Here is a 57,671-nt window from a genome sequence, read left to right as displayed (position 1 = left end):
CGCACCCGATTTCATCCGCGTTTCGCCACTGGCAGATGCGGCGGGCTGGGTTGATGTCGATCAATCCACTTTGCGCCACAAGACCTATGATAATATCTGGTCCTTGGGCGATGTGATGAACGCACCCAACGCCAAAACGATGGCAGCGGCACGTATTCAAGCCCCTGTTGTGGTCGAAAATATGGTGGCTGACATGGCGGGGAGATCTCCGGTGGCGCAATATAACGGCTACGGGTCCTGCCCGCTGACGGTCGAGCGCGGCAAGATCGTTCTGGCCGAGTTCGGCTATGGCGGGAAACTGTTGCCCAGCTTCCCCAAAGCGATCATTGACGGCACAAAGCCATCCCGTGCGGCATGGTTCCTGAAAGAAAAACTGCTGCCGCCGATCTATTGGAAAGGCATGCTCAAGGGTCGCGAATGGATGGCCAAGCCTGAAAAAGTGACCGTGAAATAGACAACAACGACCCCCGTACCATCCGATGCGGGGGCACCCGAACCGCCAGAGAAGACCATGAAAACCGATATGACGCGCTACCTGCCCATACTGACTTGGGGCCGGACGTATAACCGCACTGCCCTGTCCAACGATCTTGTTGCCGCGTTGATCGTGACAATCATGCTGATCCCGCAATCGCTGGCTTATGCGTTGCTTGCGGGGCTGCCGGCCGAGGCCGGCCTTTATGCGTCGATCGTGCCGATCATGCTTTATGCGGTCTTTGGCACCAGCCGCGCGCTGGCGGTCGGACCTGTGGCCGTTGTTTCCCTGATGACGGCTGCTGCACTTAGCAATATCGTTGAACAAGGCACGATGGGCTACGCTGTTGCCGCCTTGTCGCTTGCCGCGCTTTCGGGCGCGATCCTTTTAGCGATGGGGCTGTTCCGCCTCGGTTTCATCGCGAATTTCCTGTCCCACCCGGTGATTGCGGGCTTTATCACCGCATCAGGCATCATCATCGCGGCAAGCCAGCTCAAGCACATTCTCGGGATCAGTGCGGAAGGCCATAACCTTCTGGAACTGGTCGTCTCGCTGACAGAACATCTGGGCGAGACCAACTTGATCACGGCGATCATCGGCATCCTTGCCACAGGCTTCCTGTTCTGGGTGCGCAAGGGTCTGAAACCTTTGCTCAAGCGGTTTGGCCTGTCAGACAGTCTGACCAGTGTCTTTGTCAAAACCGGCCCCGTGTTTGTTGTTGTCGCGACGACGGCAGCGGTCTGGGGCCTTGGGCTGGCGGACAGAGGTGTCAGCATCGTAGGTGAGGTTCCGCAAAGCCTGCCACCCCTGACGCTGCCGTCTTTCTCGCCGGACCTGTTGTGGCAGCTTCTGCTGCCGGCCTTCCTGATCTCGATCATCGGCTTTGTGGAATCGATTTCCGTCGCACAAACCCTTGCCGCCAAGAAACGCCAGCGTATTGATCCCGATCAGGAATTGATCGGTCTTGGTGCGGCCAATATCGGTGCCTCACTGACAGGTGGTTTTCCCGTCACAGGCGGATTTTCACGCTCTGTCGTGAACTTTGATGCGGGTGCCGAAACCCCCGCTGCCGGTGCCTTTACCGCAATCGGTCTGGCCATTGCCGCGCTTGCCCTTACGCCATTGATCTATTTTCTGCCCAAGGCAACCTTGGCTGCCACAATCATTGTGGCCGTGCTCAGTCTGGTGGATTTCTCGATCCTCAAACGTAGCTGGAACTACTCAAAGGCCGATTTTGCCGCGGTTCTGGCAACAATCCTGCTCACCCTCACGCTGGGTGTCGAGGCAGGTGTCTCCGCCGGCGTCGGGCTGTCGATCCTGCTGCATCTTTATAAGTCGTCGAAGCCGCATATCGCGGAGGTCGGTCAGGTGCCCGGCACCGAGCACTTCCGCAATATCCTGCGCCATGACGTGATCACCGACCCGTCCATCGTCACCCTGCGTGTGGATGAAAGCCTCTATTTTGCCAACGCCCGCTACCTTGAAGACAAAATCCAGAGCCGCGTCGCGAAAGACAAAGATATCCGTCATGTGATCCTGCAATGTGCAGCAATCAACGAGATTGATCTCAGCGCGCTTGAATCGCTTGAAGCTATCAATGAAAGGCTGAAAGAGATGGATGTGAAGCTGCATCTGTCCGAGGTCAAAGGCCCCGTGATGGACCGCTTGAAGCGGGAACATTTCCTGTCGGAAATGACCGGTCAGGTGTTCCTGTCCCAGTTTGAAGCCACCAAGGCCCTGCGTCCGGCATTGGCCACCTGATCAACCTGATCCATCCGGCACGGACCGCGCGGCTGGTCAAACCCGTTGCTTGACGCGCGTACCTGTGCAAATCAGACAAAGGTGTTTGACGCATAACCGTCAAGCTAGGCGCGTCAGGAACTGAAAGAGCGGCAGTATCATGGGCTTGTTCGAGCGATATCTTTCCATCTGGATCGGGTTGGCGATGGTGGCGGGCATTGCCCTCGGCAGTGTCGCACCCGGCCTCGTCAATCTTGTTGCGGCGGCCGAGTTTGCCAGCGTCAACCTTGTCGTTGCTGTTCTGATCTGGGCGATGGTCTATCCGATGATGGTCGGGGTTGATCCGGCCAGTCTGAAAGATGTGCTCAAGCAGCCCAAAGGCCTTGCTATCACGCTGGTGGTCAACTGGCTGATCAAACCGTTTTCAATGGCGGCCTTGGGTGTACTCTTTTTTGAGGTCGTCTTTGCCGATCTCATCGCACCAGAAGATGCGCAGCAATATCTGGCGGGTCTGATCTTGCTGGGTGCAGCACCCTGCACGGCGATGGTCTTTGTCTGGTCGCAACTGACCAAAGGCGACGAAAGCTATACGCTCTTGCAGGTCTCGGTCAACGATGTGGTGATGGTTTTTGCCTTCGCGCCTATCGTGGCCTTCCTGCTGGGTGTCACGGACATCATCGTGCCGTGGGAAACGCTTGTTTTATCGGTCGTCCTGTTTGTCGCTCTGCCGCTCGCCGCGGGTCTTTACACAAGGGCGCGGCTCGGTTCTGCGGCACGGATCGCGGCGTTTCAGGCACGCGTCAAACCTTGGTCAGTGATCGGATTGATCGTAACCGTTGTGATCCTCTTTGGCCTGCAAGGACAGGTTATTCTTGACCGCCCGCAGGTGATCGCGCTGATCGCGGTGCCGATCCTGCTGCAATCCTATGGCATTTTTGCGCTAGCCTATGCGGCGGCCTTTGCTTTGCGGGTGCCACACCGTATCGCGGCACCCTGCGCCCTGATCGGCACGTCGAACTTTTTCGAACTGGCCGTGGCGGTGGCGATCAGCCTGTTCGGGCTCGACTCGGGGGCGGCCTTGGCCACCGTCGTGGGGGTTCTGGTCGAAGTGCCTGTAATGCTGTCGCTGGTAGCCTTCGCCAACCGGACACGCGGCAGGTTCAGCGACAGATCGGCATAGCGCGGGCGACAACCGGCGGATCTATCATGCGTCCGGGTCGAATTGCTCGATCACATCCACCTGAATGTTGGTTTGCACGGGGCCTGTCCACTGGCTCGTGCGCCAGATGCGGCCCGTCCCGGCATCAAGATAATGGACGTTGTTGAAATTCTCTCCGGACTGCGTCGTGCAGATCTCGACAACTTCCACGACCTGCCGTGTGGCCTCGGCCACCTCGATGGCAAGGCTGCGCCCCACCTGATTGCGGCAGGTCGCTGTGATCTGCGCAAATTCCGTGCCACGCTGCGCGATGTAATAGGTGCGTGTCACCTCGGCAGGCCATGCCCCCGCGCGCGTCTCTCGCACAAGCGGATCATCACTCTGTGTCGTCACCGCCTGCAAGTTGGTGCCTAACCCAAGGGTGGCATAGACCAACCCGCCCTCAAGCGTGATGCCACGGTTATCGTTCGCGTTATAAATGATCCGCCCGTCACGCATCTGGATCGCCACCCCGACCGACCCCAACCCGATTGTCGGACTTAACACCAGCACAGCCGCAAGATCGGCCTCTTCGATGGCGGCGCGATTGACACCTGGCACCCGCATTTCGACCTCGGGGTTGGGGTTCAGGATTGCATCACGCATCTGCCCCAAAGTTCCGATACAGCCCGAAAGCGAAGCAATCAGACCTGCGCAAACAACACCTTTGATCAATTCCAGAACTCCCCAAAGCCGTCTTCGATGCGTCTTTTGTCCGACGCGCGCAGTTCATCATAAAGCAGTCCGGTGCCGGACACGCGCGACCCAAAATCACCCGATTGGCCGCCCACAAACAGATTGGTCGCCCCGACACCGCCCTCAACCGACGTCCAGGACAACGGAATAGAGACCTCGGCGCCGAATTTCAGCGGTGCTGTTTCCTCTTCGCTCCATGTCGTCGATGCGGCGATCCGCCAACCGTTGCGGTAGTTGCGGCCAATGGTCAGGCCTACCGCGAAATCATCCGCCAGATGCTGGCCCGCGTCGAGGATGACGAAATTGCCGTTTGTGCCGACATTGGCATAAATGCTGCCAATCAGCGTCGAGGCATCCGCGTCTTCAAACCCGAACCAGCCTTCATAGGCGCGTTTTTGCACGTAGGTTGCCTCAAGCCCCAAGGCAAAGTTCTGTTCAGGGTCACGCCAGAGCACTTCACCGCTCACACCGCCATAGGCACGTTCAAAAAGCCCTGCAGAAACGCGGCTGTAAAGCTCTGGCGCGATCCGGAAACGGTGCCGGACCGACAGCGATTGCAGATAGACGATATCAGGTGCGTAGGACGTAAAGTCGGACCGCGGCTGTGGTTCGGCGGGCGGGTCTTCCTGCGTCCATTGGTTCAGGAAGCGGTAGCCAACGGATGCCGCCGCAAAGGTTTGCGGTGAAAACGTATAGCGGGCGTTTGCGTTCAGCGTGCCGGTCAGCTCCAGCGTGTCCGAGGTAATAAAATCGGCGCGGAACGATGGCGCAATTCCATAGGTGAGGCGCGGCTCAAAACGATCCGTGATCAGTCCCTCGGGCCGATTGCGCGGGCTTGCCTCAAACGACGTCGCGTCCCACGCCAGTTCTGCGGCATTGGGCGCACCAACCGCACGATCAAGCCCTGCCCGATCCAGCACCACGACATTGCTGTCAAAGGCGCCTGTGTTCTGTGTCACACGGAATGTCGTGATGTTTGCAGGTGCGACTGCCGAAAGGATACGCGCAACCCGGCCGACTGTGCGCGCAAAGACAACATCCTTGTCGGAAGAGGCCGTCACATCAATCGTGTCGCCTTCCATCACAAAGCGGCTGATACGGATATCTTCTTTCTCGGCGCGCTCGCTCAAAAGCGCCAAAACCTGCGCGGCGGTCGGTTGGGGCTGGCTGGCGCGCGCGGGCGTGTTCGGCACGTAAGGGTGCGGACCCCGACCCATGTTTTCCTGCGCCAGTGACTGCGCGGGATTTGCTGCAAACTGCAATCGCAGGCCCGCGTTGCCTTGGTTGTTGACCAAGCCGGTGACGGTCAGCCCATCCAGAACCTCGTAAGACAGGCTGGCGGCGAAGGTCTCATCGGCCTCTGCACCTTTAATGCCACTGTATTCAGCCGCCGCCACAATGCCGGCCACACCCGTATCCCAGACGATATTCGCGAAAGGCGCAGCATCGCCCTCAAACAGGTGATCCGTCCGGATGACCCCGTCATCCGTGCCGCGATCTTCCGGCACAGCCAGCGCGTAACGCCCCCACCCCATGCCGACAGAGGCCGCAAACGCGCCAAAGGTCTTGCTGGCAAGCACATATTCGCCCGACCCGCGATCATCGCTGCCAAAACCCACGATCCCGACCGTCAGACCGGGCGTGTAGGTGCCCTCTTTCAAGAGCCGCACCCCAAAGCTCAGCTCGTTCCCGCTCGAACTGCCTGCATCGTCATCATAGGTCGGAAAACTGATCCCGATCTCCAGCCAATCGCTCGGCTGCAGCCCGAGAGACAACGCGCGGTAATCTTCGCGAAAATCAAAAAGAATAACGAAATCATCGGCAACGCCACTGGGCGCGCGGGGGGTATCAATGGCTTGCGACAGTCCGCCGATGCCTTCTGCCGCAGCGCCTGCGGCAAGCAGGGATGACAAAACCAACGAAAGGGCGATCCCGTGGGGTTTATGGCTCATGTGGTTCTTTCAACCCTTCGGTAACTGATCCGCAACATTCAGGGCAACCTAGCCAAGGACCGAGGGCAATGTCGAGCCATTTGCCCGGATTGCGCGGAGGGCATGAAAAATATTGTCCCGCATTTACGTGAAATTAAGCCAGCCACCGTCATACGCATTCTGGGCAACAACCGCGACTTTGGCACTTTGAAAAGGAGTAGTCCCAGAATGACTGACGACACGGCAAGTTTTGAACTTCCCAAGATCATGAAGGTTGAGGATTGTGAAACATTGCATGGGTTTCTGGCCAGCGCCCAAAGCAAGCACATCGCGTTTGATTGTTCATCCGTGGAAAGACTAAGTGGTTTATCGGTGCAAATGCTGGTGATGGCGGCAAGCGTGTGGCGCAGCCAGTCGCTTGACGTTACGTTCACCGGGCCTTCGGATGGCTTTGTACAAAGTGTCGGCTTACTCGGTCTGAATGATCTTCTTTTGCCACCACAGGTGGCCGCATGACCGCGCATATCCTTGCTATTGACGATTCGCGCACAATCCGTGCGCTGCTGACCGCGACGCTGGAGAAAGCGGGCTTTGCCGTGACCACGGCCGTAGACGGGGTGGACGGGGTTGAAAAATTCCAGAGTGCCAATGCCGATCTGGTGATTACCGATGTGAATATGCCGAACAAGGACGGCTTTGGTGTGATTGAAGATATCCGCCAGGGGGTCGTGAACCGCGCAGTTCCTGTCCTTGTTCTGACAACAGAAAGCGGGGCCGCTCTCAAAGAGCGTGCGCGCAAGGCTGGGGCCACAGGTTGGATTGTAAAACCTTTCGACGATGATGCGCTGGTCTCCGTCATCAAGCGGCTGACAGGGACCTGAACCATGACAGATAGTGCAATTCTTGACGCCTTTTTCGAGGAATGTGAGGACCTTTTGGTCGCTTTGTCGGACGGCCTGGAAGACATGCGCGAGGGCAAGGCGGACAGCGAAACCGTGAATGCCGTGTTCCGCTCCGTCCACTCGATCAAAGGTGCGGCTGGTGCCTTCTCGCTCGAAGATCTGGTGAGCTTTGCACATATATTTGAGACGGTTCTGGATGAGGTGCGCGCTGGCAAGCTGAGCACTGATGATGCGCTCTTGCGGGTGCTGCAACGCGCCGGTGACATCCTTGCCGATCTGGTGGATGCCGCCCGTGACGGGCTTCCGGCCGATGCCGAGCAGGTGGATCCGGTGGTAAAGGAGCTGCAGTCTTTCTTGGGCGAAGACGGTCTGGTCGAAGAGGAATTCGTGTTCGAAGCCCTCACCTTGGGCTTTGATAATACCCCGATCGCGGCGACGTATCAGGTGCAATTCCGGCCCGGTCGCGAATTTTATGCCACGGGCAACGATCCGGCGCTGATGATTGCAGCCTTGCAGGATTTGGGCCGCTGCACGGTACGCATCCTTGGCGGGGATCTGCCACAGGATTTTGCCGATTTCCAATGGGACGAAGGCTATCTGACCTGGCAGATTGATGTGATGGATCAGCAAAGCGACCTGGCCATCAGAGAGGTCTTTCAATTCGTTGACGACCTCTGTGATCTGAATATCGCCGAGCAATTTGATGATGAAACGGACGCCTTGGTGCAAGAAGTGGCCCCTGTGAGCGTCCCCGCGCCCGACGCCGAACAGCCCGCACCGGACCTCACGCAAGTGCCTGTCGCAGCCAGCGCCGATGTCGAGGACTCTCCGGTGAAGGCCAACAAACCTGCCAAGCGCCCGGCAAGCACCCTGCGCGTTGATCCCGAGCGCGTTGACCGGTTGATCAATGCAGTCGGTGAGTTGATTATCAATCAATCCGTGATTTCACAGCGGATCGACGAAGCGGGTCTGCCCAATAGTGCCGAACTGCACGGCGATCTTGACGACTACAAACTTCTGGCCCGCGAAATCCAGGAAGGGGTCATGGCCATCCGAGCCCAGCCTGTCAAACCGCTGTTTCAGCGGATGTTGCGCATCGCACGCGAAGCGGCAGATGCCACCGGCAAAGAGGTCAACCTCGTGACGGAGGGCGATGCAACCGAGGTCGACAAGATTGTCGTCGAGCGGCTGGCAGATCCGCTGACCCACATGATCCGCAATGCGATTGATCACGGTATTGAGAAGCCGCAAGACCGGATCAGTACGGGAAAACCCGCAACCGGAACGCTGCGCCTGACAGCCAGCCAGCGTTCCGGCAGTATCGTGATCGAAATTATTGATGACGGGGCAGGCCTCAACCGCAAGCGCATCAAAGAGATTGCAATTAACAAGGGGCTGATATCCGCGGACATGCAGCTGACCGAGCAGGAGATTGACCACCTTTTGTTTGCGCCTGGGTTTTCCACGGCTGCCGAGGTGACCAATCTATCAGGTCGCGGGGTTGGCATGGATGTGGTCAAGACAGCGATTACAGCCTTGGGCGGCCGTATTGCAATCAGCAGCATCACCGGCCAGGGGACCACATTCTCGATCACCCTACCACTTACACTCGCCGTCATGGACGGGATGATCATCAATGTGGGCGGCCAGACAATGGTGGTGCCAATTTCCAGCATCCTCGAAACCATCCGCCCCACCAAAGCCGATCTTTCGCGGATTGGCCTGCATAGCCAATTGCTCCGCATTCGGGGCGACTACGTTCCGATTATTGATCTGGCAGAACGGCTTGGGGTGCGACCGTCATCAGAGACCATGACTGATCGGGTTCTCTTGCTCATACAGACGGAATCCGTGACGCAATGTGCGCTGGCTGTCGATGATATTTTCGACCAGCGACAGGTTGTCGTGAAGAGCATGCAAGGCAGCTACGGAGAAATCGCTGGCATTTCGGGGGCCACGATCCTGGGCGATGGCAAGATTGCCCTGATTATTGATCCCGACGCAATTGCCGCAGCCCCGACCACTGAACTGAAGTTGCAAATCCAAGCCCAAAGAGAGGTCGCACATGCAGCAACATGAAGATCCCAAAGCCGCGAAACAGATAGAGTTTGTGACATTGGTTGCGGGGGGGCAAAGCTTCTGTATCGAAATCACGCAAATTCGCGAAATCCGGCGTTGGACACCCGTCACCCTGCTGCCGCATTCACCACCCTATGTTCTTGGTGTGATCAATTTGCGTGGTGCCGTCATTCCCATTTTGGACCTTGCCGCCAAGCTAGGCTTTCAGGCAATCGAGCCAACCGAACGCCATGTGATCATCATCATTTCGGTCGAAGAACGCATCGTCGGGCTTCTGGTGGAATCTGTCTCTGAAATCTTGGGGATCAGTTCCGACATGGTGCGCGAAACGCCCCGCACAGAAGAAGATGAATCCACCCGCGCGATCAACGGGATCATACCGACAGGGGACGACATGATCAAAATCCTTAGTCTAGAGGCACTCTTGCCCGCAAAGCTGGCGACGGCCGCATGATGGCGCACCTCCAGTCCTCTCCTGTAGAAACGTCGCATGAGTTCACATTTTCGGATCATGATTTTCAGATGATTTCTGAACTCGCGAACGCGCGCTACGGTCTTTTCTTGCAACCATCCAAGAAGGCGCTTGTTCACTCCCGCCTTGCAAAGCGCTTGCGGGCGCTCAATCTCGCCAGTTTTGAGGACTATTGCAGTCTGCTCAATAAAACAGAGGGCGATGCGGAGCGCCCGCATTTGCTATCGGCACTGACCACGAATGTGACGCATTTTTTCCGCGAGATTCATCACTTTGATTTTGTCAAAGATGTCTTGATGCCGCAGTTGATCGAAAAATTGCAGGCAGGCAATCCTGTGCGGCTTTGGTCTTCGGCCTGTTCAACCGGACAAGAGGCATATTCTCTTGCCGCGACACTTGTTGCCGCCACTTCTAAACTTTCCCAATATGATATCAAAATCCTTGCCACAGATATTGATCCACAGGTGGTGCAGACCGCCAAGCGCGCGGTCTATCCAACCGAGCAGATCGCGACGATCCCCCCCTTTTGGCGCGACCTGTTGACTGGCTCCACGCGACCGCAATCCGGTGAGTTCCGGATTGACCCAAACCTGCAAAGGCTCGTCTCATTTGGCGAACTCAATTTGGTCGCAGACTGGCCGATGAAGGGCAGATTCGACGTCATTTTTTGCCGAAACGCGGCCATATATTTCGATAAAGCCACGCAAGCACGCCTTTGGGGACGTTTCGCAGATGTGATGGTTGAAGGGGGGCATCTTATGATCGGTCACTCCGAGCGACTGAGCGGCCCTGCACAATCAGCATTCAAGAGCGTCGGTATCACAACCTACCAAAAACTGGCAGGGCCGCCCGCCCCTACGGGCACTAAGGACAAAGGAGACAGAAATTGAGCCTGAAAGACTCCTTGCGGGTAATGATCGTTGACGACATGGGCGTCAGCCGCGGCCTTCTGGTACAAGCGATCGAAGAGATGGGTATCTGGAAAAGCCAGGCCGAGAACGACGGGCGCGCAGCCCTTCAAAAACTGATCGCAGATCCAGTGCACTTGGTCCTCTCTGACTACAATATGCCAGGCATGGACGGGCTGCAGCTTTTGCAGGCACTGCGCCAAAACAGATCAACAGCGCGGATCGGATTCATTCTGGTGACAGGCAATCCGACGCCCGATCTTGTTAGCAAGGGTAAAGCGCTTGGCTTGAACAACATCATAAAGAAACCGTTCACCACGGCGACTATGAAGCAATGTATTGAGAGCGTGGTGGGGCGATTATGAGCATCTTACCGCGTGATTGCCGGAATGCTGAGATCCCACTCCGCGAGGTCTTGCAGAGAACGGGGATCGGTCTGACGCAGTTGAGCGAGAAAATCCTTGATCTGGAGCACGCAATCTGGGGAGCGCAAACCGCGCTTGACGCCCCCCTGGAGCACGGCAACGCATTGCAGACACTCGATTTATTGAAACAGGCAACAGATGATCTGGCGGGTCTACTCGACCGATTGGGAAATGCTGTCCCACATTCCCTCGGAGTAAGCGAGATTGATGTGATTGCCCCTATGAAACTCGAGGCGTTGCGCCGGATTGTAAGCTCCAGCTGCAATGTACTGCAAACCTCCGACCAAGGCACGCAACAAGTGGAGGTGGAATTATTCTGATGACTTCGCATTTGCGCCGAACCCGCTCTTTCAAGGACTGTCAGCGTTCGTCTCTTCGCATCCAGTACCAAACGAGACGTTTACACCACCCTGCATCCAGCTATTCACGATGCGCTCAAGGCAACCTGACCTAACCCGTCGAAACGACGACCGATAATCTATTCCGGACCACAAATGAAATTTCTGATTACACATCAATCTCAGCTTTCCCTAGCACGTGTCCGGCGTGCGATAACTGCTGTGCTTCCGCAAGCGCAGCTACTGACGGCCACATCTCTGACCGACGCATATAATTTGTCAGAACACCATGAACCGCACTGCGTCCTGATCTCCGAAACGCTCGCCAACCTTCCTGAATGCGAGCTTCTCTTTTCACTTCTTGGCATCCTCAAACTTACCTGTGTCGTCTTGACTGAAGGAAAAACCGGAGCTGATGTTCATTCCCTTCCCCCCGCGACGCCAAAAGTACCGGAAACGGAACTGGAATTGCACATCGGCCAGATCGTGCAGGCAGCAGGCCGAACCGTTCCCGCAACAAAGCTTGACCCGAAAAGAGAAGGCAGCGTCGCCGACTATGATCCCGACAAGCTTATCCTTATCGGGGCGTCCACCGGCGGGATTGATGCGTTAATCACAATCGCCCAGCATTTTGCAGAGGACTGCCCGCCAGTTCTGATTGTACAGCACACCGGGGGCAGCTTTGCCAGAAGCCTGATCCGTCTGTTGAATGGTGCATGCCGTGCCACGGTAACGCCTGCCGAGGAAGGGGCCGCCGCCAGAACGGGGCATATCTATCTGGCCCCTGATGATCGATACCACCTCACGCTTGCCCAGCGCAGGAGACCGTATATTCATCTACAGTCCAGCGGTTTGATATCCGGGCATCGGCCTTCGATTGACGCGCTATTTATGTCGGCCGTGCCGATGGCCGCGAATGTCACTGCCGCCCTTCTCACAGGGATGGGCAAAGATGGTGCTGCGGGACTGACCGAATTGCGCAGGGCCGGCGCGCAGACGATCGGACAAGACCAGCATACCAGCGTTGTCTACGGGATGCCGCGCGTCGCCATGGAGATGGGTGGCGTGGGTCAGCAACTCCCGCTCGGTGCAATCGGGCCGGCACTGCTGGCGGCATCTACGACAAAGGTGCGCGCATGAATTCCACGCAAAAGCTGATCACGATCATTCAGGGCGATTATGCTGTCTCAAGCGATCCGACTGTTGTGATGTCAACGGTGCTGGGGTCCTGTGTCGCGGTTTGTCTCTATGACGCACGGGCGGGTGTGGGTGGCATGAACCACTTTCTGTTGGCCGGAACGGGTGCTGCGCGCGGGGCTGATCTGCGCTACGGTGTCAATGCGATGGAGCTCTTGATCAATGAAATGCTCCGTGCCGGTGCAGACCGTCATAAGCTTGCAGCGAAACTCTTTGGTGGCGCGCGCATGACGGAGCATTCCCGCGACATCGGTCAATCCAATGCGCGGTTTGCGTCTGATTTCCTGACACAAGAGGGAATCCCCTGCCTGTCCCAGAGCCTTGGCGGTGATCAGGCGCGCCGCGTGCAGTTTACACCGACCACCGGTGCCGCACGCCAGTTGCAAATTGCAGGTGTCACGCCCGAGATCATTCCCGAAAAGCCGGCGGCACCGCCTCCGCCGGACATTACGCTCTTCTAGTCTCAGACAGATTTTTCATCGATCGCCTGAAGGCGCTTGAGCAAGGATGACGTGTCCCAACGCCCCCCACCGAGTTTTTGCACGTCTTTGTAAAACTGGTCGACCAGCGCTGTCACCGGCAGGCTCGCCCCGTTTTCGTCAGCAGCATCAAGGCAGATCCCCAGATCCTTGCGCATCCAATCCACCGCGAACCCGTGATCCCACTTATCGCCCAGCATTGTTTGATAGCGGTTCGACATCTGCCAGCTGCCTGCGGCACCCTGGCTGATGACCTCAACGACGGCTTCACCATCAAGGCCTGCTTTTTGCGCAAAATGAAGCGCCTCGGACAAACCCTGCACCAGCCCTGCAATCGCGATCTGGTTGCACATTTTGGTCATTTGCCCGGCACCGCTATCGCCAATGCGACGGCAGAGCTTGGCATAGGCAGCGATGACGGCCTCAGCGCGGGCATAGCTCTCTTCCGCGCCGCCACACATGACCGAAAGCGCGCCGTTTTCTGCCCCTGCCTGTCCGCCCGATACGGGTGCATCGACAAAGGCGATGCCTTTATCTGCCGCCAGATCATGCAACTCGCGCGTGACAGCGGCAGAAACTGTCGTGTGATCGACAAATATTGATCCTGCCGGCATCGCCGCAAAGGCCCCGTCCTCGCCCAAACATACCGAGCGCAGGTCATCATCGTTGCCCACGCAGGCCATGACCAAAGCGGCCCCTTCTGCTGCCCCGCGCGGCGTTTCAGCCATTGCGCCACCGTGCTGTGCCATCCATTTTTCTGCCTTGGCCGTTGTGCGGTTATATACCGTCACATCGTGACCCGCCGCCTGAAGGTGGCCAGCCATAGGATACCCCATGACCCCAAGGCCCAAAAACGCAAGTTTCGTCATCACAGTTGTCCTTATATTTCGTGTGCTTTGGGCAATACTTAGCCCACCAGCTCCCAAGGTATAGTGTAAGCGTTCAGTGCTTTGCCGATTTCTGCGTCCGACGCATTGCCGGTCTTGACGATATGGGCAACCAAGCCGCGCTTTTTATCTTCGCTGACGTCATGGACCTCCGCACCAACATCTTTCAACGCTGCATTGAAGACGCGGGTGATCGCCAATCTGCGCAGATCCGGCTTAAAGATTTTCCCAACCGCCGTTTTGGGCAACTCATCCAGTATTCCCAGATACTTGGGATGCGCTGCACGTTCATGCACATGTTCCTTGGCATAGGCCATCAGTTCTTCTTCCGTCACCTCTGCCCCATCGACAAGTTCGACATAAACGCAAGGCACTTCACCTGCGTGTTCATCGGGCTGACCAATGGCACCGGCAAAGGCCACGGCCTCATGCCCTGCCAGGGCTTCTTCGATCTCGGCGGGGTCGATGTTGTGACCCCCACGGATGATCAGGTCTTTGGCGCGCCCCGTGATCCACAGATAGCCATCGCTGTCAAACCGTCCCAAATCACCTGTCCGCAGATATTGCTGGTCGGATTTTTCACCGGGATAGAAGAGGTTCTTGTTCTTGTCGGCATCCGTATAGGTCTGGCCGTCAAAGACACCGGGGTTGGAAACGCAGATTTCGCCGATTTCATCCACGTCGCGGATTTCGCCATCGGCGGGATTGACGATTTTGATGTCCGTGTAGGGGAAAGGCAAACCGATGGAGCCGACGCGCTTTTCACCAGCTGGTGGATTGATCGAGACAAGACATGTTGCCTCGGTCAGCCCGTAGCCTTCGCAGATCGTGACACCTGCGGCCTTTTCAAAGCGGCGGTAAAGTTCGAGCGGTAGCGGCGCCGAGCCGCAAAAGGCCAGACGCAGTGTGGAAATATCCGCGTCGACCTTGCGCTGCATCAGTGCGGACATGGCCGTGGGCACGGTGATCATGAAGGTCACTTTGTGCCTTTCGATCAGCTTCCAGAAGTTATCGAACACGCCCTCACCACGATACCCCTGCGGCGTCGGGAATACGATATGTGCCCCCGACCCCAGCGAAGCGCCCAAGGACACGATGGTTGCAAAAACATGGAACAACGGAAGCGGGCAGATTTGTACGTCCTCCTCGGTGAAGAGCAAACGATCCCCGAGCCATGCGTTGTAGATGATACCGGAGTAACGGTGCTGCACGACCTTGGGCATGCCCGTCGTGCCGCCGGTGTGGAAATAGGCGGCGACCCTGTCAACCTTGCTGTCCTCGAAGTTCAGCGTTTTGGGCAGTTTGTTCATCTCGGCGTTGAAATCAAGTACCGTGGCTTTGTGGGCCACCGGGTTCTTGGGCCGGATCAGCGGCACGATCAGACGTTTCAATCCTGTCAGATAACGGTGCAGATCGACTTCCAGCACATGGGTGACATTGGGTGCTAACCGCACGGCCTCGGCGGCCTTTTGCGCAACATCCGTTTTCGGAAAGGCCTTGAGGGTGACAAGCACTTTGGCCTTGGTTTCACGCAGGATGGCCGCGATTTGTTCCGCGTCAAGCAGCGGGTTGATCGGGTTCACGATCCCCGCCACCTGCCCGCCCAGATATGTCAGAACGGTCTCGGTGGCATTGGGCATCAGGTAGGCCACGACATCATCTTCGCCGACACCCAGACTGCGGAACATGTTGGCGGCTTGTGCCGTCTTGTCGCGCAGGGTGTTCCAGTCAAGCGTTTCGCATTTCGCATCGGGGTCAGAGAACAGGCTGAAGGTGACGGCCTTTCTTGAACCATGTTTTGCGGCAGTCCGGTTGAGCAGTTCAAAGGTGGATGTGGCCTTATCGCGGGCCTCCCACGGCTTTTCGTTTTCGATGGCGTCCCGATCAGCGACAGTTGCAAAAGCCATGTCGTCTCCTCCCTGTTTTCTTTTCACGCAGCGCGACGCTGCCTCCCTGAGCAGACAGGGTGGTGAAAAACAAAAACAATCACAAGTCTGACGCTACGAAAAACGCAGCTATTCCGCCGCGACACCTTCTGTGAACTGCAGCCGCGCCAACCGCGCGTAGAGCCCGCCTTGGGCCACAAGCGCATCATGGGTGCCTTGGGCCGCGATTTTGCCGTCTTCCAGAACGATAATACGGTCGGCCTTTTTGACGGTGGCCAGCCTGTGCGCGACAATCAATGTCGTGCGGGTCCGTGCCAGTTCCTCGACCGCGCGCTGCACCGCATATTCGCTTTCGGCGTCCAGCGCGCTCGTGGCCTCATCCAAGAGCAGGATCGGCGCATCGCGCAGAATAGCGCGCGCAATCGCGATCCGCTGCTTCTGCCCACCCGAGAGCATCACACCGCGTTCGCCGACGTAGCTTTCAAAACCGTCAGGCAGGGCTTTGAGAAAATCATATGCGGCGGCAGCTTTTGCGGCCTCTTCGACCTCGGCGTCGGTCGCAGTGGGCCTGCCGAAGCGGATATTTTCGCGCGCCGTATCGGCAAAGATCACAGGATCTTGCGGGACAAGCGCGATGTGCTGGCGGAACTCGGACCGCATCAGATCACGCAGATCCATGCCGTCGATTTTCACTGCCCCCGACTGCGGGTCATAGAACCGCTGCACCATCTGGATGATCGTGCTTTTGCCAGCACCCGACGGACCGACAAGCGCGACGGTCTCACCCGCCTTGATCTCAAGATTGATGCCATCAAGGGCAGAAACCTGCGGTCGCGACGGATAGTGGAACTGCACGTTCTCGAATTGCAGGGTGCCTTTGACGGGCTGGGGCAATGTCTTGGGCTCTGCGGGATCCTGTACTGTATCTTCGGCTGTCAGAAGCTCGACAAGACGTTCCGTAGCACCAGCGGCGCGCTGCAATTCACCCCAAACCTCGGACAAGGCCGCGACAGCGCCGCCGACCATGATGGTGTAGATCATAAACTGCACCAACCCGCCTTCGGTGATTTCGCCGGCGACCACGTCTTGCGAACCCATCTGCAAAAACAGCACGATCGCGGCGAAGACCATGAAGATCACAATGGCCGTCAGCGCCGCACGCGTCATGATCCGGCGGCGGGCGGAACGATAGCTTTGTTCCGTCACTTCGTCGAATTTGGCGCGGCTCAGTTCTTCGTGTGTAAAGGCCTGAACGGTTTGCGCCGACAAGAGCTGTTCGGACGCATCGCCACTGGATTCAGCAATCAGGTCCTGGTTTTCCTTGGACAGGCTGCGCACACGACGCCCCAGAAACAGGATCGGGAACAGGACCACGGGGATCGGCCAAAGGACCATCACGCTCATCTTGACCGAGGTCAGCAGCATCAGGATGACGCCACCGATAAAGATCAGGATGTTGCGCAATGCGATCGAAACCGAGCTGCCGATGACCGAAAGGATCAATGTGGTGTCTGTGGTTATGCGGCTAAGCACCTCACCCGTCATGATTTTTTCGTAAAACGCAGGGCTCATGCTGATCATGCGGTTGAATACGGCCTTGCGAATATCTGCGACAACCCGTTCACCTAGCCGCGTGACTAAGTAATAGCGCAGCGCCGTTCCGAATGAGAGCAGTACAGCGATAATCAGCATTGTCACGAAGTGCTGGCTGATCTCGCCGCTGGCCAGCCCGAAGGTATCAACAACCTGCCCCGCCGCAATTGGCAAGCTCAGCGCGACCATGGCCGTAAACACAAGCGCAAAGCCCGCCGCGATCATGTTGTAGCGGTAGGTTCTCATGAAAGGCCAAAGGGCTTTCAGCGCGCTGACACGTTTGCTGACGGGCCGATCTTCGGCGGTGGATTTTTGGGTCTCAGCCATGCACTGTCCTCAGGTTCTGGGGATGACATAAAACTGAACCGACTGTTTCACAAGGCAACCCTGCGCATCTGCGGTATTTTGGTTATCGGGGAGGGATTGGAGCGGGCGGCGGGAATCGAACCCGCGTCTCTTGCTTGGAAGGCAAGGGTCTTACCATTACACAACGCCCGCGTCACAGTTGGGTTAGGTATTTGACCTTTCAAGCAAGGTCAAGATGCACCAGCAACTATCAAGCTGCCAGATCGCATTAACGACATGAACAAACAAACCGCCTTCTGGCGCTCTTTCTGCGGCACTGCGCGCCAAAGCGGACATAGTGCCGCTTCGGCTAGTCGCGGACCTACTCAGACATCAAAGCCTTGATACCGCCAATGAATGTGGCGTCGTCATGCCGTTTGCGTCTGTCCAGCAAGTCGGTGGCGTCCGGCCCGGCACAGAAACGCAATTGGTCATCGGTTGCATTGGCGGCTTGCCAGATGACATCGGCCACGAGGTCGGGTGAGGAAGGATTTGACGCGAGCTTGCCAAACAGCCGACCCATTGCTTCGGCGGAGGGGGCATAGTCGGTCAGGTCCTCGTCCATGGCGAAATCGAAGGAGCGTCCGCCGAAGTCGGTCTTGATCATGCCTGGCGCGATGATGCGCACGCGGATGCCCAGTGGCTCCAGCTCGTAATGCAGCGCTTCGGACAGGCCTTCGACGGCGAACTTGGTGCCATGATAGAGTGTGCCAAGCGGGAAAGTGATCTGCCCACCGATCGATGAGATGTTGACTATGGTGCCCGAGCGGCGCACGCGCATATGCGGCAGGACCGCCTTGGTCACATCCAGAAGGCCGATCACGTTGGTTTCGAACTGGCGTCGAATCCGGTCGGTCGAAAACGCCTCTAACGGGCCATAGGCGCCATAGCCTGCGTTGTTCAACAAGACGTCGATAGCGCCAAAACGGTTAATGCCTTCACTTACGGCGGCGTTTATCGACGCGGAATTGGTCACGTCGAGACGCGTCACGAGCACATTGTTGAGCTCGGCAAGGTCCGAAACGGCGGGGTCTCGCATGGTGGCGATGACGTTCCAACCCTTGGATTGAAAGCGTTGGGCGGTGGCCTTGCCAATGCCCGAGGACGCGCCGGTGATCAGAATGGTGTTCATGTTGGGTCTCCTTCAGGTGTTCAGGTCAAGCATCTGTGCGATGCCGAAATTTGTCAGGACGTTGCGGGTAACGTCATGGAGCACGTCATTATAGCGCTCGATCTGGGGGCCGACTCCGGTGTGATCGACGACCGTTCGGAACGGCTTTTTGCCGAAGGGTGTGTCCAGCAGGGCCACCACCGCCTCGGCGATCCGTTCGGGGCGCTGATCGGGCGTCGCCTCCAGCATCTGCGCAAGCCCATGCGCCGACATGGCCGGAACGGCGGCGAAGTCGCCATACTCTGTCTCGCGCGCGGGATCGTCGGGCGTGACCATGCCATCGAAGAAAGCCGTGGGCATGGCCCCCGGTTCTATGATGCAGGCTTCGATACCAAAGCCGGACAGCTCCGTCCTGTAGCACTCGACCATCGCCTCTAGCGCCCATTTGGACGCGCAATAAGTGCCGTAGAACGGTGTCGCGATGCGCCCGATCAGGCTGGAGGTATAGAGGACCGTTCCGCGCCCCTGCGCGCGGAAATGTGGCAGGGCGGCGCGCATGACCCGCTGCACGCCGGTAACGTTGACGTCAAAGACCCTGGTCATGTCCTCGGGCGACATCAGTTCCTGGATGCCATAGGACCCGATCCCGGCATTGTTGAACAGTACGTCCAGCCCGCCAAGCGCGCTTATCGCCTCGGCGACGCCCGTGTCGGTGCTGGTGGTGTCGGTTACATCCATTTCGACAACATGTGCGCCCTCTGCCTCCAGCCTGGCGACGGTGCCTGCATTGCGGCCCGTGCGGCTTCGGACGCTGCCCGCCACCTGATGCCCCCGCGCCAAAAGCGCCCTTGCGGTGGGCAGGCCAAAGCCGCCCGCTATTCCGGAGATGAATATCTTTCGCATCAGTCTTGTCCCTATCTGTGTCCCCTTTATAGAATAACGATACTCCGGACCATCGGCGGGTTCTTTCTTGATTGTCCGGAATATTTGCCCAATCCTCCGGATTGAGAAATAATCCTCTACGAAAACACAGTCTGCCATGCTACGAGATCCGTGAAAGGAGAGCCGGATGACAGGATTGCTGGACCGCGCCATGGCGCTGATGGATCACTCCGGGGTGCCTCAAGGCGCGCTGGCCCATACTGACAGCGGAATGCATTTCCTGCGGTTCACGGCGCCGAACCCGCAGCAGGCAACTGTGTATCGCCCGCTTCTTTGTCTCGTCCTGCAAGGTGCCAAGCAGGTCATTGCGGGCGCACACAGCCTGACCGTGGCCGCCGGTCAATCGCTGCTTGTCAGCCATACGCTGCCGGTCGTTTCAAGGATCAGCCACGCTACGCCAGAAACACCCTATGTCGCGCTGGTCTTTCCAATCGACCTCGACCTGCTGCGCGGCTTGGCGGCAACCATGCCACTCGCGCGCGGGACGCGCAGCCACGACCCGTTCTCGATCTCGCTATGCCCGACCGATCCCGCGGTGCAGGGCGCGCTGACCCGCTATCTCGACCAATGCGCCGGCGACGAAACGCGTGCAGTGTTGGCACCGATCACCCGGCAAGAGATCCACGCCCGGCTGCTTCTTGGGGCCCATGCCGACACGCTGCAAAAGCTGCTCTGGCACGAGACCACCGCCAGCCGCATCTTTCAGGCTACGCGTGAAATCCAGTCCGATCTGTCGCGCACGGTGGTTGTCGGAAATCTGGCCGAACAGGTTGGCATGAGCAACTCCGCCTTCTTTGAGCATTTCAAAGCGATAACTGGCACTTCGCCGCTGCAATACCAGAAGGATCTGCGCCTGCTGCACGCCCGTGACGCACTCCGTGCTTCCGATGTTAAAGTTTCGGAGATAGCCTTTCGCGTTGGCTACGAAAGCTCGGCCCAGTTCTCGCGCGAATATGCGAGGAAGTTCGGCCAGTCACCGCGTCAAGACAGGGCCGTGCTGGCTGCGGAGTGATCGTCCGAATGATGCAGACCGGTTAATATGAACCGCCGGGCTCATTGGCCCAATGCTGATGGTCGGACTACCGCTGTTCCAGCCCGGCGAGGCTAGCTCGGCGACAGGCTTATTGCGTGCGCAGTCGCGGGACGTGCCACGTTGCGCGCGATCCATGCCATGACATTGTTGCACGTCGTCAGCCGGTCATCCTCCATCATGGGGGCCATGCCAGCCCAGGCGACGGTCGCCATATCGGCGATGGAATACTCGCCTGCAATGTAGTCGCGGCCTTCCAACTGCTTATCAAGCACGCCGAATAGACGCACGGTCTCGTTCTTGTAACGGGTCTCGCCGTAGGGGACCTTCTCTTTCAGTCCGCGGAAATGGTTGGCCTGACCCATCATCGGGCCAAGGCCGCCCATCTGCCAATGCAGCCACTGCGTCACTTTCCAGCGGTCTTGCGGGGTTTCGCCCCGGAATTTCTCCGACTTTTCGGCCAGATATTGCAGGATTGCCCCGGATTCCATCAGGCTGATCCCGGTTTCATGATCCAAGATCGCAGGTATTTTGCCGTTGGGCGCGATCTTCAGGTACGCGGGGTCGTGCTGCTGCCCAGTCCCGATGTTCACCCAGTTGATCTCATAGTCCAGACCCATTTCCTCAAGTGCGATGGCTACTTTGTAGCCGTTGGGTGTGCCCCAGAGATATGCAGTGATCATTTGGATGTCTCTTTCAGTTTGTAGGTCTGGACTGCTTTGGCCGAGGCAACCAGCGCATCTTTGACCGGAATAAACTTGAACCCGAAGGTATTCTCCGCCTTGGCACCCGAAACGGCGAGGGTACGCCCCACGTTTTCGAGCACGCCTTTCACATCCTTGGAAAACAGCCCCATGATCCGCAGCAGCCAGACAGGAGCCTCCCGTCCGGGCGTCTTTAGGCTTGCGTCCCAGCTTTTCAGCATTTTGCCAAATTCGATGAAGGAATAGGTTCCGCTTGCGGCTGCAAAGCGTTGGCCTTTGGCTGCCTCAAGATCGATCGCTGCGACATGCATCCGCGCCACGTCCCGCACGTCGACGGCAACCATGTCGACAGGCGGGGCCATCGGAACCTTTCCGGTCATCAATTGTTCGACCAGTTCGAGCGATGCGCCGTACCGTGCATCCATCGGTGGGCCGAAGACCGCGCCGGGATTGATCGTGGTCAGCGCGATATCGGGGTTGTCGGCAACGAAATCCCATGCGGCTTTCTCGGCCAGCGTCTTGGAAGCTTCATAGGCGCCGACAGACCGATCTTCGGGGCTTGTCCAGTTGGTCTCGTCCGAAGGCTGCATCTTCGGTTTGTCCGCCTGTTTATAGATTGCGGCACAGGACGACGTCAGAATGACACGGGTGATACCGGCTTCCTTTGCCGCCCGCATCGCGCGGAGCGTACCGTCTACCGCAGGGCGGATCAGGTCTTGCGGGTCTTTCGGCTCGGCCAGCGGAAACGGCGAGGCGGTGTGCATCAAGACATCGCAACCCTGTAAGGCATCCTGCCAGCCTTCGTCCCTCGTCAGGTCGAGCGTTGCAAACTCCAGTGCGGCATCCGGAAAGAGGTCCTGCAATTCTGCCTTGCGTTTGTCAGAGCGGACCGAGGCGCGCACCTCATAGCCTTGCTCCAGCAACTCACGCAAAATGTGTTTGGCAATAAAACCGGACGCACCGGTCAGAAAGACTTTGGTCATAAATATGCTCCCTTAAGTGTTTGATGGGGGGCAACACTGGCGGATTATTCAGCCAGCGCTTCAATGAGCAGATCAGAGAAAGGCTGCGTGCTGTGCTGTTGTTGGCCGGTGATGATCTGCCCGTCTCGGATCGCGAAAGGCGCCCGCGGCGCGGCGACGGATGGCGGTAGATGTTGTCATGAGCCCTCGCAGTGATCAGGTCGCGTTGATCTCAATTTGGACATTCAGACAGCGCGCGTCACTCGCAGGAAGCGCCATATCACTTGCACGATGCGCCTCATCAGGCTCTCAGCCGTTGTGCCTCGCGCCACGCCTCGGGTGTGGCGTCTGTCCAACGGCGAAAGGCCCTGAAAAAAGAGTTTGGATCCTCAAATCCGAGCAGGAAGCTGATCTCGGCCGCACCGAGGTTCGTATTCGTCAGATAGTGCTGGGCAAGTCGCATACGCGCGGCGTTGAGAACATCCAGCCATGTTGTGCCTTCTTCCGAAAGCCGTCTTTGGAGTGATCGGCGGCTGACGGCAAGTTCACCGGCCACATCATCAATTTGCGTCCGTCCGCTGGGCAGCAGTTCCAGCAAGGCGTTTTCCACGCGGGCGCGCATGCCCAGGTCTTCGCGGGCCGCGTCCATTCTACGCCGCAAGTCCGGCTCAAAGGATTGCCACATCTGATTGTCATAGGTCAGGAAGGGGCGCATGGCGTCGATCGGATCGAGGCTGAAAGATGCCGTTTCACCATGTGAGATCCCACATGCAAACCAGTTTTCGAATGCAGAGGTCTCCCGGAGCGCCGATGGCAGGCAAACAGCCTTCGGCACAACGCGCCGGCGTGTGGCGCGACGCAGCAAATTGACGAGAAAGACAATCTCGGTTGCCGCGAGCGTCGTTGGCAAATCCGGGCGATACTTGCATCGATAGCTGAAACGTGTCGCTGTCGGCATCACATCCACATCAAGGCTGAAGGCACCAACCAGGCGCTTGAATTCCCCAAGCCGCTGTCCTGCCACCGTCATGTTGGGCGCGCACATCGCCGCAAAGAAGGCTGGGTCGAAGAACTCGCTTGCTTCGATCTGACCGAGCCTAAGTGCCAGCGTCGGTGATTGTGCCTCAGTATCAAAGCTATCCCAAAGAGCATAGAATTGATCCAGCGTGATGCGGCTGCCCTCGCCGTCCAACAGACCGCTCGGCAGCCCCGCACTGCGCAAGACTGCTACATCACTCAGACCAAGATCGGCCAGCATCAGCCGCCAGACCTTGCCAACATGCACAGTCGGTTGGTCGGTTAATCGCCGCATGTGACCCTCCAAATCCAAAGGGTACAGGAAAGACGTTGTTCAGCCAATTGCCTTATGTGCCAATTCACTTGCGTGATGTGCCGTTCGTATTCCTTCATCGTGCGTCCCGCATCATCGACAGCGGTGCCGACGATCGCATGAATGTCTGCGTCCAATGACGACACCCGCGTGGCGCGGGAACTCGATACGCGTGAGCGGGCATCGGCGAGCAGGTCAATGTCGACCTTCCACAGGGAGGCGCGGCAATAGGTGATATTGAATCCGACGATATCTTCAAGGCAGTGTTCCTTGACGATGCGCAGGCGGCAAAGAGGAAAAGAGTGCCCGACAGTCTCTTATTTGGAGTGTCTCACCGACTATTCGTTTTTTCTCGACTGAGTTGCAGCCCGAGAACGACTCTCAGTTTCGTTTATACGAAAGCAACTGAACACTCCGGTTCGTGCCGTTTCAGAGACCTTGGGATGATGGATCAGTAACCCATGACGACTATTGGTGAATGCTTGTTATCAATTTACGATGCGGCGCTTTCAGATCGGAATTGGGTTCGCGCTTTAGACAATTGCCAGCGCTTTCTGAACGCTGACGCCGCACTCATCTATGGCGCGTGTCAGACGGAAAGAGCCCATTTTTCGTTGGATAAGGCAAGCGCGAGTTTGCGCCAATTCGGGCACCTGATAGACCAGTACAACCAGTTAATACTGGAGGGCCGCGACTCCCAGTTTGATCTTGAAGGCAGGAAATACGTTCATCACACTTCCGCCTATTCCGTCAGCCTCGACAGTGACATCTGGTCCATCAATGACGTCTACAAGACCCGTCCCGAGATCATGATAGGCATGCAAGGCGGCTTTCTGCGACGCGGCTTCATCAACCTGTCAAATGATCCGGGATACTGGGGAGGTCTCGTCCTGCTATATGGGCGACACTGCGATTTGGAAATACCGCCGACGGTGTCCACCTATGGCCCGCAAATCGCACCGCACCTCGCCAAAGCAGCCGAGGTGTTTCGGATAACCGAGGGTCTGCGCAGGCGCTACAACGCAGTGCTGTCGGTATTGGACCAAATGCTGGTAGGCATTCTGGTTGTGACTGACCGAGGCGATATTGTTATCGCCAACTCAGTTGCGAACGCCTTTTTGGATGCGCAGGACGGACTGATCCGATCTCAGGGAAAACTGGCTGCGACCAATACCGACATGCGCGCAGAACTGGGTCACAAGATCTACAGTGCGTCGGCTACGGCAAGCGGCAACAGCGATCAGGCAAGTGCGACTGTCGAACTCCGCAGGCGTTCTGCAACTACGCCACTCGTCGCATATATTTCCCCCCTTCGTGATGCCGAGATGGAGTTAGAAAAAGACTTCACCGGTGCTTTGGTCACGCTGGTTGACCCGTCACAGCCGCGAGACATCGATATCGACGTTCTTGCCGAGCTTTACTGCCTGACAAGAGCAGAATGCCGCGTTGCCGATCTCGTCCTGAAAGGGCTCTCGAATACGTCGATTGCAGAGCATCTCGGCGTTGGGCCAGAAACAGTGAAGAGCCAGTTCAGTTCGGTCTTGGCAAAAACAAACTGCAGGAACCGGGTGGCGTTCATCTGGCGGGTCTTTCAGATTCTGCCGCCGATTAAGTGACACTGTCCCCCGACTGGGGGATGACGCCTGGCGCGGGTTCCTTACGGTGAACGTCACAAGATTTAATCGGCTGCAATGGTGACCAGGGTGTTTACGAATAGAATGATTGCGTTGGTCTTTTGGCCAAATGTGCCAACTACTCAGAGGCGCATCGTCCAATTCTGCATCCAGGCTTTGGCGCTGAACCCTGTCCTAAGCAAACCAATCATGGCGCAGTCGAGGATGAGAACCACACCTAATTGAAAGTGTATATTCTTACAAAGATGCTGCCGGAGACATGCCGACGAAACATGCGTGTAGAGAGGAACGCTAGCTAGATAACGAGCAGCTTATATTACAAATAAATGCACGAATTCAGCTGTTTCCAACTGAGATAGCAAGCACAACACCAGAAGTCCCCGCCGTGCCTTCGAGCGTTAAGGAATGCCGATGAATAAGAAAAGCACCCAAACCAAAGTTAAGAAACGCAAGGATGAAAAGCCCAAGACGGGAGCTCCAGTTGCATTAGCTGCATGCAGCAGCTTAATCGCCTTGGCGGCTTGTGATGCGCAAGGCAATTTAGATGAAGATGCTTTCATGGGGGCAATGCTTATTGGAGGAATTGCCTCTGAAATATCTGGAAACCCTGTAAATTGGGATGCCTTTAACACGACTGGTACCAGTAGTGCAGGATACACGCAGCCGAATACGAGTGGAATAGTAAGCTGTGGTTGTGACGGCTCTAATTGCGGGCCGGGTTCTGGTTCGATCCAGTAGGCCAGTCTGAATGTATGTTGCTCGAATCTCCTCATTTCCCGCAAATGACCAAGTTGTCTTTTTCGAAGGCAGACGTTTCAATGCCTTCTCCTTCTCTAATGGGGACCAGTCTATTGATTTCATGCGATGGCTTGAGAAAAGATCGTTATCTCCCATTTCTGAGGATGAGATAGAAGACCCGCGCGTATTTGCGATGCTTTGCAGAATGGGGTTCATTTCGCATGATATAAATGACGTTGCCGAAGATGTAGCAGAGAAACACAATTCCTGTTTCGATGGATTGTCTAATGCCTCTGTCCATCTGATTGTCGCTCAATACTGTAATCTGAAGTGCAGCTATTGTTACAATGGTGAAGATAGCTACAAGCTGGCCAAAAAACCGCGGATGAGCAAAGACACTGCTGAGCAAGCGGTTCGCATTTTCATGCGATATTTGGATCCAAAACACGGTAACCTCTCGATTAATTTCTTGGGCGGAGAGCCCCTTCTTGGTTGGTCTGTCATCGAGTATGTACTTGAGAACATGGATGACTGGGCCTCTGAAGAGGGTTTTATAGGCCGCATCTTTACCTCTTTGCAGACGAATTTGTCATTTTTGCCACCGAGCTTTATCGAAGTTGTTCGGCGCCATCGCGTGCGTATTCTGGTTGAGATCGACGGACCAAAAGCAGTTCATGATGACGCACGTGGCCATAAGGTAAGGGCTATCAGCTCGTTCGACGCGACCCAAAAAAACTGTAAGGAAATTAAGAGTGCCGGTATCGAGTTTGACTGTAAAGCTGTCCTTACTTCGAAGAACATCACTAAGCTTGTCGAAGTGAAGGAGACGCATATGAACTTGGGGGCAAGGTCGTCTTCATACTCGGAACTGCGCCCCGTCAACTCAGATGGTCATAGCGTCGATATTGAAGCCCTCCCAAACCTTCATCAGATTTCAGAAGCGCTCAACTCTCATTATGAAGATAAAGATGAAGATACGCCTTTGATGGCGCAAACGAAATCAAAGGCATGTGCCAACATGCTGCGCTCAGCATCAAGAAATACGATCGGCTGCCACCAGAAACATGCCGCGATATTCTCGGTGACTGCCGATGGAGAAATCTATAACTGCCCTTGGTTTGTTCAGAATGCTGATCACTTTGTCGGTCATGTCAGTGATCGCTGTGTGGACAGAGGTCGTGCTGTGGCAAACGTTCGCCATCTGAGCACACAACCCGATGAGGTTTGTAGGAAATGTGCCTACTTTGGAGGCTGCGGTGGGGGGTGTCCCGTGACGAGAGAGCTTAGCAAAGGTGACACCGGATTGGTAGATTACGTTCGAAATATTCGATGCGCGACATACATCCCGGCTATTCAGTCCATCATTCTTTCAAGGCTTCGAAATCAGCATGTTCGCCCGCATAGAATGAGGGAGCGTTCTAAACCTGATCGCGCAGTGGCATCAGCGCAAGGTTCTTATCCTGGATCGCCCTGAAGATCATGGCCTTTTTCGGAGCGATGGGTTCTAGAGTGTGCGCCCGTGCAGCCCAATGAGGAGCTCGAAGTCTTGGTGCGGATTTGAACCCGAGCCAAAATGTCATCCAATGATTGAGAAGCGTTGGCACGTTGGCTCGGCACTATTCCATTGGCAATCCCACAACCCGTCAATGGCAGCTTCTCCACATTGCAGACATCGGGGGCCGAGCCAGATGAGACGCACGGTGCATACATCCTTTGGTGGGCCACAAAGCAGCATCATGACGACCCGGTGAAGGGCCGCTACTCGCAAAAAACTCGCGCATACAAGATCATTTCATGAGCCCAAGATTTGCCTGTCGAGGACGGGAACGTAGAGGCTTCCAAGAATTGAACGAACACTTCATCGCAACGATCTCGTTGGGCTCTTGTCGACAAGTCTTCTGGATTATTGGTTCATGGTTCGAGATGCTCTTGCGTAAACATTTCAGCCAAGGCCCGATCCATTGGCGAATCCTCCCCCCACCGAATCATCCAACCGATGCAGCAACGGCAATCGAAATACCGGGCTTGGCTACCCGTATCAGAGCACCGTGCCGGCAGATCTTAAGGCGTCGTCGCCGTGTCAACCGGAGCACTTCAGCTATTGATCGTGGAATGTTGAAATCATGCAATTTTTCGTGAAGCGACTATTTACGGCCGACTATGATAGAGCACAAAAAACACTGACCAGCCTGGCATCCCGATAAGTCAAGACACCCTTTAGGTTGAAATTCACGGCATTTTGTGGCATCATAAAAATCATCCTTTAGTATGGTTATGTGCTGTCACGCCGAACGTTTTCAGGCGCCCATTTGATGTGGCCGGTGCGCAAAATGCCTAAAAAATTAAGTGATTTCATATCATTGCTACCGTTGCCTGAGAAAGATACCGCGGCGTTCTGCGCCGATCCGATTGGATATCTGAACCAGCAGGGCTATCCAACGGACAGCCTACCCCGGGCTACATCGGCCATCAATCCAACGACGTTGACCGGTCTGTCGCTCGTCCGTGAGTTGCGCGCCTTGCTTGCGGCACATGCCGTCCCTCCCGACCCGCCACCTGATCCGGTTGCGTCGGAGGATACGCCGATCTTCCGCCCACCACCCACCGCACCGGCGCTGGTCGTTGGGGATGACCCGGCCGCCCCGATCGAATCCTACGCTACAGGCCAAATGGCCGACACCGCCCCGCAATCGACCACCGGTCTCCCCTTCCCCGAATTCGCTGCTGCCTTCGAACGCCGCGACCTGCACAGGATGCCGGCGCCCCGCTCAGAAACATCCTTGCTCGCAGCATCGCCGGAAGCTCCCCTCAAACCCTCGGCTAATCCGCTGCTTGATGCCAGTGCGGCAGGCCCCATGGTGCTCAAGAGTATCGTCGGCCCGTCCCTTACAGAAAGCGGGGACATGACCGCCGAGGCGGTGATCATGGCCGATGACCGTGTACAGGTGATGGACAGCAGCATACTGCCCTTCTCTTGGCTTTGCCGTCTCGAGATCACTGCCGCGAACGGAACCAGATGGCTGGGCACGGGATGGTTTATCTCGCCCTCGGTGATCGTGACCGCAGGGCATTGCGTGTTCCTGCACAACCACGGCGGATGGGTTCAGTCCATTGCTGTATTCGTCGGCCAGAACCGAGACCAGTACGACCGGGCCATGACCGTGACCCACTATGCTTCGACCAGAGGCTGGTTGAATAACCGCGACACGGTACATGACTACGGCGTTCTCTTTGCGACACCGGGAGATCAGGGCTTCTTTGGTTACGGTGTGCTGGGGGATGCAGTCCTGTACGGCGCCCTGGCAAATATTACCGGCTATCCGCAGGATAAGCCCACCGGCACGCTCTGGGGGCATGCCAAACGACTTCAGCCACCGCACCCGCAGGTCCTGCAATACGAGATCGACACCTTCGGCGGCATGAGCGGCGCACCCGTCGTGATGTGGGACGGACAGGATTATGTGGCCACTGGCATCCACAATTATGGCGGCGCGAAGCTTAACACCGCCAGCCGTCTTACCGAACAGGTCTTTTATAACTTTGAGCGGTGGAAGTCGCTCGGGGATAGCAACTGACAGTTTTTCACAAAGGAGAGCAACATGCAGATTCACTATCACGGCGACGGCTCAGAAGCTGAGGCGTCGCGTCTACAGGGACTGGCCAACAAGGGCGGTCAGGCGGCGTTTCTCGACATTCACTACCATGGCAAGGACGCCATGACGAATGTCGCCAACCCCACGCTTGCCGGCAAGGCTGGTCAGGCGGCCTTCCTTGATATCCACTACCACGGCAAGGACGCCATGACCGGTGCGGTCAACCCTGCGCTGGCAGGCAAGGCCGGACAGGCGGCCTTCCTCGACATCCACTACCACGGCAAGGATGCGATGGGGGGCGGGCTGATGGGCGAAAGCGCCGAAGCCGAGGGTGGTCTGATCTCGCGCTCATCGATGATGGCGGGCGCGGTGGAGGCCCCGAAGATGCCAGCGCCACAGATCGGCAAGGGCCCCGGTCAGGCCGCCTTCCTTGATATCCACTACCACGGCAAGTCCATCACAGACGCAGACCTGACCGACAAGCCGGGGCTGCATATCGGGAACGCTGCACTTCTTGATATCCACTACCACGGTTAGCGCATCGTCTGGGGGAGCGACGCACCCCCGGACATCCCTCCCCCCTGACTTGCCTTGCGCGCCACAGGCGCGGACGCATCATGCCTGAAGGAGACCGCAATGCCCCAAAAAGCCATTGATTTTGCACTTGCGATCATGCCCTTTGGCCTTTGCGCAATTCCCACCATCGGTCCCGCCACCATAAAGGCACAGCTGACCGAAGCGGGCATCAGGTCCCAACTTTTCGACTTCAATCTTGAATACCTCGCGACCATTGATGCCGACCTGAACGAGGCCTGGCAGGTGCACGATGAAATTGCCTACCTGTGGGATTTCCTACCGGGGGAATGGCTGTTCAGCCCACGGCAGGATCCGCAGGGAGATATTGCTTATCTCGAAGCTTTGCTAGAAGAACGGGTTGTCCCCGCCCTGCTCGTCGAAAAACTGGCACGTTTGCGCCCGCAGGCCGCTGCCTTTGCGGAATACTGCGCGCGGCGGCTGGCTGCAACAGGCGCGCCGGTGGTAGGCTTTACCACCTCCTTCATGCAGACCCAGCCTTCGCTGGCAACGGCGGCGCATCTGCGCCGTCTCTGCCCCGACACCAGGATCGTTTTCGGCGGTGCCAACTGCTTTGGCGAGATGGGCCCAGCCCTGCTTGAGGCTTACGACCAGATCGACGTTGTTGCCACCGGCGAGGTAGACCTCACCATTGCCGACATGATCCGTGCGCTGGCCAGCGGCAATGACAAGAAGGTCGCCGCCCTACCCGGCTATGCTACACGCAGCCCGCAAGAAATACGGGTCACCAAGGACCTCAATCTACCGATCAAGATGAATGACATACCGGATCCTGATTTCAGTGATTACTTCGCCACTAAGGCCCAGCTCGAGTCGCTACGCGGTCCGGTTGAGGGCCTGCCGATGTTTCTGCCGATTGAAACATCGCGCGGCTGTTGGTGGGGAGCGAAATCCCATTGCACCTTTTGCGGTTTGAATGCGGACCGGATGGATTTCCGGTCAAAATCCCCCGAACGCGCCTTCGCCGAGTTCGAGCGCCAGTCGGACCGATACGGGCAAAGCCGCTTTTTCGCCGTCGATAATATCGTCGACCAGACGTATTTCAGCACAGTTATGAAAGATCTGGCCGCCAGCCCAAAGGACTACTTCATCCATTATGAAATCAAGGCCAACCTGCGCCGCACTCATGTAGATGCAATGCGTGCGGCAGGTGTCATGAAAGTCCAGCCAGGGATCGAATCGCTAAATTCTGACATTCTCAAACTGATGAAAAAGGGGATCAGCGCCCTTCAGAACGTGCAGACACTGAAGTGGCTGACGGAGGGCGGTTTCGACGTGTCATGGTTCATCTTGACTGGGTTTCCGGGCGAAACCCTGACGCATTACGAGGAAACGCTCGACCTCTTGCGCCATGTGACCCATCTGACACCGCCCGGCAATGTGGCTCCGGTCTATATCGAGCGGTTCAGCCCCTATCAGGCGCGGCCCGACGACTTTGGAATCAGGCTGACCGGACACACCAAATGGTATGACTTCGCCTTTCCAGGGCTGTGCCCCGATCTTCTTGGGCGCATCGCCTACCGGTTCGACTACAACGACCCGAACCGCGACACGCGAGTCGATAGGCTGATCGAAGACCGGCTTGGACCGCTAGTCCAGCAGTGGAAGGCCGATTTCGCAGCACACGGGCCCACGCTGCATCTGCTGAACTGCCTGGAAGGCAGCGCGCTGGTCACCGGCCCGCTAGACCAGCCAGAACGCATCATGCTTCTGCCCGATCAGGCCGCCGAGATGCTGCGCGCCTGCGATGCGGTGAGGGCCCGCGATACCATTCTCAAGACCGATCAGCCCACCGACTGGGAGGCGATGGGTGACCGCGCCCTTCCTGCGACGGACATCGACGCCTACCTCCAGCGCTTTGCCAGCCGCGTAATCAACCAGCGGGATGAGACATTGGCGGGTGGCGCACTTCTCGAACGTATGATCGCGACAGGTCTTGTCCTGCCCGAAGAGAACCGCGTGCTGGCCCTGCCGCTTCATGTGGATCGCGACCGGCTTGCCGCCCTGATCTCCCCCCATCAAATGACCAAAGGAGCCCCGGCGAAATGGACCGCACCCGCCTCAACATCGTCCTGATCGAAGCACCCTTCGGCCCGGTTGCCTGGCCCTCGATCGGAACGTCGCTGCTTAAGACCCGGCTGAACGCAGCTGGACATCGGGCCGAGATCAAATATCTGTCTCTGGCCTTTCTGAGATGGGCCGGGATCACGGATTTCAACGGGCTCAGCCGGTATCAGGATGTCTGCGACAGCTTCGGGATCCATTTGGGAGAGTGGATCTTTGGCAAGGCCGCCTTTCCTGATGCCGACTGGGACAGGCTCGACCCAGCCTATATGGTCGCCGCCGCCGACGACGGGGCCGCCGCAGAGAAGTGCGCCGATGCGCGGGCGTGGCGTAAGGTGGCGACGGCCTTTGTGGATCATGTGGTCGAAAGTTATGATTGGGCACAATATGACGTGCTGGGTTTTGCCAATTCCTATTCGCAACTCAACGCCTCGATCGCTTTGGCGAACCGAATCCGCGCGCGGCACCCGCAGGTGAGGCTGATCATGGGAGGATGCGGCTGTGCCGACCCGATGGGTCTGGGGGTCATGCGGATCTGTGCGGCACTGGACGCAGTGGTGATGGGCGAAGGCGATGACGTGGTCGCGCCTTTGTGTGAAGCCGTCGCCCAGGGGCAGATTGCGGACCTTCCCGGCGTGCTGGAACGGAAGGCTGATGGCACAATCCATGAAGGACCGCCTACCGAAAGGGTCATGGACGCCAACAGCCTGCCGGTACCGGACTACGGCGATTATTACCGCGATCTGCCCGCAGGGCTGCGCCATACCTTACCACACTACCTGCCGATCGAGGCCTCACGCGGGTGCTGGTGGGGTGCCAAGCATCACTGCACCTTCTGTGGCCTCAGCCCCACCAAGATGCCCTATTTCCGCAAAGACGCGGACCGCTTTCTGGGCGAACTACGCGAACAGACCGCACGCTATCACCCGCCGCGCTATATGGCCGTCGATAACATCATGCCGCATGAGTATTATACCGAGGTCTGCCCGCATGTGGGTGCGGCCTCTGGCGGGGCCGAGATTTTTTTCGAGGTCAAGGCCAACCTTGACCGCCCCATTATCCGGTCCTTTGCCCAGAACAACATCAGCCAGATTCAACCGGGCATCGAAAGTCTCTCGACCCCGGTGCTGAAACTGATGAAGAAGGGGACAACGGGCATTTTCAACGTCTACATGCTGCGTCTGGCCGAGGAATTCGGCCTGAGGGTGCATTGGTCGATCCTCTTCGGGTTCGAGGGGGAAAAACTCAGCCATTATCAACATCAGATCGCGCTTTCGCGGCGGATCCGGCACCTGCGCCCACCGCTCGGCCTGATCCGCTGCGAGGTCGAACGGTACGCCCCGATGTACCGCTTCCCCGACCATCACGGGCTACTCAATCTGCGACCGTCGCACTTCTACAGCTATTGCCACCCCGTTGCTGATGAAGATCTTGCTCTGCTCGCCTACCGTTTTGACGCCGACCGCACAACTGAAACGCAACAGGTCCTTGATGACATCACGCGCGAGGCGTCCGAACCGGTGCAGGAATGGCAGTCCGCCTATGCGGCAGGCGGCCACAAGCTGACGATCACGCCACAGGCCGCAGGGTATCTTGTTACACGACAGGTCGGCGACCTACGCCTGCGGTATCATCTGCGAGGAGCGGCCGCACAGATGCTGCCCCTGCTGGATCGGCCCAACAACCTGCGCAAACTGGGCGTCACGCGACACTGGACGCATGAGTCACCCTATCTTGACACCACGCTTGCCCCGCAACTGGTCGACATCTCGGCACAGGTTCAGCCCGATACGGTGATCGACACGAGTGACCCGGATGCCGCTTTCCTGGACCTTCTTGCGCATGGGCTGGTGGTCGAAGAAGACGGGCTGGCCGTGTCGGTCGCTCTTTTTCCGGCGGACGAAAAGGCCATCCCTCAAGCAATGCCGCCGGAGCTTCAGTCCGGGCTTGCCGGCAACAATACGGAGATGGGCGGATGACCACCTCTGTCCTGCTTTACACCATGCGCTGTAATATCGCCTGCGCCCACTGCTCGGTCAATTCCGGGCCCGACCGCAGCGGCGCGATGGACCACGACACGGCACTCGCCCTTGTCGACGGTCTGGCCGCACAGCCGCAGATCCGCTTTATCGACATTTCCGGTGGCGAGCCAATGCTGCACCCTGACGAGATCGAGGCGATCATTCGCAGGGTCAAATCGCACGGCAAAGGGATAAGGCTCACCTCCAACGGGTTCTGGGCCTCGACCCCCAAACGGGCCGAGGCGATGCTGCGACGGCTGAAACAAGCTGGGCTCGACAGTGTCGGCCTGTCGCTCGACAAATGGCATCTGGAATTTCTGCCAGCCAACCTTGCGCGGCACTTTATCGATGCCTGCCGATTGGTGGGCTTTCCGCCGCTTGTATCCTGCGTGCTGCGTGGCAGTGCGGCAGAGGCTGCCTCAGGCAACGGTGCCCCGCTCGAATTGCGGTCTCTGCTGGACTACTACGGGCTGGCAGGCGAGCGCGCTACCGATCTTAACAGCTGGGGTGACCATATGGAGAGCCTCGACGAAGTTGCACGCACGGACTTCCTAAAAGAAACAATCGCGGAACGGCTGCTGGTCAACTGGCAGTTCCTGACCGGCGAAGGTCGTGCCGCTGCGCGCCTTCGCTCCGAGATCGCATCCACCCCGCTGTCGGAAACACCTATGACCCCCTGCCCCGTCGCGGGACGTATGCCAACGATTGATCATGCTGGACGGCTCTTCCCCTGTTGCGCACCATGGGTAAACTATACCAATCGCGCCTATGCAAAAGTGACCGGTGCGACTGTGGGTCGGGCAGTCGCAGAGATGGAACAGCGCCCCGCGTTGCGGGTTATCCGGCAGTGGGGCCCTAAGCGGCTAATGCTGGAACTTTTGGCACGCGGACACAGCTTTCCGCAACAGAACTCCGGTATCTGCAATCTCTGCGGTCATATGCTGAAATCAGTTGATCTCGACACACTCGACGCCGCCGCCGAGGCTGTGCTCGGCGCTGAGGCAGTATCCTCCCAAACACCGCCAACCCTGCAGTGTAACTGACGGGCTAACATCAAAAGATCAAACTGACCTCACGCGCACCAGCGCCGTCGCTGGGCCCACCGAACGCGGGTGCAACTGTGCTCGAAGCTCTTGATGGGCTTGAGTGACCGGTAGAACAGAACTGCGTCCATTCGCGGTCATTGGAAGGTGGATGTGGTCGTTGTACATGTCGTTCCGATCAAGGGTCAGTGCTTCGGTCTTGCGGAGCCCCATAAGGAGCAGCAGCGCAGAGCACATCCCATGGATCGGGTTCAAAACCTCATTCATCATACGTCGCCATTCCTCGAGGTGGCGGCTTAACTGCAGGCGCAGACCTTTGTGCTGCGTATCAGACCGGAGCTGCAGGCAAGTTCGGAACTTCTCGAACAATCAGAGCTCTAGGAAAAAGAGGTGTCTTGCCCCCTGAACCGCGCCAACAATATGACTCGGCGATTGGGCGACTCTGGTGTTAGCGTCTGGGTAGTCGCAGTCGCTCTGCGCGCCGCCACTCTTAACAACCGAAAGAGGCAAACGAAGACATTCATTTCAAACTGGGAGGAACGACATGAATCTGAGACCTGACCCGACATTCCATGCATCACCAAAACTGGCGATGGAAGCACCGATCGAAAATTACGCTTTTACTGTCATGCTGAGCCCTGATGGATCGCAGTCTGATGGCATCGCGGTCATAGACCTCAAACCAGGTTCGGATAACTATGGCCAGATTGTTCATCAGGTGATTGTTCCCAACAAAGGCGACGAATTTCACCACTTTGGCTGGAACGCCTGTTCGTCCTCGCTTTCGCCACTTTCCGGGCACGCCTTTCTCGAACGCCGGTACCTGATCGTCCCGGGTATCCGCTCTTCGCGTATTTACGTGATCGACGTCAAAGAGCCCCTGAAGGCCCATATCCACAAGACAATCGAGCCAGAGGAGCTCTTTGCCAAGACCGGCTATTCGCGGCCCCATACGATCCATTGCGGACCGGAAGGCATCTATGTGTCCTGTCTTGGCGGCGGTGGTAAAGACGGCACCGACGGACCGCCGGGTATCTTTATTATGGACTGCGAAACCTTTGAAATCATCGGTCAATACGAAATGGATCGCGGCAAGCAGGACAAGCACTATGATTTCTGGTGGAACCTGCCGCAGGACTATATGGTCAGTTCGGAATGGGGCCTGCCGCCCCAGTTCGAGAATGGCATCGTACCCGAGGATCTTTTATCCAATAAATACGGTCACTCGATCCATTTCTGGGACCTGCGCGCGCGCAAAAATATCCAGACAATCGACTTTGGTGAAAACTACCAGATGGCTCTGGAAATCCGGCCGGCGCATGACCCGACCAAGTCTTATGGCTTTTGCGGCGTTGTCGTTGATACCACCAACCTTCAGGGAGCCATCTTTACGTGGTGGCGCGACGAGGATGGCGTCTGGCAGGCCAAGAAGACGATCACGATTGACCCTCGCCCCGAAGATCCGGCCAACCTGCCGCCTCTTTTGCAGGGCTTTGGTGCCGTGCCGCCGCTCGTCACCGACATCGACCTGAGCCTTGATGACAAGTATCTCTATGTTGCCTGTTGGGGCATGGGCGAGATGCACCAATATGACGTCTCGGACCCCATGAACCCCGTCCTGGCGGGCAAGGTCGAAATTGGCGGGATCGCCAAGGGTCACAAGCACCCTAACGGCAAAGGCTTTGCTTACGGACCGCAAATGGTCGAGATCAGCCGGGACGGCAAACGCGTCTATTGGACAAACTCGCTTTATTCGACATGGGACGATCAGTTCTATCCGGATGACGAAGGCGGCCAGATGGTCATGGCCGACGTGGGCGAAAACGGCGGCCTGACGTTGAACAAGGATTTCTACATCGATTTCCCCGTGGGCTTGCGCGCGCACCAGATACGGCTTGAGGGCGGAGACTGCTCTACAGATAGTTTCTGCTATCCTTCCGTCTAAGTGCTGGGTGAAATGACATCGGTGGCGGCCCTTTGGGGGGCCGTCATCGTTTCTGGTCTATACCACGGGATCAATCCCGGCATGGGTTGGCCACTGGCCGTCTCTGCCGCCCTGATGGAGCGACGGCACAAGGCCATGCCAAAGGCGCTGGCGATGCTTGCCTTGGGTCATTTTCTGGCGATGATCGGGATTTTGCTGCCTTTTTCCATGATGATCGTCCTGATCCAGTGGGAAGTCGAAATCCGCATTGGCGCGGGCCTACTGGTCATCGCAATGGGGTTTTACCTGCTGATCAATCGCAGACATCCGAAAATTCTTGCACGGGTCCATCCTGCGCGGCTTGCGCTTTGGTCGTTCCTTGCTGCGATGGCGCATGGTGCGGGTCTGATGCTTGTCCCGATCTATCTGGGCATTTGTGCTGTCGGTCAGGAAGAAACGGGGCACCTTGCCGCACAAAGCCTGATGGGGAACAACATTATGACGGCCTTTGCTGTCGCTGCCGTGCATACGTTTTCCATGACAATCGCGGGCGGGTTGATCGCCGTTGTGATCTACTTCTGGCTTGGCCTGAAGTTTCTTTCGCGGACATGGTTCAATCTGGATGTGGTCTGGGCGCTCAGTCTGGTTCTGGTCGGCGCGTTCGGCATTTACGCCGCCATAATGGGACATTGAGACAGGCTACTGCGGCACAGGTCCTCATGCGCTTGATGGGTGTCAGACAGCCGCCGCGATGGCCTTGCCGCATGTCACCGTATCCGCTGTGCCGCCAAGGTCACCTGTGCGCAAAGCGGGATCTGTCAGAACGGTTTCAATGGCTGCCATGATGCCCTGTGCGGCCTCCGGATGCCCCAGATGTTCCAGCATCATCGCTCCTGACCAGATCTGACCGATCGGGTTCGCGATGCCCTTGCCAGCGATATCAGGGGCAGAGCCGTGGACCGGCTCGAACAAGGACGGAAACTTGTGCTCGGGGTTGATGTTGCCGGATGGCGCGATCCCGATTGTGCCGGTGCAGGCAGGCCCCAGATCGGACAGGATATCACCGAACAGGTTCGAGCCCACAACCACGTCAAAGCGGTCAGGATGCAGCACGAACATCGCCGCCAGAATGTCGATGTGGTATTTATCAACCGTGACATCGGGATAGGATTTCTGCATCTCCAGAACACGTTCGTCCCAGTAGGGCATCGTGATCGAAATCCCGTTGGATTTGGTCGCCGAGGTCAGTCTGCCGCCGCGCTTGCGCGCAAGATCGAAGGCATAGCGCAAAATCCGGTCCACGCCCACGCGTGACATGACGGTTTCCTGCATCACAATCTCGCGCTCGGTGCCGGGGTACATGCGCCCGCCGATGGATGAATACTCGCCTTCGGTATTTTCCCGCACGATCATCATGTCGATATCACCCGGTCCACGCCCCGCCAAAGGAGAGGTCACGCCCGGCATAAGCTTGGCAGGCCGCAGGCTCACGTATTGGTCGAACTCACGGCGGAACTGCAAGAGCGAGCCCCAGAGCGAGACGTGATCCGGCACCGTATCAGGCCAGCCCACAGCACCGAAGAAAATCGCGTCATGGCCGCCAATCTGGTCTTTCCAGTCATCCGGCATCATCTGGCCGTGTTGCTGGTAGTAGTCGCAGGACGCGAAATCGAAGGTATCAAAGTTGAAATCGAGACCGAATTTTACGGCCGCTGCGTTCAGGACACGAATGCCTTCGGGGACCACCTCCTTGCCGATCCCGTCACCGGGAATAACCGCAATGTTCATCTTGTTCGTGGCCATGTTCGTGTCCTTTGTCAGTGCGATGGGTTTGAAGTCATGGCACGGTTTTGAACGCGTGCCGAAACATCTACGCGATAGGTGAGAAAAGTTGGCGAGGTGGCACTGTATTTCACCAAGCCGTCAGGAAATGCAATCCGCAGCTGGCAGTGAAACACCACGCCGTTTGCGCAGGCGTCTTGCTCAAAGATGCTGCCGCACGAAATCTGCGATGTCCTGCGCAGGCCGCGCACCGGACAAACGCGCAACTTCACGGCCTTTGGCATAGAGGATCAGCAAGGGGATGCCCCTGATCTGCAGGCGTTGCGAGACAGCGGGAAACTGTTCGGTATCAATCTTTGCAAAACGCGCATTTGTCCGCAGCGTGTCAGCCGCCTTGGCAAATTCGGGGGCCATCATCTTGCAGGGCCCGCACCAAGGCGCCCAGTAGTCGACAATCAATGGTAGTTCATCGGTGCGCACTGCCTTGTCGTGGAGTGGCATACCCAACTCGGCGACTGTTCCATCCAGCAGCGCTGCGCTGCATTTCGCACATTTGGGCCCTGCCCCGCGCTTTGCCGTTGGCACCCTGTTCGTCTGCCCGCAAGAGAGACAGGTCAGTTTGACGGCGTCTTGCATTTTGTCGTGTCCTTTTGTGTTTTCATCTTTGCGCACCAAGGATCCCCACCAATACAGTGGTCGCATTTTTCGCGCATGATTATGAACGCATATCAATGACCTCAAATCTATCGCGACGCAGGCACCCGTATTTGACAATGATCAATCGCTGCGCGGCCAACGGCCCTAATCTTGTCACCGGGCATCACCGCGTAAGGACGGCAGCCCTTTGAAAATGCCCGATGTGACCTAACTAGAAAGATAGTGATAACAATTTTGCTTTCGCGTCACAGGCGCGTTAATGGAGGATATGCCGCACACAGGGCATCTCCATTGCACATTTGACGCGAAACCTCTCGTTTGGAGGCTGAGATGTTGGACCTTGCTGCGCGTACTCTTTTGTTTCCTGTCCTTGTGGTCCAAGGCGCTCTTGTGCGTCGGTCGGCCCTGCATCTGGATGATCCTTCGGGGCGGCGGCATGGTGTCAGCGGACAGGGACCCGACCTGCGTCTTCTGATCATCGGTGACAGTTCCGCAGTCGGCGTCGGGACATCGCATCAGGAAGAGGCGCTCTTGGGGCATATGCGCAAAAGGCTGTCCCAGACCAACACGGTCTATTGGTCAGTCGACGCCAAGACAGGCGCGACAACGGCCGAAACGATCGCGCGGCTACAGCCGCATGCGCCTGAGAAATTTGATGTGGTGTCGGTATCACTGGGCGTGAATGACATTACCTCACGCGTGCCTCTTGCCAAATGGCTACGAAGTTTTTCAACTCTGCTCGATCTGATCGAAGACAGGTTTGAGGCTGATGTGATCTGCGTGTCCGGCATTCCGCCGATCCGGTATTTCCCTTTGCTGCCACAACCGCTGCGCTGGGTCTTGGGCGCGCAAGCTACACGCTTTGATCAGGCGCTGCGCGCACTTGTCGCTGACCGCGCCGGGTGCCGGTTCGTCGAAATGGATTTTGAACCCGACGTCACAAAAATGAGCCCTGACGGCTTTCATCCGGGGCCAAAGATCTATTCCGAGTGGGGCCGAAAGGTCTATCGTGCAATCCGTCGCGATATCCGGCAATTGCATAAGACCTGAAGCTGACCTGGCTTGAAGTATCGCCAAGGCTCAGACATCATGGACACTCTGGCCGGTGTTGGTACGCCGCCGTCAATTGATTTGCAGAACCAAGGCGATTTTTCATGAGCGGACTACTGGCCCTACTGGACGATGTCGCCGCGATTGCCAAGCTCGCGGCTACCCAGCTTGACGACGTCGCAGCACAAGCCAGCAAGGCCGGCATGAAAGCCGCAGGTGTTGTCATTGATGATGCCGCTGTGACACCAAAATATGTCACCGGCCTGCCAGCGGCCCGCGAATTGCCGATCGTTTGGAAAATCGCGCGCGCATCTTTTTTCAACAAGCTGGTCATCCTGTTGCCGGCGGCGCTACTGTTGCAGGCGTTTGCGCCGTGGCTCCTGACCCCGCTCTTGATGCTTGGCGGGGCCTACTTGTGTTTTGAAGGCGCCGAGAAAGTCTGGCACCTTTTCGCGCCGCACAAAGAGCATGGCCCCCAGCAGGCAAAGACGCTGGATGCGGCGCATCTGGAAGAACAGCGGGTCAAAGGGGCCATCAAGACGGACTTTATCCTGTCTGCCGAAATCATGACGATTTCACTTTCGCAGATCGACATTGACACCTTCTGGATTCAGGCGGCCGCACTGGCAGCGGTCGCGATTGGTATCACGGCACTTGTCTATGGCGCGGTGGCACTGCTGGTGAAAGCAGATGACTTCGGGATGTTGCTGAGTGCGCAGGGCCGGCTTTCCCTGACGCGGGCGGTTGGACGCGGGATCGTGAAATCAATGCCCACGCTCATGATCGTGATTGCAACAATAGGAACGGTCGCGATGCTCTGGGTGGGGGGCAGTATCCTTGTGCACGGGATCCGCGATCTTGGCTGGCCTGTGCCCTATGAGATGATCAAACACGCCGCACAGGTGGTGGCAGACGCCGCCGGTTCCGCACAAGCGTTCTTGCGGTGGTTTGTGACCGCGGGCCTTGACGGGATCATCGGGCTGGCGGCAGGGTTTGTGCTTATCCCTATTGTTATGAAAGCGGTGGTACCGACAATGACGTGGCTCTTTCCTGAAAAGACCTGATGCGTTGAAAACCGTGCCACACCCGCGCGATTTTGGGTTGCTGGCGGCGCGTTGATCAGCTTATTCCCAAGGTTAAGCTCGTATTTGGCGTGTCATCGGAAGCCCTGGAACAAATGAAACTCACGCTTTTTATGGTCTTCTATCGTCTGCTGTGGGCCCTGCTTTTGCCGCTTGTCCTGCTTTATCTGTGGCGCAGGGGGCGGCGGGATCCTGATTACACCGGGCAACTGTCCGAGCGCTTCGGGTTTTACAGTGCCTCGCTGCCGCAACAGGCCATCTGGTTACACGCCGTCAGCATCGGTGAGACGCGCTCTGCCATTGCGCTGATCCGGCGCATCCTTGCGCGCGGGGACAAAGTGGTCCTGACCCATTTCACCCCCGCAGGCCGCCGCGACTCGACCCGCCAGTTCGCTGCTGAAATTGCCTCGGGGCAGATGGCCGTCGTTTGGGCCCCTTTTGACATGCTGTGGTGTTACCGGCGCTTCTTTCGGGCGTGTCAGCCGCAAATCGGCTTGCCCCTTGAGGTCGAGGTCTGGCCTGCCATGATCTATGCTGCGCGCGCCGCCGGCGTGCCGCTCTATATGTGCAACGCGCAATACGCCCCCGGCCCCTTCGCGCGTGACCGCAAGTGGCTTCCGTTCCGGCGATGGTGTATCGCAGTCTTTGCCGGTGCCTTTGTAAAGTCTCAAGGTCAGGCAGAGCGGTTTGCCTTGGTGGGCTTGAAGAATGTGAAGGTCACGGGCGAATTGCGTTTTGATCAGCCGGTCCCGCCGGCGCTGATAGCGGCAGCGCAAGAGTTGCGCCCTGCCCTCGCGCCGGAGCGCGAGATCGTTGCGATTGCCAGCGGGGTTGAAGGCGAAGAGGATCTTTATGTCGCGGTGCTGTCGCAGCACATTGCAACCTGCCGCGCCGCAGGAAGGCCAGCACCGTTTTTCATCTACGTGCCACGTGCGCCCGAAAGGTTTGATGCGGTCGCCGCGAAATTGCAGAACGCCGGGCTGTCGGTTTGCAGGCGCAGCGATGTGCTGGATGCGGCCTTGCGGCCCGTCACCGCCTTCGAAGATCAGGACGTTTTGCTAGGCGATAGTCTGGGCGAGATGTTCTTTTACCTCTCACTCGCTGACCGCGTGATCGTTGGCGGCGGCTTCACACTGCGCGGCGCGCATAATATTATCGAACCGCTCTTGCTGAAAAAGCCGGTGCTGACAGGTCCTTGGGTCTGGCCGATCGAATTCCCATTTACCGAAGCCGCAGCAGCGGGGGTTGCGATGAGCGTCGCCGATCAGGACGCACTCCTGCATGCGCTGAATGTACCACTTGCGAACCAGACCGCCCAGATTGACGCCTTCCTTGCCCAGCATATCGGCGCAAGCGAACGCACCCTGCGTGAAATCGATGCGGTCATCGGTGGAACATCAAAGACAAACGTAGCGCAGTGACGCGTCCGCAGCGCAAACTGAAACGGACAATCTGACAGAAGACCCAGCCTCATATTGCTGTCAATTGTGACAAACTGCGCACGGAGCCGCCCAAAAAATGGGATTTCGGGTCCCTACGGGGCCCATACCACACGCGATTTCACGCCAAAAAGATAAAAGCCAGCCCAGCGCGCATACTAAATGATCTGTGATCAACGCCATGTTCCACGTCAATCAGGGCCCTTTCAAAGACAGATAATGCAGAGTTAGCGGTAACACACAGCCCTTACCCGCATGACCCTATCACCCCTGTTGAACCGCGATCTGCAGCCAGAAGAACCCACAATCGCAGTCCGCATAAACCGTTGTTAAAGCGTTCTATTTTGTCATGTCTCTGCGACCGCTCCGCATAGGCGCCAAACCAAACCATGCGCGGAGGCCAAGCCCGTTTGCGTCTTTGAACAACCAATCACACCCACGGCGCCAAGGCTTCCAAAGCACAGCAAACACAGCGAAGCACCTCGCCAACAGGCTTAAAAAAACTAACAAAGAAACAAGATTTGGACACAAATTGATCCAAATCGGCTGTTTGTTTCTGGATCAGATGAAGGACACGAGAAGGGTGCGCCCATCCATCACAGTGGCTTTGGCTTTTTGAATGGTCTGAGCCGGGGCAAGAGATTTAAAGAGGAGAAACAGCATTGGCTTACGATCTCAAGAACCAACTTAAGACCTCGGCGGCAGCTGTCGCTTTGGTATCGGGACTTATGTTCCCTGTCGCAGGTGCGGCAGACCAGATCAGCCTGAAGTCGACAGACGGCACGATCGATCTGGTCGGTGAATTCGTAGAATTCGCAAACGACACATATATCATCCGGACATCACTCGGTGACCTGCGGATTTCGGCACGCAGCGTGATTTGTGAAGGCGCTGCCTGCCCGACATTCGACGATGTCACGGCAGATGTCGCGATTGTCGGCGCGGACTCGGTCGGCCTTGGTATGATGCCATTGCTGATGACCGGTTTTGCTGCATCCCTTGATGCAGAAGCCGAAATCACCAACCCCTCTGCTGGTGAATCGCTGGCGACACTGATTGATGACGGTGGTTTTGGTGACGAGATCGGGACATTCCTTGTGTCGTCCACAAATGACAACAACGCGTTTGAATCCCTGCTTGATCGTAGCGCGATGATCGGCATGACATCCCGCCGGATCACACAAGACGAAGCCCGCGCACTGCGTGCGGACGGTGCTGGCAGCATGGTAAGCCCCGAGCAGGAGCGCATCATCGCCGTCGACAGTATGGTTGTTGCAACACATGCTTCAAACCCGGTCCAGACGCTGACACAGGCGCAGCTTCAGGGCATTTTCTCGGGTCAGATCACAAACTGGTCCCAGGTTGGTGGTCCGAACAAGCGCATCACAGTGATCGCACAGGACGAAGACTCCGCAGGTCATGACTACTTCATGTCATACCTGTTTGGTGAAGAGCGTCCAAACTTCCGCCCACAGGCCATTTCACCTGACGACCAGACCGTTTCCAACGTTCTGTTCCACGACACGAATGCCATCGGCTATCTTGGCTATGCGTTTCAGCGTGGCGCCAAGCCGGTGACACTGGTCAACGAATGCGGCATCGCAAACACGCCGGATGCGTTCTCTGCCAAAACGGAAGAGTATGAGCTTGGCCGTCGTATGTACCTGTACAACCGTGCGGACAATCTTGACGAGAAGGCCCAGCAGTTCCTGGATTTCGCAATCTCCAGCGAGGCAGACAGCGTTATCGGTAAGTCAGGCTTTATCGACCTCGGCATCCTGCGCCGCAGCCAGGCCGAAGGCGATGCACGCCGTGCGGCACTGACGAACGAAATGACCCGCTACGACATCGGCTTCGAAGGTGAAGTGATCGGTGACATGCTGGAGCAGATGGACAACTACGACCGTCTTTCGACTACATTCCGTTTCCGCACAGGGTCATCCCGTATCGACGAACGCGGTCGCTTGGACATGGAGCGTTTGATCGATTACCTCGAAGACGCACCTGCGGGCACTGAACTGACATTTGTCGGCTTTACCGATGATGTTGGTGCCTTCGAAGGCAACCGCCAGCTTGCGATGCAGCGTGCAGAAGCCGTGTTGGAAGAAGTCCGCGCTGTTGCCGGTGACCGCCTGAACAACGTCACGATGTCCACAACAGGATTTGGTGAGATTGCACCATCCGCCTGTAACGTGACCGAGCGTGGCCGTGCGATCAACCGCCGTGTTGAGGTATGGGTCTCCAAGACACAAGAGAGCTAAAACCTGCGCCGCGATGCGGACACCAGTTGCCCGTATCCTCGCATCGGAAAAACAAAACGGGCCCTTCGGGGCCCGTTTTTTATCGCCAGAAGTTCCAACGCGATAAAGACAATCAATTCATTGGCACCATTCACGCACCACCGCGAGTGATCTATGCGGGAATGACCAGTTTGAGTTCATCTTCGGGCGCATCAAGTGGCAGATGGTTATCCTCAAGAACCAGCAGGTTCTCGACACCGATCACGTCACTTTTGGTCTTATAGCCGATCAGGTCTTCCACATTCATGTCGACGTGTCGCGCCATGAGCATCGTCTCTTCCGAGGAAAAGTTTGTCAGCCCGCGCGCCACTTCTGCACCGTCCTCATCGTAGACATGCAGCACATCGCCCTTTGTGAAATCACCCTGAATTGAGAGCACATCCTGCCGGCCGATCCCGCAGTCCCCCGCAACAACAGCAGCAGCTACGGCATTTGGGACCACCAAAGTGCCCGAGACCTGCAATCTGTTGCTCAACCAGACCATAAGCGGCGACGCTGTCTTGCCGGTGACAAGGCAACGGGTAAAGCGGCGTTCGTTTTCAAGAACCGACGAGATTGGGCGCTCAATGATGCCCTCGGCGATAATGGTCTCGACACCCGCGTTCTGGGCCATGTTCGCCGCTTGCATCTTCGTCAACATACCGCCGCTGCCCAGCGCGCTGATGGCTGTTGTCGACTCCAGATGTTCGCTGACGTCATCAATTTCCGCGATAAACTTGGCATTTGGTTCGGACGGATCACGGTCATAAAGGCCCTCGACACTGGTCAGAATGACCAGAAGATCCGCATCCACCATCTGGGCAACCTTGGCAGACAGCCTGTCATTATCACCCACGCGCAGGTCGCGTGTTGCGACAGAATCGTTCTCGTTGATGATGGGCAGAATGTCGTTTTCGAACAATCTCAGCATCGTGTTCTTGATGTTCAGAAAGCGGCGTCGATCTTCCATGTCATCGACTGTCACAAGCATCTGTGCGACGTCCATATTGTGCTCTGAAGCGATCTGGCGGTAGGCGTTCATCAACAGCGGCTGCCCACAGGCAGCGGCTGCCTGTTTGTCCAGAATGCCCGCATCTTCGGGGCGTTTTCCAACCATATTCAGGCCCAGAGCAACCGACCCCGAAGACGTCAGGATAACATCGTGCCCGTCTTTTTTTAGTTGCGCCAGATCGCTGAGAAGACCGTTGATAAAGGCATAGCGCAGGGTCAGGTTTTCGTCATTCGCAAGCAGACTTGAACCGATTTTGACGACGATCTTTTTCTTCTTTGGCATGGAAGCCTCCGGTAAATTATTGTTTTTAATGAATGAAACGCTATCGGTTTGCGTCGCGCGACGCAGCCCTGTAGCACTGCCCATTCAATGATTCGCCGACGTATAACATGTACTGCGCCCCTGAACGCAAACAGGTCGCCACGGAGAGCCGCCGATTGGCATGCCCTTTCCGGTCCCGTCATTGACAAGAAATAGACCGGCTGATGCGTGATGCGATGCTGCACTGCAGCAACGATATGGCGCGTCCCGTCAGCTCGGAAGAAGGAGACGAAAATGAACGTACTTTTGATTGGCTGCGGAAAGATGGGCGGTGCGATGCTGCGGCAGTGGGCAAACCACGGCGGGAACAGTTTTACGGTCGCCGATCCTGCGGCAAGTGACCTTCCCGACGGTGTGGCGCATGTGTCAAAAGCGACAGATTTGCCCGCACAGGAATTCGACGTGGTTTTGATCGCAATCAAGCCACAGATGATTGCAGATGTGCTGCCCGCCTACACACATGCGCTCAAAGACGGCGGCATCTTTGTCTCGATTGCGGCGGGCACCAGTGTTGCATCTTTGGAAAAAGTCGTGGGTGACGCGGCGATTGCGCGGGTCATGCCGAATATGGCCGCACTTGTCGGCATGGGCGTATCGGGGCTTTACGCCAACGACCGCTGCACTCCCCAGCAGACACGCGATATCGTGGCACTTATTGACCAGACCGGCACGTGCATTGCCGTTGAAAGCGAAGACGAGATCGACCGCCTGACTGCTGTCAGCGGCAGCGGGCCGGGCTATGTCTTCGAGATATTGCGCAACTATGTCGCCGCTGCCGAGGCGCTTGGTTTTGACCATGAGACAGCGCGCACGCTGGTGTTCGATACCGTCACCGGCACGGTCGAAGCGGCACGCCAGTCTGACTTGAGTTTGGAGGAACTGCGCAATTCCGTGACCAGCAAGAACGGCACAACGCAGGCAGGGCTGGGTGCATTGATGCAGGACGGGACGCTGGACACCCTGCTCCACGGCACGTTGCAAGCGGCCTACGCCCGCGCAGAGGAACTAAGATAGGACGGAAAGGGAACACAATGAACGATATGAGCACCGAACCGAAAGGGTCCGACATCGCCACCATCGTGGCCGATCTTGGACAGCGCGCCAAAGCAGCCGCCCGCGATCTGTCCATGGCCACCACTGCGCAACGAAATCTGGCACTGACCGAGGCGGCCAAGGCCCTGCGCGCGAAGACCGCCGATATTCTGGCCGCGAATGGCAAGGATCTTGAGAGCATTCGCGACAGTGGCAAGGATGCCGCTTTCATCGACCGGCTGAAACTGACCGATGACCGCGTGGCCGCCATGGCCGATGCGCTTGACGCGATTGCGGCACAGGATGATCCTTTGGGCCGCACACTTGCCACCTTCGACCGTCCCAACGGCCTCAGGATCGAGCGCATCAGCGTGCCAATCGGCGTGATCGCCATGATCTATAAATCGCGCCCGAATGTCGGCTCTGACGCCGGTGCGCTGTGCATCAAATCCGGCAATGCGGTTATTCTGCGTGGCGGATCAGAAAGCCTGCACTCCTCGCGCGTGATCGTCGGCTGCTTGGCGCAGGGTCTTGCAGCCGCAGGCCTGCCCGAAGATGCTGTGCAACTGGTCGACACCCGCGACCGCGAGGCGGTAAAGGCACTGCTGCACAGCACAGACACGGTTGATCTGGTCATTCCACGCGGCGGACGCGGTCTTGTGTCCTTGGTTCAGCGCGAGGCCCGCGTGCCGACGCTGCTGCACCTTGATGGCAACAACCACACCTATGTGCATGAAAGTGCCGTTATCGAAAAAGCGATTGGCATCATCAGGAATGCGAAGATGCGCAGAACTGGTATCTGCGGCGCGACGGAATGTGTTGTGATCGACGCCAAGATCGCCGCACAGGTTCTGCCCTTGATGGCCGTGGCTTTGAACGATTGTGAATTGCGCGGCGACGACGTGGCACGGGCGATACTGCCAGACATGGTGCCTGCAACGGATGACGACTGGCACACGGAATACCTGAGTAATATCCTGTCCGTGAAGATTGTGGATGACGCCGATGCAGCCATCGCATTCGTTCAGGCCCACTCCTCTGGCCACACCGATGCGATCGTCGCCGAGGACGCGCAGGCAGCGAAACGCTTTATGGCCGCGATCAACTCGGCGGTTGTCATGCACAACGCCTCAACCCAGTTTTCGGACGGCGGTGAGTTTGGCATGGGTGCTGAGATCGGGATCGCCACCGGCAAGATGCACGCGCGCGGTCCCGTCGGCGCTGAGCAGCTGACCTGCTTCAAATACTTCGTCCATGGTGACGGGCAGGAAAGGCCCTGAGGCCCGCAAGATGTGCTAAACCACTGCAAGGGCCCCGTCTCGGGGCCCTTATCTGCTTTCACAAACCCGCAAGAGGCATTAGGCAGGACCATCTTCGCTATTCCGGGGCATACCATGGCGCAAAAATCCACGATCTATAAAGTCGAGCTTTCCGTCTCCGATATGGATCGTCACTACTACGAGACCCATAAACTTACCGTCGCCAAACACCCCTCGGAGACGGACGAGCGGATGATGGTCCGTCTGGTGGCCTTTGCGCTGAATGCCCATGAGCATCTGGAAATGACCAAGGGCATTTCCACCGATGATGAACCCGATATCTGGCAGAAAAGCCTGAGCGGCGAATTGGAGTTGTGGGTCGCGCTCGGCCTACCCTCGGAAAAGATCATCCGGCAATCCTGCGGCAAAGCCAAAGCCGTGCGCATCTACGCCTACGGCGGCAAACCAGCCGAGATGTGGTGGGAGAAGGTCAAGAACAGCACCACCCGCTTTGATAACCTCCAAGTGGTGAATTTCGCGGAAGAAGAGACCAAAGCCCTTGGCGAACTGGCCAATCGCGCGATGAAAATTCAGGTAAATATTCAGGACGAGGACGTTATGGTCAGCGTGGATGATACCATCGTCTATGTGACCCCACAGGAATGGAAGCGCGCCCAGGACTGATCATCGGCGCGCCACCATAGAGTGTTATCCCAAAACCGTGGTTACGGCCTGAACAGTTGCCGCGACCACCTGATCGGCCTCATCCCGGGTCAGACAGAACGGTGGTGCAAAACCCAGAATATCGCCCTGTGGCATGGCACGGGCAATCACGCTGTTCTGCTCCAGCAGCCTGGCTGCAATTTGCGGACCGATCTTGTTGCCCGCGTCATAGAACGTCCGGCTGTCTTTATCGGCCACGAACTCGACCGCACAGATCATGCCTGTGCCGCGCACGTCGCCCACATGGGGATGATCGGCGAGTGCGGCGCGCATCTGATCATTCAGGTAATTGCCTACAGTGCCCGCGTTCTCGACCAGCCCCAGCTTGTCGATCAGCGCCAGATTGGCCACACCCGCGGCCGCACCGATCGGATGCGCCGAATAGGTCCAGCCGTGGCCGATGGGCCCGTTCTCGTCCGCGCCTTTTTCAAGCACAGACCACATCTTGTCAGACACAATAGAGCCCGACAGCGGCGCGTAAGCGGAAGTCAGGCCCTTCGCGATTGTGATCAAATCGGGACGCATCCCATAGTGATCGGACCCGAACATCGTGCCAAGCCGCCCGAAACCGGTGACCACTTCGTCTGCGACCAGCAGAATGTCATAGCGGTTTAGAACGGCCTGAATGGCTGGCCAATAGCCTTCGGGTGGCGGCACAATCCCGCCTGTGCCAAGCACAGGTTCACCGATAAAGGCCGCGATTGTGTCGGCCCCTTCGCGGTCGATCATCGCCTCCAGCTCTGACACACAATGCGCCACAAACGCGGCCTCGCTTTGTGCCTGATCCGTGCGGCGGAAATAATATGGTGCCTCTGTGTGAATGACTTGCGCCAGTGGCAGATCGAACTTTTTGTGGAAAAGTTCCAACCCTGTCAGTGATCCGGTCATCAGGCCCGAGCCATGATACCCCCGCCAGCGCGAGATGATCTTCTTCTTTTCGGGACGGCCCAGAATGTTGTTGTAGTACCAGATCAGTTTGATGTTGGTCTCATTCGCATCCGACCCCGACAGACCGAAATAGACCTTGGACATGTGATCCGGCGCACGGTCCAGTACCATCTTTGCAAGGGTGATTGACGCTTCGGTGCCATGACCCACATAGGCGTGGTAATAGGCGAGCTCCTTGGCCTGTTCGGCAATAGCCTCGGCAATCTCTGGCCGCCCGTAGCCGACGTTCACGCAGTAAAGGCCGGCAAATGCATCCAGCATGCGATTGCCGTCGCGGTCCTCGATGTAACAGCCCGAACCACCCGTAATCACCCGGTGCGGCAGGTTTCCGCGCGCAAATTCGGCTAGGTGGGTGGAGGGATGAAAGAAGTTCTCACGGTCCCATTGTTGCAATTGATCATTGTGTAGCATGGCATATCCCTTTGCATGGCGGCGCGCCGCCTGATGATTAATGAAAGGAGCCTGTTGCACGCTGCGGGTCACGAATGACGCCGACTATGAGCAGAAAAGGCTCCGCTCACCCAAGCAGCAGCGCGCAATGCCTTTATTGCCAAGGTAACATGCAACTTGAACCATGGCGTATCATGCAAGATCAACCATAAACTTGCCCCAAAGCGCTTTGCCCTTCACTGGGCAGACGAGACAGGCGGCACTGGTGTCATGCACGCAATCAAACCAGCCAGCGTACAAGGACCGGCACAATCAGACTTGTCAGCAGCGCGTTCAATGCCATTGCGATGCCCGCGTAGGCCCCCGCAACCGGATTTACCTGAAATGCCCGCGCCGTCCCGATACCATGGGCGGCCACGCCCACCGCAAACCCGCGCGCACGCCAGTCCGTGATGCGCAGCAGGTTCATGACAGGAGTGACTGTCACGGCACCGATGATTCCCGTCAGAATGACCAGAACGGCCGTCAGCGCCGGTAACCCGCCAATGGCTTCAGAGATCCCAAGCGCCACAGGTGCGGTCGTGGATTTCGGAGCCAAAGACAGCAGCACCTCCATCGGAAGAGAAAAGGCACGCGCCAGCAGGATCGCCGACCCGGCTGCCACGAGAGATCCCGCAATCAAGGCCAGGACAATCGGCGCAACCGACGTCCGGATTGTTTCGCGGTTTTCCCAGAGCGGCAAAGCCAACGCGACCGTCGCGGGACCCAGCAGAAAATGGATGAACTGCGCCCCCTCGAAATAGGTCGGGTAGTCCGTGTTGGTCAGCCAAAGAACAGGCGCGATCAAAAGGACTGACAGCAGCACCGGATTGGCCCAGGGTGGGTTGCCAAGCCTGCGCGCCAGCCCATCCGCGACCAGATAAGCCAGCGTCGTTGTTGTGAGCCAGATCAGCGGCGTTGCAGACAGATAGCTCCAAAGCTCGGCAACGTCCGTCATGTGGTCTTGCCTTCAAGAAGATAGCGCACAGCAATAAACGTGCCGACCGCCGCCAGCATTGAAAGCACGGTCGAGACAGTCAGGATAAACAGCAATACCAGCCCGTCATCTGAGAACACCTGCAAGTTGCCGATCACACCGACACCCGCAGGAACAAACAGGAACGACAAATTCGCCAATATGACCGTTGTTGTGGGCCTCAGCTGTTCCGTGAGTGCGGGCCTCAGGCTCAGGAGCAGTACCAACAACGCAAGTCCGAGCACCGGGCCGGGGATCGGCAAGCCCGCACCCCGGACAGTAATTTCGCCCAAGAGCTGGCAGCCTAACATAAGACCAAGTGTCTGAAGCATGATAGTTCTCCACTGAACGCGCTTGCCCTGTCAGTCTGATCGCAAACACGCTGCAGGACCAACGGAAATGTTCAGGTCTTTAGACGGGCGTGCGCTTGCAGGCGTTCGTGAAAGCGGAAAGGTCTGCGGCAAAACGGTCAGGTGCCTCAAGGAACGGCGCATGGCCGATACCTTCATATGGCACGTATTGCCCGTTTCGCATGGCATGCGCTGCCGCCTCTCCTGTCGCTGGCGTGACAACTTCATCCTGCGTGCCGTGGATCACAAGAGCGGGGCAGTTCATTTGGCCCAAAACAGGCCGTAAATCCACATCGGCGCGGAACAAGGCCCTGCGGACATGGGCAGGACAAAGCATGTTTGCGCCGACCATTTCCGCATAGGTCCTGCGGTCCAATGGCGCGGCGGTGCATGCATCCACAAAACGCGCCGTGGCCGCAAGTCGGCGGGGCACGTCATCGGTATAAAGATCACGGTCAAGGCCCGGGCTTGCGGGCCCCGCCATCCAGCTCTCGCGGTGGGCTCCGATAGCAAGAACGCCACCTGCAAAGACGACACCGGCGATATCGGCATCGCCCTTGACGTCAAGATAGGCCGCAATCACGCGCGCGCCATAAGACCACCCCACCAGCACGGGCATATCCAGTTTTGCTGCGTCCATCACTGCCTGAACATCGTCTGCCCAAAGGGCAGTGTCGGTATAGGCGGCCTCGTTTTCCGGTTTATCTGAGCTTCCATGCCCCCGAAGGTCCATTGCGACGACAAAGTAGTGATCTTGCAGTCTTTCCCAAATGGGTTGCCAACACATCCACTGCTGGGCCCAGCCATGGATGAGCAAAATAGAAGGACGTGTCGCGTCACCAGAACAGGTGAATGCGATACGCGTCCCGTCCGATGAGATGGCATGTGACGTTGACATAAGGATCGGTAACAGCGTTCGCTGCAAAGGGAAAGGCGCGGGCCTTCGCAGGGTCGGACGAGGCTGTATCAATATCGACAGGCTTTTTCACGCGACGCAATGCACATGCCGCATTGAAGACGCACGTTTTGTTGGGTTTCACCAACAACAGAAAATGTCCGGGACTTTATAAAATGGTGCCCCCACACGGACTCGAACCGCGGACCTACTGATTACAAATCTTACAGTCCAGACTTCTGTCAATTACAACGGAACACTCTAACCTACCACCTACCCCTTATAAATATAGACATATTGGAGGCCGCCTTCGATAAAAGACTTTGTCGCTCTATTAAACTCCACAAGAATAGCTTACTTATTGCTTACCCAATATTAAGGTCAAGCCCGCCATGCCAAAGCTTCGTTTATCAAAAACTGTCGTTGACAAGATTCCCAACCCACAAGCGGAAACCATCTTTTGGGACGAGGCGCTATCTGGCTTTGGATTGCGCGCGAAACCAAATGGTACCAAGTCCTACGTCATTCAATATAGAACACGTTCCAGTGGCAGATCACGACGGAAAACCATAGGGCAGCACGGTCCTTTGATGTCTTTCAACGAGGCGAAAAAACTAGCCACCGGGCTCCTTTCAGACGTTCTGAGAGGCGGAGATCCGGTAGCGGATGCTGTTTCAACTAGGAACGCACCAAGTGTCACTGACCTCGCCGAGCAATATTATGAGATCCACGCGTTGCCAAAAAACGTGAAAAAAGCGCCGCAAACGACAGATCTATGCTGGATCGACTTGTGCTGCCACGCCTCGGTAAGCAAAAGGTTCTAGCAGTGTCCCATCGCGACATTCAGACATTTCACAACTCACTTAAAGCCACGCCTTATCAAGCCAACCGCGTTCTGTCTTTGTTATCAAAAATGTTTGAACTCTCGATCATTTGGGGCATGCGCGTCGACAACCCAGCCAAAAGCATTGAGAAATTTCACGAAGAGAAACGCCACCGCTGGCTGTCTGCAGACGAGCTTTCTCGGTTGGGCGCCGCACTTGATAGGCATCGGAACCAGAAAGCCGCGAATGCGATCAGGCTTCAATTATTGACAGGAGCGCGGATTGGTGAGGTTTTATCAGCACGGTGGCAGGACTTTGATTTGGATCGAGGGGTATGGGTCAAACCATCGCATCACACCAAGCAAAAACGGACCGAACACCTACCTTTGGCCAAAGCAGCAGTCACTTTGTTGGAGGGAATTCAGGAGGGTCAACGAAATAGCTCCAGTTTTGTCTTCCCAGGGAAGTCGAAAACTAAACCGATTGTGGACCTCAAGAAATTTTGGAAATCCTTGATAGAAGACGCTGATATTTCTGATTACCGCATCCACGACAACCGGCACACTCATGCGTCGCAGCTCGTTTCCAGCGGAATGAGCTTAGCAATTGTCGGACGCCTACTTGGCCATACAAACCCGATGACGACCCAACGCTACGCTCACCTAGCTGATGAACCTCTACGCGCTGCAGCTGAGGTGATGGCAGATAAGATGGGTCAAAAATAGATGGGCACCATGACATCGAGGACAACGTCATGAAGAAACAGCACAGACTGAACGAGGTAGGTGTCTGGGCATCAGGAGCAACTCACGGGATCGCAACGGAGATGGCAGCTTCGAAACTGACCATGGGTGTGACGACTTGAAAACGTCCAATTCACAAGATGTGGATCTCCATGTAGGATCATCATCGGAAAACACGCATCCACCCGGAACCAGCCTAGCTTATCAGTCTTGGCCAAGGACTGCTTTGACCCGCGCGGTGAGTGCCTTCTTCCGCATCTCATAGAACGCTGCGAAGCTCTGGTGGTCGTCCCCTGGCGTTATCCACGTACCCGCACCATTAGACACTCGAAGGTCATGGTCGTTCATATAGCTCCGGCGTTCATGTTCGTCTTCGAATGCATTCACCAACCAGGCGGCAGGAAAAGTTGCACTCTTTTCCTGGTTGGAATCCCTTTGAGGAGTTGAAGGTTGGGCAGGCGGTTAACCTGATCAACGAAACGCTCGATGCTGCTATCGTCAACGCCCGAACGCCTCAGCTTAGCACTCGTGAACTGCGACTTCGGGTACACATGATCGAGATGCATGAGGTGGCTAGTGTCAATGAACGGGTATAGAAGAACGAGGAGAGGACGAGTTAGCTTGTCCCCATACTTTAGTTCGACGAGTCGCTCGATCTCCTCGTCCGTAAAGACAAGTGAGCGTCCGCGACTGGCCATCTCGTGCTCAAGGGCTTCGGCAGGGAATTCGGTTTTCCCATGCTCCCTGATCACCGTGCGAAGGGCCGTCAACAAAACGTCAAGGCCGCTTCCCCAGATGCCCGACTGTTTGAGCAGCGACTTAATCAACCAGAAGCGGATTTTCTTGCGGTCAGCCGCGTCAGCCGTACTGGATAGATACCTTTCGTCTACATCACGCTTGTAGAGGTAGTAGGCAATCGGCAGAAGCGCGCTATCGGCTCGCAGTGCTCGTGTATCAATACCGAGTTCAGAGGCGAGCTTCACGGTGAGTTCGAGGGCACGAGTGATCCCGTCCCAATTCTTGTCCATTTTCGCCATGGTCGGGCGATCAAAATTCGATACTCTAAAACCTACGCTGCTGATGTCGAGTAGCATCAGACCCGCCTTGAGAACAAAGTCCTTTGAAAAATCGTAGCCGCCACCGACCGCATTCATGTCGATTACGATTCCGTTGACCGCCTCCCGCGCATCTCGCTTAGTCCATTGTGCTGAAGCAATGGAGAGCAGCAGATCGGAGTAGCTCAAGACCATGCCCCTTGAGTTTACTCGGATGAATATCTGGAGTACGCGATCCAAGTCCTGCTCTTCCACTGTGTAGAAAGACAGAGGCTTCTCGACGTGAATTACGCTGTGGAGCCGGTGCAGACGCCTGCTGGCCGCTTTCCCAATCTCCTTCTCAAATTCTTGGTCCAATATCCACTCTGACAAACTGGACGTGTCGTCAATGTCCAAGAGATCAGACACCTTGAACCAGCCTCTATGTGGCAAGTCGTCTTCGGGATCGAAAAACTTGAAGCTGTAAAGGGCACCGTCCACCGTCTCATCCTCCGATGAGGTCAAATCAAGATGGAGGCACTTCTGTGGATAGGAGTCATCGTTGTCCTTGCGGCCATAGGGCTTCTTGGTAGCAAGTGAGCCGCGTAAACCAATGTGTAGCGCGGTCAGTCGTTGCTGGCCGTCGAGGACGCCCGTCAGCGGTTGCAACACATCCTCGGTGTCAAACTCTTCGCAGAACTGTCGATCCCGGGCGTGGTAGTGGCGCATGAATCGGTAGAGCCGATATTTCCGGACATTCTCCGGATCAATGGTCCAGAACAGGAGTTGCCCGATGGGGTAACCCTGCATAAGGCTGTCGAAGAGTTGGCATATCCGGTCTTCCCGCCAAACGAATTCTCGTTGAATGGCTGGAAGAACAAACTTATTAGCTTTGATCGCCTTGATGGCCCCGGCCACCGACATATCGCTGAAGCTCATGAAATGTCGTCCCTTAATGAAGATCAGCGATATTGAATCGCAGGGCGGAGACTTGGTCAACCTTTGAGGGTACCCACAAGATGGATGATCAGATTCGCGAACGCATTCAAGAGTTAATAGATTTGAGGCCTTTACCCGCTACACCCGCAGAGGGGGCCTTCGGGCCCTCTCGATCACCAGCTGGTCATGCTAGTGCCTCTGATAAAAATATGGTTCACATAGCTTAAACAGAGATCGGATTGCGCTATGACGATGCCACATGAAGACCCGTTGGAGCTGCCTCAGCGCGAAGTGCAGCGTTTGCTGGGCAGGTGTGTGCTGCAACTTCAGCAGTACGAGCGTCTGATGAAGGCTCTCGTGGCAGATCACGAAATCTCAGGGACGGCGCAAACGCTGGAGACTGCCCGCGCTCAACGTATAGCCAACACATCTGGCGATACGCTCGGTACTTTAGTTCGCAAACTCCTCGGATCCTACATCATATCCGATCAGCTCGGCGCTCCCGACGAAGAGACGACCAATAGCACCGAGGAAGAAGACTCAATTAGCATGCGGGTGCATCTTGAGCTCCCCGACACAGATTTTGCCCGGATAAAAAATGAGCTGAGGGAACTGGTGGACCTGCGGAACAACTTAGTTCACCACCTCACGGAGCA

Annotated in this window: 51 protein-coding genes and 1 tRNA gene (2 of these 52 running past the window's edge); 33 read left to right on the top strand and 19 right to left on the bottom strand. The window is 57.0% G+C overall.

Annotation, left to right across the window (positions count from 1 at the left end):
* The 3 genes from SJY29_RS04110 to arsB all read left to right on the top strand — a co-directional run.
* Positions 1–454, top strand: partial view of a TIGR01244 family sulfur transferase gene (locus tag SJY29_RS04110; protein ID WP_400087146.1) — the final stretch only. Its footprint begins 1,220 nt before the window's first position; 454 of the gene's 1,674 nt are visible here — the last part of the coding sequence; the start codon falls outside the window, past its left edge; its stop codon occupies positions 452–454.
* 57 nt (positions 455–511) lie between these two features.
* Positions 512–2,236: a SulP family inorganic anion transporter gene (locus tag SJY29_RS04105; protein ID WP_400087143.1), complete on the top strand. Its 1,725-nt coding sequence runs from the start codon at positions 512–514 to the stop codon at positions 2,234–2,236.
* A 139-nt stretch (positions 2,237–2,375) separates the two neighbouring features.
* Positions 2,376–3,395, top strand: a complete 1,020-nt coding sequence (gene arsB / locus SJY29_RS04100; protein ID WP_400087140.1) for an ACR3 family arsenite efflux transporter — start codon at positions 2,376–2,378, stop codon at positions 3,393–3,395.
* A 24-nt stretch (positions 3,396–3,419) separates the two neighbouring features.
* Here the strand turns inward: arsB and SJY29_RS04095 are convergent, their stop codons facing one another.
* Both SJY29_RS04095 and SJY29_RS04090 read right to left on the bottom strand, forming a co-directional pair.
* The gene (locus SJY29_RS04095) at positions 3,420–4,088 is read right to left on the bottom strand and encodes a YjbF family lipoprotein (RefSeq protein WP_400087137.1); all 669 of its coding nucleotides are present in this window, start codon (positions 4,086–4,088) and stop codon (positions 3,420–3,422) included.
* Positions 4,085–6,061 carry a YjbH domain-containing protein gene (locus tag SJY29_RS04090; RefSeq protein ID WP_400087134.1) on the bottom strand — a complete coding sequence of 659 codons (1,977 nt, stop codon included), beginning with the start codon at positions 6,059–6,061 and terminating at the stop codon, positions 4,085–4,087. The genes SJY29_RS04095 and SJY29_RS04090 overlap by 4 nt, the downstream gene beginning before the upstream one ends.
* Before the next feature lie 102 nt (positions 6,062–6,163).
* Between SJY29_RS04090 and SJY29_RS04085 the strand changes: the two genes are divergently transcribed.
* The 9 genes from SJY29_RS04085 (at position 6,164) to SJY29_RS04045 (ending at position 12,822) form a co-directional block, all read left to right on the top strand.
* Positions 6,164–6,556 carry an STAS domain-containing protein gene (locus tag SJY29_RS04085; protein ID WP_400087131.1) on the top strand — a complete coding sequence of 131 codons (393 nt, stop codon included), beginning with the start codon at positions 6,164–6,166 and terminating at the stop codon, positions 6,554–6,556.
* Entirely contained in the window at positions 6,553–6,921 is a 369-nt protein-coding gene (locus SJY29_RS04080) for a response regulator (protein ID WP_110280152.1), read from the top strand. The genes SJY29_RS04085 and SJY29_RS04080 overlap by 4 nt, the downstream gene beginning before the upstream one ends.
* Positions 6,922–6,924: 3 nt before the next feature.
* Positions 6,925–9,021 (top strand): chemotaxis protein CheA, encoded by a 2,097-nt coding sequence (locus tag SJY29_RS04075; RefSeq protein ID WP_400087127.1) that lies wholly within the window; start codon positions 6,925–6,927, stop codon positions 9,019–9,021.
* Entirely contained in the window at positions 9,008–9,475 is a 468-nt protein-coding gene (locus SJY29_RS04070) for a chemotaxis protein CheW (protein ID WP_400087124.1), read from the top strand. Before SJY29_RS04075 ends, SJY29_RS04070 begins: the two co-directional genes overlap by 14 nt.
* Positions 9,472–10,383 (top strand): CheR family methyltransferase, encoded by a 912-nt coding sequence (locus tag SJY29_RS04065; protein ID WP_400087121.1) that lies wholly within the window; start codon positions 9,472–9,474, stop codon positions 10,381–10,383. The genes SJY29_RS04070 and SJY29_RS04065 overlap by 4 nt, the downstream gene beginning before the upstream one ends.
* The gene (locus SJY29_RS04060; protein WP_400087118.1) at positions 10,380–10,766 is read left to right on the top strand and encodes a response regulator; all 387 of its coding nucleotides are present in this window, start codon (positions 10,380–10,382) and stop codon (positions 10,764–10,766) included. Before SJY29_RS04065 ends, SJY29_RS04060 begins: the two co-directional genes overlap by 4 nt.
* On the top strand, positions 10,763–11,146 hold the full coding sequence (locus SJY29_RS04055) for a hypothetical protein (protein WP_400087115.1): 384 nt from the start codon (positions 10,763–10,765) through the stop codon (positions 11,144–11,146). Before SJY29_RS04060 ends, SJY29_RS04055 begins: the two co-directional genes overlap by 4 nt.
* Positions 11,147–11,554: 408 nt before the next feature.
* Positions 11,555–12,304: a CheB methylesterase domain-containing protein gene (locus SJY29_RS04050; protein ID WP_400087112.1), complete on the top strand. Its 750-nt coding sequence runs from the start codon at positions 11,555–11,557 to the stop codon at positions 12,302–12,304.
* Positions 12,301–12,822: a chemotaxis protein CheD gene (locus SJY29_RS04045; protein WP_181417177.1), complete on the top strand. Its 522-nt coding sequence runs from the start codon at positions 12,301–12,303 to the stop codon at positions 12,820–12,822. The genes SJY29_RS04050 and SJY29_RS04045 overlap by 4 nt, the downstream gene beginning before the upstream one ends.
* A gap of 2 nt (positions 12,823–12,824) precedes the next feature.
* Here SJY29_RS04045 and SJY29_RS04040 read toward each other — a convergent pair whose 3' ends face one another.
* The 6 genes from SJY29_RS04040 to SJY29_RS04015 form a co-directional block, all read right to left on the bottom strand.
* On the bottom strand, positions 12,825–13,709 hold the full coding sequence (locus SJY29_RS04040) for an NAD(P)-dependent oxidoreductase (RefSeq protein ID WP_400087109.1): 885 nt from the start codon (positions 13,707–13,709) through the stop codon (positions 12,825–12,827).
* Between the two features lie 38 nt (positions 13,710–13,747).
* A complete protein-coding gene (locus SJY29_RS04035; RefSeq protein WP_400087107.1) occupies positions 13,748–15,634 on the bottom strand; it encodes an acyl-CoA synthetase in 1,887 nt (628 codons plus the stop codon).
* A gap of 108 nt (positions 15,635–15,742) precedes the next feature.
* On the bottom strand, positions 15,743–17,533 hold the full coding sequence (locus SJY29_RS04030; protein WP_400087104.1) for an ABC transporter transmembrane domain-containing protein: 1,791 nt from the start codon (positions 17,531–17,533) through the stop codon (positions 15,743–15,745).
* A gap of 97 nt (positions 17,534–17,630) precedes the next feature.
* Positions 17,631–17,704 (bottom strand) — tRNA-Gly (locus tag SJY29_RS04025).
* Between the two features lie 169 nt (positions 17,705–17,873).
* Positions 17,874–18,683, bottom strand: a complete 810-nt coding sequence (locus tag SJY29_RS04020) for an SDR family oxidoreductase (RefSeq protein ID WP_400087102.1) — start codon at positions 18,681–18,683, stop codon at positions 17,874–17,876.
* 12 nt (positions 18,684–18,695) lie between these two features.
* Complete coding sequence (locus SJY29_RS04015; protein WP_400087099.1) at positions 18,696–19,565, bottom strand: SDR family NAD(P)-dependent oxidoreductase; 870 nt, start codon at positions 19,563–19,565, stop codon at positions 18,696–18,698.
* Between the two features lie 166 nt (positions 19,566–19,731).
* Between SJY29_RS04015 and SJY29_RS04010 the strand changes: the two genes are divergently transcribed.
* Positions 19,732–20,616 carry an AraC family transcriptional regulator N-terminal domain-containing protein gene (locus SJY29_RS04010; protein WP_400087096.1) on the top strand — a complete coding sequence of 295 codons (885 nt, stop codon included), beginning with the start codon at positions 19,732–19,734 and terminating at the stop codon, positions 20,614–20,616.
* A 92-nt stretch (positions 20,617–20,708) separates the two neighbouring features.
* Here the strand turns inward: SJY29_RS04010 and SJY29_RS04005 are convergent, their stop codons facing one another.
* The 3 genes from SJY29_RS04005 to SJY29_RS03995 form a co-directional block, all read right to left on the bottom strand.
* Entirely contained in the window at positions 20,709–21,317 is a 609-nt protein-coding gene (locus SJY29_RS04005; RefSeq protein ID WP_400087093.1) for a glutathione S-transferase family protein, read from the bottom strand.
* A complete protein-coding gene (locus SJY29_RS04000; protein WP_400087091.1) occupies positions 21,314–22,321 on the bottom strand; it encodes an SDR family oxidoreductase in 1,008 nt (335 codons plus the stop codon). Before SJY29_RS04000 ends, SJY29_RS04005 begins: the two co-directional genes overlap by 4 nt.
* A 280-nt stretch (positions 22,322–22,601) precedes the next feature.
* Positions 22,602–23,612, bottom strand: coding sequence for a helix-turn-helix domain-containing protein (locus tag SJY29_RS03995; protein WP_400087088.1), 1,011 nt, complete (start codon positions 23,610–23,612; stop codon positions 22,602–22,604).
* Between the two features lie 479 nt (positions 23,613–24,091).
* On the opposite strand from SJY29_RS03995, the gene SJY29_RS03990 reads away from it, so the two are divergent.
* The 10 genes from SJY29_RS03990 (at position 24,092) to SJY29_RS03945 (ending at position 37,934) form a co-directional block, all read left to right on the top strand.
* Positions 24,092–25,246 (top strand): helix-turn-helix transcriptional regulator, encoded by a 1,155-nt coding sequence (locus tag SJY29_RS03990; RefSeq protein WP_400087085.1) that lies wholly within the window; start codon positions 24,092–24,094, stop codon positions 25,244–25,246.
* Positions 25,247–25,675: 429 nt separating this feature from the next.
* Positions 25,676–26,002 (top strand): hypothetical protein, encoded by a 327-nt coding sequence (locus SJY29_RS03985; RefSeq protein WP_400087082.1) that lies wholly within the window; start codon positions 25,676–25,678, stop codon positions 26,000–26,002.
* Between the two features lie 10 nt (positions 26,003–26,012).
* Entirely contained in the window at positions 26,013–27,476 is a 1,464-nt protein-coding gene (locus SJY29_RS03980) for a radical SAM protein (RefSeq protein WP_400087079.1), read from the top strand.
* Between the two features lie 886 nt (positions 27,477–28,362).
* Positions 28,363–29,577 (top strand): trypsin-like serine peptidase, encoded by a 1,215-nt coding sequence (locus SJY29_RS03975; protein WP_400087076.1) that lies wholly within the window; start codon positions 28,363–28,365, stop codon positions 29,575–29,577.
* A 24-nt stretch (positions 29,578–29,601) separates the two neighbouring features.
* Positions 29,602–30,132, top strand: coding sequence for a hypothetical protein (locus SJY29_RS03970; protein WP_400087073.1), 531 nt, complete (start codon positions 29,602–29,604; stop codon positions 30,130–30,132).
* Between the two features lie 99 nt (positions 30,133–30,231).
* Positions 30,232–32,265, top strand: coding sequence for a RiPP maturation radical SAM C-methyltransferase (locus SJY29_RS03965; RefSeq protein WP_400087070.1), 2,034 nt, complete (start codon positions 30,232–30,234; stop codon positions 32,263–32,265).
* Positions 32,235–34,232 carry a RiPP maturation radical SAM C-methyltransferase gene (locus tag SJY29_RS03960; RefSeq protein ID WP_400087067.1) on the top strand — a complete coding sequence of 666 codons (1,998 nt, stop codon included), beginning with the start codon at positions 32,235–32,237 and terminating at the stop codon, positions 34,230–34,232. Before SJY29_RS03965 ends, SJY29_RS03960 begins: the two co-directional genes overlap by 31 nt.
* The gene (locus SJY29_RS03955; RefSeq protein ID WP_400087065.1) at positions 34,229–35,317 is read left to right on the top strand and encodes a radical SAM protein; all 1,089 of its coding nucleotides are present in this window, start codon (positions 34,229–34,231) and stop codon (positions 35,315–35,317) included. Before SJY29_RS03960 ends, SJY29_RS03955 begins: the two co-directional genes overlap by 4 nt.
* Before the next feature lie 544 nt (positions 35,318–35,861).
* A complete protein-coding gene (locus tag SJY29_RS03950) occupies positions 35,862–37,262 on the top strand; it encodes a selenium-binding protein SBP56-related protein (RefSeq protein ID WP_400087062.1) in 1,401 nt (466 codons plus the stop codon).
* A 12-nt stretch (positions 37,263–37,274) separates the two neighbouring features.
* Complete coding sequence (locus SJY29_RS03945) at positions 37,275–37,934, top strand: hypothetical protein (protein ID WP_400087059.1); 660 nt, start codon at positions 37,275–37,277, stop codon at positions 37,932–37,934.
* 42 nt (positions 37,935–37,976) lie between these two features.
* Here the strand turns inward: SJY29_RS03945 and SJY29_RS03940 are convergent, their stop codons facing one another.
* Entirely contained in the window at positions 37,977–39,044 is a 1,068-nt protein-coding gene (locus tag SJY29_RS03940) for a tartrate dehydrogenase (RefSeq protein ID WP_400087056.1), read from the bottom strand.
* 180 nt (positions 39,045–39,224) lie between these two features.
* Positions 39,225–39,659, bottom strand: a complete 435-nt coding sequence (locus SJY29_RS03935) for a thioredoxin family protein (RefSeq protein WP_400087053.1) — start codon at positions 39,657–39,659, stop codon at positions 39,225–39,227.
* A 351-nt stretch (positions 39,660–40,010) separates the two neighbouring features.
* Between SJY29_RS03935 and SJY29_RS03930 the strand changes: the two genes are divergently transcribed.
* The 4 genes from SJY29_RS03930 to SJY29_RS03915 all read left to right on the top strand — a co-directional run bounded on the left by SJY29_RS03930 (position 40,011) and on the right by SJY29_RS03915 (position 45,512).
* Positions 40,011–40,730 (top strand): SGNH/GDSL hydrolase family protein, encoded by a 720-nt coding sequence (locus SJY29_RS03930; protein WP_400087050.1) that lies wholly within the window; start codon positions 40,011–40,013, stop codon positions 40,728–40,730.
* A 104-nt stretch (positions 40,731–40,834) separates the two neighbouring features.
* Complete coding sequence (locus tag SJY29_RS03925) at positions 40,835–41,794, top strand: DUF808 domain-containing protein (RefSeq protein ID WP_400087047.1); 960 nt, start codon at positions 40,835–40,837, stop codon at positions 41,792–41,794.
* 113 nt (positions 41,795–41,907) lie between these two features.
* Positions 41,908–43,233, top strand: a complete 1,326-nt coding sequence (locus SJY29_RS03920) for a 3-deoxy-D-manno-octulosonic acid transferase (RefSeq protein ID WP_400087044.1) — start codon at positions 41,908–41,910, stop codon at positions 43,231–43,233.
* A 680-nt stretch (positions 43,234–43,913) separates the two neighbouring features.
* A complete protein-coding gene (locus SJY29_RS03915) occupies positions 43,914–45,512 on the top strand; it encodes a phosphate ABC transporter substrate-binding/OmpA family protein (protein WP_110280131.1) in 1,599 nt (532 codons plus the stop codon).
* A 151-nt stretch (positions 45,513–45,663) separates the two neighbouring features.
* Here SJY29_RS03915 and proB read toward each other — a convergent pair whose 3' ends face one another.
* A complete protein-coding gene (gene proB / locus SJY29_RS03910; protein WP_110280130.1) occupies positions 45,664–46,824 on the bottom strand; it encodes a glutamate 5-kinase in 1,161 nt (386 codons plus the stop codon).
* Positions 46,825–47,097: 273 nt separating this feature from the next.
* Between proB and SJY29_RS03905 the strand changes: the two genes are divergently transcribed.
* The 3 genes from SJY29_RS03905 to SJY29_RS03895 all read left to right on the top strand — a co-directional run bounded on the left by SJY29_RS03905 (position 47,098) and on the right by SJY29_RS03895 (position 49,838).
* The gene (locus SJY29_RS03905; protein WP_400087041.1) at positions 47,098–47,877 is read left to right on the top strand and encodes a pyrroline-5-carboxylate reductase family protein; all 780 of its coding nucleotides are present in this window, start codon (positions 47,098–47,100) and stop codon (positions 47,875–47,877) included.
* Positions 47,878–47,894: 17 nt separating this feature from the next.
* Positions 47,895–49,175 carry a glutamate-5-semialdehyde dehydrogenase gene (locus SJY29_RS03900; RefSeq protein ID WP_400087038.1) on the top strand — a complete coding sequence of 427 codons (1,281 nt, stop codon included), beginning with the start codon at positions 47,895–47,897 and terminating at the stop codon, positions 49,173–49,175.
* A 114-nt stretch (positions 49,176–49,289) separates the two neighbouring features.
* A complete protein-coding gene (locus SJY29_RS03895; RefSeq protein ID WP_400087035.1) occupies positions 49,290–49,838 on the top strand; it encodes a YaeQ family protein in 549 nt (182 codons plus the stop codon).
* Positions 49,839–49,862: 24 nt separating this feature from the next.
* Here SJY29_RS03895 and SJY29_RS03890 read toward each other — a convergent pair whose 3' ends face one another.
* The 4 genes from SJY29_RS03890 to SJY29_RS03875 form a co-directional block, all read right to left on the bottom strand.
* Positions 49,863–51,236 carry an aspartate aminotransferase family protein gene (locus SJY29_RS03890; RefSeq protein WP_400087032.1) on the bottom strand — a complete coding sequence of 458 codons (1,374 nt, stop codon included), beginning with the start codon at positions 51,234–51,236 and terminating at the stop codon, positions 49,863–49,865.
* Between the two features lie 259 nt (positions 51,237–51,495).
* Entirely contained in the window at positions 51,496–52,212 is a 717-nt protein-coding gene (locus tag SJY29_RS03885) for an LrgB family protein (RefSeq protein WP_400087029.1), read from the bottom strand.
* Complete coding sequence (locus SJY29_RS03880; protein WP_400087027.1) at positions 52,209–52,562, bottom strand: CidA/LrgA family protein; 354 nt, start codon at positions 52,560–52,562, stop codon at positions 52,209–52,211. Before SJY29_RS03880 ends, SJY29_RS03885 begins: the two co-directional genes overlap by 4 nt.
* A 79-nt stretch (positions 52,563–52,641) precedes the next feature.
* Positions 52,642–53,478, bottom strand: a complete 837-nt coding sequence (locus SJY29_RS03875; protein WP_400087024.1) for an alpha/beta fold hydrolase — start codon at positions 53,476–53,478, stop codon at positions 52,642–52,644.
* A gap of 389 nt (positions 53,479–53,867) precedes the next feature.
* On the opposite strand from SJY29_RS03875, the gene SJY29_RS03870 reads away from it, so the two are divergent.
* Both SJY29_RS03870 and SJY29_RS03865 read left to right on the top strand, forming a co-directional pair.
* Positions 53,868–54,299 carry an Arm DNA-binding domain-containing protein gene (locus SJY29_RS03870; RefSeq protein ID WP_400087021.1) on the top strand — a complete coding sequence of 144 codons (432 nt, stop codon included), beginning with the start codon at positions 53,868–53,870 and terminating at the stop codon, positions 54,297–54,299.
* Complete coding sequence (locus SJY29_RS03865; protein ID WP_400087019.1) at positions 54,251–55,024, top strand: tyrosine-type recombinase/integrase; 774 nt, start codon at positions 54,251–54,253, stop codon at positions 55,022–55,024. The genes SJY29_RS03870 and SJY29_RS03865 overlap by 49 nt, the downstream gene beginning before the upstream one ends.
* 401 nt (positions 55,025–55,425) lie before the next feature.
* Here the strand turns inward: SJY29_RS03865 and SJY29_RS03860 are convergent, their stop codons facing one another.
* Positions 55,426–57,015 (bottom strand): DUF262 domain-containing protein, encoded by a 1,590-nt coding sequence (locus tag SJY29_RS03860; protein WP_400087016.1) that lies wholly within the window; start codon positions 57,013–57,015, stop codon positions 55,426–55,428.
* A gap of 246 nt (positions 57,016–57,261) precedes the next feature.
* Between SJY29_RS03860 and SJY29_RS03855 the strand changes: the two genes are divergently transcribed.
* Positions 57,262–57,671, top strand: the beginning of a protein-coding gene (locus SJY29_RS03855) for an OST-HTH/LOTUS domain-containing protein (protein WP_400087013.1). Its footprint extends 502 nt past the window's final position; only the first 410 of its 912 coding nucleotides appear in the window; the start codon lies at positions 57,262–57,264; its stop codon lies beyond the right edge, outside the window.

Source organism: Yoonia sp. R78084, assembly GCF_044595625.1.
In the GTDB taxonomy this organism is placed as follows: Bacteria; Pseudomonadota; Alphaproteobacteria; order Rhodobacterales; family Rhodobacteraceae; genus Yoonia.
The sequence above is the reverse complement of the archived record's forward strand: the minus strand, read 5'-3'. Positions and strand labels throughout refer to the sequence as shown.

Excerpts from the sequence above, each read along its gene's own strand:
- SJY29_RS04105 (WP_400087143.1), top strand. The coding sequence starts at position 512 with ATGAAAACCGATATGACGCGCTACCTGCCCATACTGACTTGGGGCCGG.
- arsB (WP_400087140.1), top strand. The coding sequence starts at position 2,376 with ATGGGCTTGTTCGAGCGATATCTTTCCATCTGGATCGGGTTGGCGATG.
- SJY29_RS04090 (WP_400087134.1), bottom strand. The coding sequence starts at position 6,061 with ATGAGCCATAAACCCCACGGGATCGCCCTTTCGTTGGTTTTGTCATCC.
- SJY29_RS04085 (WP_400087131.1), top strand. The coding sequence starts at position 6,164 with ATGAAAAATATTGTCCCGCATTTACGTGAAATTAAGCCAGCCACCGTC.
- SJY29_RS04080 (WP_110280152.1), top strand. The coding sequence starts at position 6,553 with ATGACCGCGCATATCCTTGCTATTGACGATTCGCGCACAATCCGTGCG.
- SJY29_RS04075 (WP_400087127.1), top strand. The coding sequence starts at position 6,925 with ATGACAGATAGTGCAATTCTTGACGCCTTTTTCGAGGAATGTGAGGAC.
- SJY29_RS04070 (WP_400087124.1), top strand. The coding sequence starts at position 9,008 with ATGCAGCAACATGAAGATCCCAAAGCCGCGAAACAGATAGAGTTTGTG.
- SJY29_RS04065 (WP_400087121.1), top strand. The coding sequence starts at position 9,472 with ATGATGGCGCACCTCCAGTCCTCTCCTGTAGAAACGTCGCATGAGTTC.
- SJY29_RS04055 (WP_400087115.1), top strand. The coding sequence starts at position 10,763 with ATGAGCATCTTACCGCGTGATTGCCGGAATGCTGAGATCCCACTCCGC.
- SJY29_RS04045 (WP_181417177.1), top strand. The coding sequence starts at position 12,301 with ATGAATTCCACGCAAAAGCTGATCACGATCATTCAGGGCGATTATGCT.
- SJY29_RS04040 (WP_400087109.1), bottom strand. The coding sequence starts at position 13,709 with ATGACGAAACTTGCGTTTTTGGGCCTTGGGGTCATGGGGTATCCTATG.
- SJY29_RS04035 (WP_400087107.1), bottom strand. The coding sequence starts at position 15,634 with ATGGCTTTTGCAACTGTCGCTGATCGGGACGCCATCGAAAACGAAAAG.
- SJY29_RS04030 (WP_400087104.1), bottom strand. The coding sequence starts at position 17,533 with ATGGCTGAGACCCAAAAATCCACCGCCGAAGATCGGCCCGTCAGCAAA.
- SJY29_RS04020 (WP_400087102.1), bottom strand. The coding sequence starts at position 18,683 with ATGAACACCATTCTGATCACCGGCGCGTCCTCGGGCATTGGCAAGGCC.
- SJY29_RS04015 (WP_400087099.1), bottom strand. The coding sequence starts at position 19,565 with ATGCGAAAGATATTCATCTCCGGAATAGCGGGCGGCTTTGGCCTGCCC.
- SJY29_RS04010 (WP_400087096.1), top strand. The coding sequence starts at position 19,732 with ATGACAGGATTGCTGGACCGCGCCATGGCGCTGATGGATCACTCCGGG.
- SJY29_RS04005 (WP_400087093.1), bottom strand. The coding sequence starts at position 21,317 with ATGATCACTGCATATCTCTGGGGCACACCCAACGGCTACAAAGTAGCC.
- SJY29_RS04000 (WP_400087091.1), bottom strand. The coding sequence starts at position 22,321 with ATGACCAAAGTCTTTCTGACCGGTGCGTCCGGTTTTATTGCCAAACAC.
- SJY29_RS03995 (WP_400087088.1), bottom strand. The coding sequence starts at position 23,612 with ATGCGGCGATTAACCGACCAACCGACTGTGCATGTTGGCAAGGTCTGG.
- SJY29_RS03990 (WP_400087085.1), top strand. The coding sequence starts at position 24,092 with ATGACGACTATTGGTGAATGCTTGTTATCAATTTACGATGCGGCGCTT.
- SJY29_RS03985 (WP_400087082.1), top strand. The coding sequence starts at position 25,676 with ATGAATAAGAAAAGCACCCAAACCAAAGTTAAGAAACGCAAGGATGAA.
- SJY29_RS03980 (WP_400087079.1), top strand. The coding sequence starts at position 26,013 with ATGTATGTTGCTCGAATCTCCTCATTTCCCGCAAATGACCAAGTTGTC.
- SJY29_RS03970 (WP_400087073.1), top strand. The coding sequence starts at position 29,602 with ATGCAGATTCACTATCACGGCGACGGCTCAGAAGCTGAGGCGTCGCGT.
- SJY29_RS03965 (WP_400087070.1), top strand. The coding sequence starts at position 30,232 with ATGCCCCAAAAAGCCATTGATTTTGCACTTGCGATCATGCCCTTTGGC.
- SJY29_RS03960 (WP_400087067.1), top strand. The coding sequence starts at position 32,235 with ATGGACCGCACCCGCCTCAACATCGTCCTGATCGAAGCACCCTTCGGC.
- SJY29_RS03955 (WP_400087065.1), top strand. The coding sequence starts at position 34,229 with ATGACCACCTCTGTCCTGCTTTACACCATGCGCTGTAATATCGCCTGC.
- SJY29_RS03950 (WP_400087062.1), top strand. The coding sequence starts at position 35,862 with ATGAATCTGAGACCTGACCCGACATTCCATGCATCACCAAAACTGGCG.
- SJY29_RS03945 (WP_400087059.1), top strand. The coding sequence starts at position 37,275 with ATGACATCGGTGGCGGCCCTTTGGGGGGCCGTCATCGTTTCTGGTCTA.
- SJY29_RS03940 (WP_400087056.1), bottom strand. The coding sequence starts at position 39,044 with ATGGCCACGAACAAGATGAACATTGCGGTTATTCCCGGTGACGGGATC.
- SJY29_RS03935 (WP_400087053.1), bottom strand. The coding sequence starts at position 39,659 with ATGCAAGACGCCGTCAAACTGACCTGTCTCTCTTGCGGGCAGACGAAC.
- SJY29_RS03930 (WP_400087050.1), top strand. The coding sequence starts at position 40,011 with ATGTTGGACCTTGCTGCGCGTACTCTTTTGTTTCCTGTCCTTGTGGTC.
- SJY29_RS03925 (WP_400087047.1), top strand. The coding sequence starts at position 40,835 with ATGAGCGGACTACTGGCCCTACTGGACGATGTCGCCGCGATTGCCAAG.
- SJY29_RS03920 (WP_400087044.1), top strand. The coding sequence starts at position 41,908 with ATGAAACTCACGCTTTTTATGGTCTTCTATCGTCTGCTGTGGGCCCTG.
- proB (WP_110280130.1), bottom strand. The coding sequence starts at position 46,824 with ATGCCAAAGAAGAAAAAGATCGTCGTCAAAATCGGTTCAAGTCTGCTT.
- SJY29_RS03905 (WP_400087041.1), top strand. The coding sequence starts at position 47,098 with ATGAACGTACTTTTGATTGGCTGCGGAAAGATGGGCGGTGCGATGCTG.
- SJY29_RS03900 (WP_400087038.1), top strand. The coding sequence starts at position 47,895 with ATGAACGATATGAGCACCGAACCGAAAGGGTCCGACATCGCCACCATC.
- SJY29_RS03895 (WP_400087035.1), top strand. The coding sequence starts at position 49,290 with ATGGCGCAAAAATCCACGATCTATAAAGTCGAGCTTTCCGTCTCCGAT.
- SJY29_RS03890 (WP_400087032.1), bottom strand. The coding sequence starts at position 51,236 with ATGCTACACAATGATCAATTGCAACAATGGGACCGTGAGAACTTCTTT.
- SJY29_RS03885 (WP_400087029.1), bottom strand. The coding sequence starts at position 52,212 with ATGACGGACGTTGCCGAGCTTTGGAGCTATCTGTCTGCAACGCCGCTG.
- SJY29_RS03880 (WP_400087027.1), bottom strand. The coding sequence starts at position 52,562 with ATGCTTCAGACACTTGGTCTTATGTTAGGCTGCCAGCTCTTGGGCGAA.
- SJY29_RS03875 (WP_400087024.1), bottom strand. The coding sequence starts at position 53,478 with ATGTCAACGTCACATGCCATCTCATCGGACGGGACGCGTATCGCATTC.
- SJY29_RS03870 (WP_400087021.1), top strand. The coding sequence starts at position 53,868 with ATGCCAAAGCTTCGTTTATCAAAAACTGTCGTTGACAAGATTCCCAAC.
- SJY29_RS03865 (WP_400087019.1), top strand. The coding sequence starts at position 54,251 with ATGCTGGATCGACTTGTGCTGCCACGCCTCGGTAAGCAAAAGGTTCTA.
- SJY29_RS03860 (WP_400087016.1), bottom strand. The coding sequence starts at position 57,015 with ATGAGCTTCAGCGATATGTCGGTGGCCGGGGCCATCAAGGCGATCAAA.